At 54.5% G+C, this 57671-nt stretch carries 57 protein-coding genes and 1 tRNA gene; 43 read left to right on the top strand and 15 right to left on the bottom strand.

What is annotated here, in order from left to right; translation table 11 throughout:
• Nucleotides 1-340: 340 nt before the first annotated feature.
• Nucleotides 341-1072: an arginine ABC transporter substrate-binding protein gene (locus tag ABLV12_RS13035; protein ID WP_024273616.1), complete on the top strand. Its 732-nt coding sequence runs from the start codon at nt 341-343 to the stop codon at nt 1070-1072.
• 41 nt (nt 1073-1113) lie between these two features.
• On the opposite strand, the gene orn is transcribed toward ABLV12_RS13035, so the two are convergent.
• The gene (gene orn, locus ABLV12_RS13040; protein WP_004097954.1) at nt 1114-1659 is read right to left on the bottom strand and encodes an oligoribonuclease; all 546 of its coding nucleotides are present in this window, start codon (nt 1657-1659) and stop codon (nt 1114-1116) included.
• Between the two features lie 94 nt (nt 1660-1753).
• On the opposite strand from orn, the gene rsgA reads away from it, so the two are divergent.
• From rsgA to mscM, 3 genes are all read left to right on the top strand, one after another.
• On the top strand, nt 1754-2815 hold the full coding sequence (gene rsgA, locus ABLV12_RS13045; RefSeq protein ID WP_004109167.1) for a small ribosomal subunit biogenesis GTPase RsgA: 1062 nt from the start codon (nt 1754-1756) through the stop codon (nt 2813-2815).
• Nucleotides 2816-2910: 95 nt separating this feature from the next.
• Nucleotides 2911-3873, top strand: a complete 963-nt coding sequence (gene asd, locus ABLV12_RS13050) for an archaetidylserine decarboxylase (RefSeq protein ID WP_160886355.1) — start codon at nt 2911-2913, stop codon at nt 3871-3873.
• A 23-nt stretch (nt 3874-3896) separates the two neighbouring features.
• Entirely contained in the window at nt 3897-7223 is a 3327-nt protein-coding gene (gene mscM, locus ABLV12_RS13055) for a miniconductance mechanosensitive channel MscM (protein ID WP_004109171.1), read from the top strand.
• A gap of 119 nt (nt 7224-7342) precedes the next feature.
• Here the strand turns inward: mscM and epmA are convergent, their stop codons facing one another.
• Nucleotides 7343-8320, bottom strand: a complete 978-nt coding sequence (gene epmA / locus ABLV12_RS13060; RefSeq protein ID WP_004117360.1) for an elongation factor P--(R)-beta-lysine ligase — start codon at nt 8318-8320, stop codon at nt 7343-7345.
• 275 nt (nt 8321-8595) lie between these two features.
• On the opposite strand from epmA, the gene frdA reads away from it, so the two are divergent.
• From frdA to ABLV12_RS13085, 5 genes are all read left to right on the top strand, one after another.
• Nucleotides 8596-10386 carry a fumarate reductase (quinol) flavoprotein subunit gene (gene frdA, locus ABLV12_RS13065; RefSeq protein WP_142448094.1) on the top strand — a complete coding sequence of 597 codons (1791 nt, stop codon included), beginning with the start codon at nt 8596-8598 and terminating at the stop codon, nt 10384-10386.
• Complete coding sequence (locus ABLV12_RS13070; RefSeq protein WP_004109180.1) at nt 10379-11113, top strand: succinate dehydrogenase/fumarate reductase iron-sulfur subunit; 735 nt, start codon at nt 10379-10381, stop codon at nt 11111-11113. The genes frdA and ABLV12_RS13070 overlap by 8 nt, the downstream gene beginning before the upstream one ends.
• 10 nt (nt 11114-11123) lie before the next feature.
• Entirely contained in the window at nt 11124-11519 is a 396-nt protein-coding gene (gene frdC, locus ABLV12_RS13075) for a fumarate reductase subunit FrdC (protein WP_004117355.1), read from the top strand.
• A gap of 10 nt (nt 11520-11529) precedes the next feature.
• Entirely contained in the window at nt 11530-11889 is a 360-nt protein-coding gene (gene frdD / locus ABLV12_RS13080) for a fumarate reductase subunit FrdD (RefSeq protein ID WP_004109192.1), read from the top strand.
• Between the two features lie 129 nt (nt 11890-12018).
• A complete protein-coding gene (locus ABLV12_RS13085) occupies nt 12019-12549 on the top strand; it encodes a lipocalin family protein (protein ID WP_004109193.1) in 531 nt (176 codons plus the stop codon).
• Here ABLV12_RS13085 and sugE read toward each other — a convergent pair.
• From sugE to efp, 4 genes are all read right to left on the bottom strand, one after another.
• Nucleotides 12546-12863 (bottom strand): quaternary ammonium compound efflux SMR transporter SugE, encoded by a 318-nt coding sequence (gene sugE, locus ABLV12_RS13090; protein ID WP_004109196.1) that lies wholly within the window; start codon nt 12861-12863, stop codon nt 12546-12548. The genes ABLV12_RS13085 and sugE overlap by 4 nt on opposite strands.
• Before the next feature lie 139 nt (nt 12864-13002).
• On the bottom strand, nt 13003-13149 hold the full coding sequence (gene ecnB, locus ABLV12_RS13095; RefSeq protein ID WP_004109200.1) for a lipoprotein toxin entericidin B: 147 nt from the start codon (nt 13147-13149) through the stop codon (nt 13003-13005).
• Between the two features lie 164 nt (nt 13150-13313).
• Entirely contained in the window at nt 13314-13445 is a 132-nt protein-coding gene (locus ABLV12_RS13100; RefSeq protein WP_016809373.1) for an entericidin A/B family lipoprotein, read from the bottom strand.
• Between the two features lie 69 nt (nt 13446-13514).
• Entirely contained in the window at nt 13515-14081 is a 567-nt protein-coding gene (gene efp / locus ABLV12_RS13105) for an elongation factor P (protein ID WP_004109203.1), read from the bottom strand.
• Between the two features lie 42 nt (nt 14082-14123).
• Between efp and epmB the strand changes: the two genes are divergently transcribed.
• Complete coding sequence (gene epmB, locus ABLV12_RS13110; RefSeq protein ID WP_004117350.1) at nt 14124-15152, top strand: EF-P beta-lysylation protein EpmB; 1029 nt, start codon at nt 14124-14126, stop codon at nt 15150-15152.
• Between the two features lie 159 nt (nt 15153-15311).
• Here the strand turns inward: epmB and ABLV12_RS13115 are convergent, their stop codons facing one another.
• Nucleotides 15312-15878 carry a winged helix-turn-helix domain-containing protein gene (locus tag ABLV12_RS13115; protein ID WP_004109209.1) on the bottom strand — a complete coding sequence of 189 codons (567 nt, stop codon included), beginning with the start codon at nt 15876-15878 and terminating at the stop codon, nt 15312-15314.
• Between the two features lie 492 nt (nt 15879-16370).
• On the opposite strand from ABLV12_RS13115, the gene ABLV12_RS13120 reads away from it, so the two are divergent.
• The 8 genes from ABLV12_RS13120 (at nt 16371) to yjeJ (ending at nt 26376) form a co-directional block, all read left to right on the top strand.
• Complete coding sequence (locus ABLV12_RS13120; RefSeq protein WP_004117347.1) at nt 16371-16931, top strand: type 1 fimbrial protein; 561 nt, start codon at nt 16371-16373, stop codon at nt 16929-16931.
• A gap of 59 nt (nt 16932-16990) precedes the next feature.
• On the top strand, nt 16991-17683 hold the full coding sequence (locus ABLV12_RS13125) for a molecular chaperone (protein ID WP_064396592.1): 693 nt from the start codon (nt 16991-16993) through the stop codon (nt 17681-17683).
• 30 nt (nt 17684-17713) lie between these two features.
• Nucleotides 17714-20257: a fimbria/pilus outer membrane usher protein gene (locus tag ABLV12_RS13130; protein ID WP_077266532.1), complete on the top strand. Its 2544-nt coding sequence runs from the start codon at nt 17714-17716 to the stop codon at nt 20255-20257.
• An 18-nt stretch (nt 20258-20275) separates the two neighbouring features.
• Nucleotides 20276-21301, top strand: coding sequence for a fimbrial protein (locus tag ABLV12_RS13135; RefSeq protein WP_064396594.1), 1026 nt, complete (start codon nt 20276-20278; stop codon nt 21299-21301).
• A gap of 341 nt (nt 21302-21642) precedes the next feature.
• The gene (locus ABLV12_RS13140) at nt 21643-22011 is read left to right on the top strand and encodes a hypothetical protein (protein WP_064396596.1); all 369 of its coding nucleotides are present in this window, start codon (nt 21643-21645) and stop codon (nt 22009-22011) included.
• A gap of 73 nt (nt 22012-22084) precedes the next feature.
• Nucleotides 22085-23371, top strand: coding sequence for an HlyD family secretion protein (locus ABLV12_RS13145; RefSeq protein WP_064396598.1), 1287 nt, complete (start codon nt 22085-22087; stop codon nt 23369-23371).
• Nucleotides 23364-25487: a peptidase domain-containing ABC transporter gene (locus tag ABLV12_RS13150; protein WP_016809376.1), complete on the top strand. Its 2124-nt coding sequence runs from the start codon at nt 23364-23366 to the stop codon at nt 25485-25487. Before ABLV12_RS13145 ends, ABLV12_RS13150 begins: the two co-directional genes overlap by 8 nt.
• A gap of 22 nt (nt 25488-25509) precedes the next feature.
• Nucleotides 25510-26376, top strand: coding sequence for a YjeJ family protein (gene yjeJ, locus ABLV12_RS13155; protein ID WP_202862132.1), 867 nt, complete (start codon nt 25510-25512; stop codon nt 26374-26376).
• A gap of 50 nt (nt 26377-26426) precedes the next feature.
• Here the strand turns inward: yjeJ and ABLV12_RS13160 are convergent, their stop codons facing one another.
• From ABLV12_RS13160 to ABLV12_RS13170, 3 genes are all read right to left on the bottom strand, one after another.
• Nucleotides 26427-26780 carry a DUF4156 domain-containing protein gene (locus tag ABLV12_RS13160; protein WP_004109236.1) on the bottom strand — a complete coding sequence of 118 codons (354 nt, stop codon included), beginning with the start codon at nt 26778-26780 and terminating at the stop codon, nt 26427-26429.
• Between the two features lie 134 nt (nt 26781-26914).
• Nucleotides 26915-28561, bottom strand: coding sequence for a chaperonin GroEL (gene groL, locus ABLV12_RS13165; protein WP_004109240.1), 1647 nt, complete (start codon nt 28559-28561; stop codon nt 26915-26917).
• A gap of 43 nt (nt 28562-28604) precedes the next feature.
• On the bottom strand, nt 28605-28898 hold the full coding sequence (locus ABLV12_RS13170) for a co-chaperone GroES (RefSeq protein WP_003855929.1): 294 nt from the start codon (nt 28896-28898) through the stop codon (nt 28605-28607).
• A gap of 232 nt (nt 28899-29130) precedes the next feature.
• On the opposite strand from ABLV12_RS13170, the gene yjeH reads away from it, so the two are divergent.
• Entirely contained in the window at nt 29131-30390 is a 1260-nt protein-coding gene (yjeH, locus tag ABLV12_RS13175; protein ID WP_049127345.1) for an L-methionine/branched-chain amino acid transporter, read from the top strand.
• 22 nt (nt 30391-30412) lie between these two features.
• Here yjeH and ABLV12_RS13180 read toward each other — a convergent pair whose 3' ends face one another.
• Nucleotides 30413-30889 (bottom strand): FxsA family protein, encoded by a 477-nt coding sequence (locus tag ABLV12_RS13180; protein WP_348867095.1) that lies wholly within the window; start codon nt 30887-30889, stop codon nt 30413-30415.
• 338 nt (nt 30890-31227) lie between these two features.
• Here ABLV12_RS13180 and aspA point away from each other — a divergent pair, with 338 nt between their 5' ends.
• The 7 genes from aspA (at nt 31228) to ABLV12_RS13215 (ending at nt 39208) form a co-directional block, all read left to right on the top strand.
• Entirely contained in the window at nt 31228-32664 is a 1437-nt protein-coding gene (aspA, locus tag ABLV12_RS13185; RefSeq protein ID WP_004109248.1) for an aspartate ammonia-lyase, read from the top strand.
• A gap of 118 nt (nt 32665-32782) precedes the next feature.
• Nucleotides 32783-34084 carry an anaerobic C4-dicarboxylate transporter gene (locus tag ABLV12_RS13190; RefSeq protein ID WP_004109251.1) on the top strand — a complete coding sequence of 434 codons (1302 nt, stop codon included), beginning with the start codon at nt 32783-32785 and terminating at the stop codon, nt 34082-34084.
• 94 nt (nt 34085-34178) lie between these two features.
• Complete coding sequence (gene cutA / locus ABLV12_RS13195) at nt 34179-34502, top strand: divalent cation tolerance protein CutA (RefSeq protein WP_004109254.1); 324 nt, start codon at nt 34179-34181, stop codon at nt 34500-34502.
• Nucleotides 34478-36241, top strand: coding sequence for a protein-disulfide reductase DsbD (locus tag ABLV12_RS13200; RefSeq protein ID WP_348867096.1), 1764 nt, complete (start codon nt 34478-34480; stop codon nt 36239-36241). The genes cutA and ABLV12_RS13200 overlap by 25 nt, the downstream gene beginning before the upstream one ends.
• Before the next feature lie 26 nt (nt 36242-36267).
• The gene (locus ABLV12_RS13205) at nt 36268-36858 is read left to right on the top strand and encodes a transcriptional regulator (RefSeq protein ID WP_004109259.1); all 591 of its coding nucleotides are present in this window, start codon (nt 36268-36270) and stop codon (nt 36856-36858) included.
• Between the two features lie 68 nt (nt 36859-36926).
• Complete coding sequence (locus tag ABLV12_RS13210; RefSeq protein WP_064396607.1) at nt 36927-39017, top strand: DUF1176 domain-containing protein; 2091 nt, start codon at nt 36927-36929, stop codon at nt 39015-39017.
• Between the two features lie 115 nt (nt 39018-39132).
• A tRNA-Phe gene (locus ABLV12_RS13215) sits at nt 39133-39208 on the top strand.
• A gap of 46 nt (nt 39209-39254) precedes the next feature.
• Here ABLV12_RS13215 and ABLV12_RS13220 read toward each other — a convergent pair.
• Nucleotides 39255-39842, bottom strand: coding sequence for an NAD(P)H-dependent oxidoreductase (locus ABLV12_RS13220; protein ID WP_335270519.1), 588 nt, complete (start codon nt 39840-39842; stop codon nt 39255-39257).
• A gap of 115 nt (nt 39843-39957) precedes the next feature.
• Here ABLV12_RS13220 and ABLV12_RS13225 point away from each other — a divergent pair, with 115 nt between their 5' ends.
• Nucleotides 39958-40578 (top strand): TetR/AcrR family transcriptional regulator, encoded by a 621-nt coding sequence (locus ABLV12_RS13225; RefSeq protein ID WP_017145110.1) that lies wholly within the window; start codon nt 39958-39960, stop codon nt 40576-40578.
• Between the two features lie 68 nt (nt 40579-40646).
• Here ABLV12_RS13225 and ABLV12_RS13230 read toward each other — a convergent pair whose 3' ends face one another.
• Nucleotides 40647-41429: a DsbA family protein gene (locus tag ABLV12_RS13230; RefSeq protein ID WP_004109379.1), complete on the bottom strand. Its 783-nt coding sequence runs from the start codon at nt 41427-41429 to the stop codon at nt 40647-40649.
• Between the two features lie 222 nt (nt 41430-41651).
• On the opposite strand from ABLV12_RS13230, the gene ABLV12_RS13235 reads away from it, so the two are divergent.
• The 3 genes from ABLV12_RS13235 to cbpM all read left to right on the top strand — a co-directional run bounded on the left by ABLV12_RS13235 (nt 41652) and on the right by cbpM (nt 43707).
• Nucleotides 41652-42335 carry a TerC family protein gene (locus tag ABLV12_RS13235; RefSeq protein ID WP_335270518.1) on the top strand — a complete coding sequence of 228 codons (684 nt, stop codon included), beginning with the start codon at nt 41652-41654 and terminating at the stop codon, nt 42333-42335.
• Between the two features lie 149 nt (nt 42336-42484).
• The gene (gene cbpA / locus ABLV12_RS13240) at nt 42485-43402 is read left to right on the top strand and encodes a curved DNA-binding protein (protein WP_004109383.1); all 918 of its coding nucleotides are present in this window, start codon (nt 42485-42487) and stop codon (nt 43400-43402) included.
• Complete coding sequence (gene cbpM, locus ABLV12_RS13245) at nt 43402-43707, top strand: chaperone modulator CbpM (protein WP_004109388.1); 306 nt, start codon at nt 43402-43404, stop codon at nt 43705-43707. Before cbpA ends, cbpM begins: the two co-directional genes overlap by 1 nt.
• Nucleotides 43708-43997: 290 nt before the next feature.
• Here the strand turns inward: cbpM and ABLV12_RS13250 are convergent, their stop codons facing one another.
• Nucleotides 43998-45344, bottom strand: coding sequence for an alpha-glucosidase/alpha-galactosidase (locus tag ABLV12_RS13250; RefSeq protein WP_004109389.1), 1347 nt, complete (start codon nt 45342-45344; stop codon nt 43998-44000).
• Between the two features lie 238 nt (nt 45345-45582).
• Between ABLV12_RS13250 and melR the strand changes: the two genes are divergently transcribed.
• A complete protein-coding gene (gene melR, locus ABLV12_RS13255; protein ID WP_004117308.1) occupies nt 45583-46524 on the top strand; it encodes a transcriptional regulator MelR in 942 nt (313 codons plus the stop codon).
• 51 nt (nt 46525-46575) lie between these two features.
• Here melR and proP read toward each other — a convergent pair whose 3' ends face one another.
• Nucleotides 46576-48078, bottom strand: coding sequence for a glycine betaine/L-proline transporter ProP (gene proP, locus ABLV12_RS13260; protein ID WP_004109391.1), 1503 nt, complete (start codon nt 48076-48078; stop codon nt 46576-46578).
• Between the two features lie 539 nt (nt 48079-48617).
• On the opposite strand from proP, the gene ABLV12_RS13265 reads away from it, so the two are divergent.
• The 12 genes from ABLV12_RS13265 to phnP all read left to right on the top strand — a co-directional run bounded on the left by ABLV12_RS13265 (nt 48618) and on the right by phnP (nt 57625).
• Nucleotides 48618-48953 (top strand): zinc ribbon domain-containing protein YjdM, encoded by a 336-nt coding sequence (locus ABLV12_RS13265; RefSeq protein WP_004097870.1) that lies wholly within the window; start codon nt 48618-48620, stop codon nt 48951-48953.
• 170 nt (nt 48954-49123) lie between these two features.
• The gene (gene yjdN / locus ABLV12_RS13270; protein WP_064396609.1) at nt 49124-49558 is read left to right on the top strand and encodes a VOC family metalloprotein YjdN; all 435 of its coding nucleotides are present in this window, start codon (nt 49124-49126) and stop codon (nt 49556-49558) included.
• Between the two features lie 294 nt (nt 49559-49852).
• Nucleotides 49853-50578 (top strand): phosphonate metabolism transcriptional regulator PhnF, encoded by a 726-nt coding sequence (gene phnF / locus ABLV12_RS13275; protein ID WP_004117305.1) that lies wholly within the window; start codon nt 49853-49855, stop codon nt 50576-50578.
• Nucleotides 50579-51031 carry a phosphonate C-P lyase system protein PhnG gene (gene phnG, locus ABLV12_RS13280; protein ID WP_004109395.1) on the top strand — a complete coding sequence of 151 codons (453 nt, stop codon included), beginning with the start codon at nt 50579-50581 and terminating at the stop codon, nt 51029-51031.
• Nucleotides 51028-51612: a phosphonate C-P lyase system protein PhnH gene (phnH, locus tag ABLV12_RS13285; RefSeq protein ID WP_004109396.1), complete on the top strand. Its 585-nt coding sequence runs from the start codon at nt 51028-51030 to the stop codon at nt 51610-51612. The genes phnG and phnH overlap by 4 nt, the downstream gene beginning before the upstream one ends.
• Nucleotides 51612-52676, top strand: a complete 1065-nt coding sequence (locus ABLV12_RS13290) for a carbon-phosphorus lyase complex subunit PhnI (RefSeq protein ID WP_004109397.1) — start codon at nt 51612-51614, stop codon at nt 52674-52676. The genes phnH and ABLV12_RS13290 overlap by 1 nt, the downstream gene beginning before the upstream one ends.
• Entirely contained in the window at nt 52669-53517 is an 849-nt protein-coding gene (locus ABLV12_RS13295; protein ID WP_348867097.1) for an alpha-D-ribose 1-methylphosphonate 5-phosphate C-P-lyase PhnJ, read from the top strand. Before ABLV12_RS13290 ends, ABLV12_RS13295 begins: the two co-directional genes overlap by 8 nt.
• Nucleotides 53514-54272 (top strand): phosphonate C-P lyase system protein PhnK, encoded by a 759-nt coding sequence (phnK, locus tag ABLV12_RS13300; protein WP_126488195.1) that lies wholly within the window; start codon nt 53514-53516, stop codon nt 54270-54272. The genes ABLV12_RS13295 and phnK overlap by 4 nt, the downstream gene beginning before the upstream one ends.
• Before the next feature lie 195 nt (nt 54273-54467).
• The gene (gene phnL, locus ABLV12_RS13305; protein WP_004109400.1) at nt 54468-55154 is read left to right on the top strand and encodes a phosphonate C-P lyase system protein PhnL; all 687 of its coding nucleotides are present in this window, start codon (nt 54468-54470) and stop codon (nt 55152-55154) included.
• Nucleotides 55151-56287: an alpha-D-ribose 1-methylphosphonate 5-triphosphate diphosphatase gene (phnM, locus tag ABLV12_RS13310; protein WP_016808416.1), complete on the top strand. Its 1137-nt coding sequence runs from the start codon at nt 55151-55153 to the stop codon at nt 56285-56287. The genes phnL and phnM overlap by 4 nt, the downstream gene beginning before the upstream one ends.
• Nucleotides 56287-56850, top strand: coding sequence for a ribose 1,5-bisphosphokinase (gene phnN / locus ABLV12_RS13315; RefSeq protein WP_004117297.1), 564 nt, complete (start codon nt 56287-56289; stop codon nt 56848-56850). The genes phnM and phnN overlap by 1 nt, the downstream gene beginning before the upstream one ends.
• Before the next feature lie 16 nt (nt 56851-56866).
• Nucleotides 56867-57625, top strand: coding sequence for a phosphonate metabolism protein PhnP (phnP, locus tag ABLV12_RS13320; protein ID WP_016808417.1), 759 nt, complete (start codon nt 56867-56869; stop codon nt 57623-57625).
• The last annotated feature ends 46 nt before the right edge of the window (nt 57626-57671 follow it).

Below are 57671 nucleotides of genomic sequence, written 5' to 3' on the forward strand. Positions count from 1 at the left end.
ACTCGCGACCCCGACCTTGGCAAGGTCGTGCTCTACCAACTGAGCTATTCCCGCAAACTTCTGGCCATATTTCTATGGCGTCGTGATTTGCATTTCTGCTTCGTCACGGGAGGCGCATTATACGAGAATTCGATTTACCTGCAACCCCCCTGAAAGCAATTTTTTTCGTTTTTGATTTAAGTGACCACTTTATCGCCACATTCAGGCCTGTTTTGTCTAAATAAGCAGCAAATGCGGCAAAATGACTTTTTCCGGGCTCGCTAAAGGCGCAAAATCACTCAAGTTTACAGGCGGATATCGCCCGCTGACGGTCAACAACGATGATAACCAGGGAAATAAAATGAAAAAAGCGCTTACCGTCCTGCTGCTGGCTACACTTGCCACAGGAACAGCATCGGCAACAACGCTACATTTTGGAACAACGACGGCCAACCCGCCGTTTGAAACCGTCAGTGGCAAAAACCAACCCACGGGTTTTGATATCGATTTGGCCAACGCGTTGTGCAAGCAGATGCAGGTCGAATGCAAATTTACTCCCCAGGGCTTCGATACTCTCATCCCGGCGCTGCGCTTTAAGAAATTCGACGCCGTGATTGCCGGTATTGAAGTGATCCCAATGCGAGAAAAGCAGGTTGCATTCAGCCATCCCTATCGCCAGGAGCTCTCCGGTGCAATAGTCACAGCGAAAGACGCTGCCCATACCTTTGCCGATCTCAAAGATAAAAAACTCGGCGTCGTAAAGGGCACCATTCATCAGCACTACCTGCGTGATAAACAAAAAGCCGTGCACGTGCTGCCTTATGACAGCGATGAAAGCGCCCTGAACGCGCTGAAAGAAGGTGTGATTAGCGGAGTGATGGGCGATCAGGAGACCTTAACGAAATGGCTCGAGGATAATCCCGAATACGCGATTATGGACGAGCGCGCCACGGATCCCAGCTACTACGGTAAGCAGTACGCCATTGCGGTGCGTAAAGATGATCCTGAACTGCTGAATAATATCAATGCCGCTCTGGATGTCGTCAAAGCCTCGCCGGAATTCCAGGCGATGGAACAGAAGTGGTTTAAATAGTCAGACGTACTACCGGGGCGCTTCTGGCCCCGGCATAAGCATTAGAGCTTGATGAAGTGCTCGCGGTAGTAAGCCAGTTCCGCTACCGATTCGCGAATATCATCCATCGCCTGATGCGTTCCTTGTTTTTTAAAGCCGTCGAGAATTTCCGGCTTCCAGCGACGAGCCAGCTCTTTAAGCGTACTGACGTCAAGATAGCGATAGTGAAAATAGGCTTCCAGCTCAGGCATATATTTAAACAAGAAGCGACGATCCTGGCCGATGCTATTGCCGCAGATCGGTGACTTACCCGCCGGCACCCACTTTTTGAGAAATTCGATAGTCGCCAGTTCTGCCTCACGATCGCCCTGGGTACTCGCCTTCACCCGCTCCACCAGTCCGCTACCGGTATGGGTACGCACGTTCCACTCATCCATTAATGCCAGCTGCGCGTCTGACTGATGTACGGCAATCGTCGGCCCTTCCGCCAGAATGTTCAGATTCGCGTCAGTCACCAGGGTGGCGATTTCGATGATGCGATCGCGCTCCGGATCCAGCCCCGTCATTTCAAGATCGATCCAAATCAGGTTGTTTTCATCTGCACTCATGTTATTTTCCACCCTTCTTACGTCACTATATTCATCTAAAATAGCGTGTATCATAGAGGTTTTGCCCGTACAGGGCGACCAGGAGCCAGTTCGATTGAGTAAAAATAAACTCTCCAAAGGCCAACAGCGCCGCGTGAAGGCCAACCACCAGCGCCGCCTGAAAACGACTTCGGAGAAGGCCGATTTTGATGACAACCTGTTCGGTGAAAAATCCGAAGGGACCGTTATTAGCCGCTTTGGCATGCATGCCGATGTCGAATCCGCCGACGGTAGCGTCCACCGTTGCAATATACGCCGCACTATCCGTTCGCTGGTCACCGGCGATCGTGTGGTCTGGCGGCCAGGCAAAAGCGAAGCTGACGGCGTCAACGTCAAAGGCATCGTCGAGGCCGTGCATGAACGGACCTCCGTACTGACGCGCCCGGATTTCTATGACGGCGTCAAACCTATCGCCGCCAATATCAATCAGATTGTCATCGTTTCCGCCATCTTGCCTGAGCTTTCTCCGAATATTATCGACCGCTATCTGGTGGCCTGCGAAACGCTGAACGTCGAGCCGCTGATCGTGCTCAATAAGATCGATCTCCTGGATCAGGAGAGCATGGACTTCGTCAACGAGCAAATGGACATTTATCGCCATATTGGTTACCGCGTACTGATGGTCTCCAGCCGCACGCAGGATGGCCTGAAGCCGCTTGAAGAGGCGCTTACCGATCGTATCAGTATCTTTGCCGGGCAGTCTGGGGTAGGCAAATCCAGCCTGCTGAACGCGCTGCTGGGCCTGCAGGATGACCAAATCCTTACCAATGACGTTTCGGATGTCTCCGGACTGGGGCAGCACACCACTACGGCCGCGCGCCTGTACCACTTCCCGCACGGCGGCGATGTGATTGACTCGCCGGGGGTACGCGAGTTCGGCCTGTGGCATCTCGACGCGGAACAAATCACCCACGGCTTTGTCGAATTCCATGATTATTTAGGCCGATGCAAATACCGCGACTGCAAACACGATACCGATCCGGGCTGCGCCATTCGCGAAGCGGTGGAGAAGGGCGAAATCGCTGAAAGCCGGTTTGAAAACTACCATCGCATTCTGGAAAGCATGGCGCAGGTGCAGGTAAAAACGCGTAAAAGCTTTTCATCAACCGATGACTGACATTTAAGCTGAGCATCGTTAGAATCGTCCCCCTTTTTCAGGCCCCCGCCGACGCGCGGGGGTCAGGAACGACAAATAATGGCCTGGAGGCTACCTTGTTAAACGATCTTAAACTTTCACTGCAATACATTCTGCCTAAACTGTGGCTCACCCGCCTCGCAGGCTGGGGTGCACGCAAGCGGGCAGGCTGGCTGACAAAACTGGTCATCGATCTGTTCGTGAAATATTACAAGGTCGATATGAAAGAGGCGCAAAAGCCTGATACTGCCAGCTACCGGACCTTTAACGACTTTTTTGTTCGCCCGCTGCGCGATGACGTTCGTCCGTTAAATACTGACCCGAACGTACTGGTGATGCCCGCCGATGGCGTCATCAGCCAGCTCGGCGCTATTGAAGACGATAAAATTTTGCAGGCCAAAGGCCACAACTACAGTCTGGAAGCGCTGCTGGCCGGCAACTACCAGATGGCGGATCTGTTCCGTAACGGCAGCTTTGTCACTACCTATCTTTCCCCGCGCGATTACCACCGCGTGCACATGCCGTGCAACGGTATTCTGCGTGAAATGATCTACGTACCGGGAGATCTGTTCTCCGTAAACCATCTGACCGCGCAAAACGTGCCGAATCTTTTTGCCCGCAACGAGCGCGTCATCTGCCTGTTCGATACTGAGTTTGGCCCCATGGCGCAGATCCTGGTCGGCGCCACCATCGTCGGCAGCATCGAAACCGTGTGGTCCGGTACCGTCGCGCCGCCGCGTGAAGGCATCATTAAGCGCTGGACCTGGCCTGCGGGCGAGAGCGAAGGTTCCGTCGCCCTGCTTAAAGGCCAGGAGATGGGCCGCTTTAAGCTGGGTTCCACGGTGATTAACCTGTTTGCTCCGGGTCAGGTGAAGCTGGTTGAGCAGTTACAAAGCCTGTCGGTAACCAAAATAGGCCAGCCGTTGGCGATCGCGCCTGAAGCCGTGACGCCGGTCGAGTCCGCTCCGCTGGCAGCTGAAGAAGTCCGCGCTGAACACGCCGCCAGTCCGCTGGTTGACGATAAACAAGACGAAGGTTAATTCCTGAAAGAAAAGGTTACGCCGTGCGCCTGATATACACTTTCCTGTTGGCCTGGTGCCTCAGTTTCGGGGCGTACGCAGCGACAGCCCCGGATGCTAAACAGATAGCCCAGGAGCTGGAACAGGCGAAGGCGGCAAAGCCCGCCCAGCCTGAAACCGTCGAAGTCCTGCAGTCTGCCCTGAATGCGCTTGAGGAGCGTAATGCCTCCCTTGAGCGCGCCCGTCAGTATCAGGACGTTATTGATAACTTCCCCAAACTGTCGCAAACCCTGCGCGCGCAGCTCAACAATCTCAGCGATGAGCCGCGCCAGGTTTCCACTACCCTCTCCTCCGATGCCCTGAACCAGGAGATTCTCCAGGTCAGCAGCCAACTGCTGGAAGCCAGTCGTAAAGCTCAGCAGGAGCAGGACCGTGCCCGCGATATCGCCGACTCGCTCAACCAGCTGCCGCAGCAACAGAGCGATGCCCGCCGCCAGCTGAATGAGGTCGAGCGCCGGATCGGCGCGCAAAGCAGCAATACGCCGCTGGCGCAGGCGCAAAATCTTGGTTTACAGGCGGAGTCCGCGCGGCTGAAAGCGCTGGTCGATGAACTGGATCTGGCGCAGCTTTCCGCCAATAACCGCCAGGAGCTATCACGGTTGCGATCCGAGCTGGCGCAGAAAGAGAGTGAGCAGCTCGACGCCTGGCTACAGGCATTAAGAAATCAGCTCAATAACCAACGGCAGCGCGAGGCGGAGAAAGCGCTGGAAAGCACCGAGCTGCTGGCGGAAAACAGCGAAAACCTGCCGCCGGATATCGTGGCGCAGTTCAAAGTGAACCGCGAACTGTCGCAAGCGCTAAACCAGCAGGCGCAGCGGATGGACTTGATCGCCTCTCAGCAGCGCCAGGCGACCAATCAAACCCTGCAGGTGCGTCAGGCTTTAAACACGCTCCGCGAGCAGTCCCAATGGTTAGGTTCTTCCAATCTGCTTGGCGAAGCCCTGCGCGCGCAGGTGGCGCGTCTGCCGGAAATCCCGCGACCGCAGCAGCTGGATACCGAAATGGCGCAGCTGCGCGTGCAGCGCCTGCGCTATGAGGATCAGCTCGGCAAGCAGCCGCAGCTAAGACAAATTCGTCAGGCCAACGGTGAACCCCTCACCAGCGAGCAGAACCGCATTCTTCAGGCTCAGATGCGCACGCAGACAGAGCTGCTCAACTCCCTGCTGCGCGGCGGCGATACGCTTATGCTCGAACTGACCAAGCTGAAAGTCGCCAACGGCCAGCTGGAGGATGCGCTCAAAGAGATCAACGAAGCGACCCACCGCTATCTGTTCTGGACCTCCGACGTCAGCCCAATCGGCTTCTCCTGGCCACTGGAGATTGTTCAGGATTTACGCCGACTGATCTCGCTCGATACCATGAGCCAGCTCGGTAAGGCCAGCATGATGATGCTGACCAGCAAAGAGACCCTGCTGCCGCTCTTCGTCGCGCTCATTCTGGTAGGGTTCAGCGTCAGCTCGCGGCGCCATTTCACCAGCTTCCTGGAGCGTTCCAGCGCGCGCGTCGGCAAGGTTACGCAGGATCACTTCTGGCTCACCCTGCGAACGGTGTTCTGGTCTATACTGGTGGCCTCGCCGCTGCCGGTACTGTGGATGACGCTGGGCTACGGTCTGCAATCTGCCTGGCCTTTCCCGCTGGCCGTGGCGATTGGCGATAGCGTCACCGCAACGGTGCCGCTGCTGTGGGTGGTAATGATTTGCGCCACTTTTGCCCGCCCGAACGGTCTGTTCATCGCCCACTTTGGCTGGCCGCGCAGTCGGGTTAGCAAGGCGATGCGCTACTATCTGATGAGCATCGGGCTCATTGTGCCGCTTATTATGGCGCTGATTACTTTTGATAATCTCAACGATCGCGAGTTCTCCGCCTCGCTGGGTCGCCTCTGCTTTATGCTGATTTGCGGCGCGCTGGCGATGGTGACCCTGAGCCTGAAACGCGCCGGCATCCCGCTGTATCTCGATAAAGAAGGCAGCGGCGACAATATGCTGAACCGACTGCTGTGGAATATGCTGCTCGGCGCGCCGCTGGTGGCAATGCTGGCGGCGGCAATCGGCTATCTCGCCACATCGCAGGCGCTGCTCGCCAGGCTCGAAACGTCGGTCGCCATCTGGTTCCTGCTGCTGGTGGTTTATCACATCATTCGCCGCTGGATGTTGATTCAGCGCCGTCGCCTGGCGTTCGATCGCGCTAAGCACCGTCGGGCGGAGATCCTCGCCCAGCGCGCGCGTGGCGAAGAGGACGTCCAGCATACCAGCAGCCCGGAAGGTTCAATGGAAGCCGAGGTCAGCGAGGTCGATCTGGATGCTATCAGTACCCAGTCCCTGCGTCTGGTGCGCTCCCTGCTGATGCTGATCGCGCTGGTGTCGGTTATCGTGCTATGGTCAGAAATCCACTCCGCATTTGGCTTCCTGGAGAATATCTCGCTGTGGGACGTGACCTCCACGGTGCAGGGCGTTGAGAGCCTGGAGCCGATCACCCTCGGCGCGGTGCTGATTGCTATTCTGGTGCTGATTATTACCACCCAGCTGGTGCGCAACCTGCCCGCTCTGCTGGAGCTGGCCATCCTCCAGCATCTGGAACTGACGCCGGGCACCGGCTACGCCATCACCACCATCACCAAGTATCTGCTGATGCTGATTGGTGGTCTGGTCGGCTTCTCGATGATTGGGATTGAGTGGTCGAAGCTGCAGTGGCTTATTGCCGCGCTCGGTGTAGGTCTCGGTTTTGGTTTGCAGGAGATCTTCGCCAACTTCATCTCCGGCCTGATTATTCTGTTTGAAAAACCGATACGCATTGGCGATACGGTCACCATTCGCGATCTCACCGGTAGCGTGACGCGCATTAATACCCGCGCCACCACCATCAGCGACTGGGACCGTAAAGAGATTATCGTGCCGAACAAGGCGTTCATCACCGAACAGTTCATCAACTGGTCGTTGTCGGATTCTGTAACCCGCGTGGTGTTAACAGTGCCTGCCCCGGTGGATGCCAATACCGAAGAGGTAGCGCAGATCCTGCTAAATGCCGCGCACCGCTGTTCGTTGGTTATCGATACCCCGGCGCCGGAAGCGTTTCTTGTTGACCTGCAGCAGGGGATCCAGATTTTCGAGCTGCGTATCTACGCCGCCGAAATGGGTCACCGTATGCCGCTACGCCATGAGATGCATCAGCTGATTCTGGCCGGATTCCGCGAGCACGGTATCGATATGCCGTTCCCACCGTTCCAGATGCGCCTGGAGAGCATCGATGGCAGAAAAAGCAGCAGGGCGCTGACCTCGGCAGGGAAAACCAGCCGCGCGCCCGGCAGTCTGTAATATCGGCCTTGCCTGAACGCGGGCAAGGCCAGAACTGTCGCACTCCCGGACAATCAACCATACCGCCGCACATCGGCGGTCATCCCGGTCAATATCCTGCGGGAAAGCGGAAAGAAAGATCAGGCGCGGTCGACGGTAAACGAGATAACGTCGCCGATGCTTTCTGCGCCCAGCGCCAGCATCACCACCCGGTCAACGCCCAGCGCTACGCCGGAACAATCCGGCAGCCCGGCTTCCAGAGCGGCCAGCAGATGATGATCGATTGGCTGCTGCGGCAGACCGCGAGCCGCACGCTTGCGGTTATCCTGCTCAAAACGCTGCCGCTGTTCTCGGGCGTCGGTGAGCTCATGAAAACCATTAGCCAGCTCAATGCCTTTGTAATAGACCTCGAAACGTTCCGCTACGCGATGATCTTCGGTGCTGATTTGCGCCAGTGACGCCTGGCTGGCCGGGAAATGATAGATAAACGTCGGACGATCCTTACCAATATGCGGCTCGACGCCCATGACAAAAAGTAGCTGAAGCAGCGTGTCCCGATCCTCTTCCGTATCGGCAATATTGCTCAAATCGAGCTTAGCCGCCACTTCGCGCAGCTGCGTTTTATCTGCCGACAGCGGGTCGATTTCCAGATGACGCAGGAAGGCTTGCTGATAAGAGAGGCTTTCGGCCGGCTGGCAGTCGAGTACCTGCTGTAGCAGATCGTCTACTTCGTTGATTAGCCGGTACATGTCATAGCACGGACGATACCACTCCAGCATGGTGAATTCCGGATTATGGTGGCGACCCATCTCTTCATTGCGGAAGCTACGGCATAGCTGAAAAACCGGGCCGCAACCGGCCGCCAGCAGGCGCTTCATGTGATACTCCGGGCTGGTCATCAGATACAGATTCAGCCCCTGAGAATGACCCGGTCCTACGAAACGCGTTTCAAACGGGACCATATGGATATCCGTCACCGTCGCCTGACTCATGCAGGGCGTCTCCACCTCCAGCACGCCGCGGTCGGTAAAAAAACGACGAATTTCCGCCATCACCGCTGCACGTTTTAACAGGTTTGGAATGGATGCGCTCGGCTGCCAGGTTGCCGTTTCGCTCATGGTACTTTCTCCGATTTGAAACAAGGGCCCGAAGTCTACTCGTAACTGGCGAATGAAACAAATTTTGTGCGAAAAGGCAAAAGCGTCACATACGCTTAATTTATTGATAACCCAAAAACATACAGTGGATAGATAAACAACCGCACATAACGATAAAAAAATCGAACACGTCAATTTTCCCTCATAACCCTGCGGCTATACTCCTTACCTATAAAGGAGCAGTGATACGTTTTCGCCAGCCCGGCGGCGAAATAAACAAAAACTGGAGGAATGTCGTGCAAACTTTTCAAGCCGATCTTGCCGTTATTGGCGCAGGCGGAGCAGGTCTTCGCGCTGCAATTGCCGCCGCGCAAGCTAATCCAAATGCTAAAATCGCTCTAATTTCAAAAGTCTATCCTATGCGCAGCCATACCGTTGCTGCTGAAGGGGGTTCCGCTGCCGTCGCGCAGGATCATGATAGCTTTGAGTACCATTTCCACGATACCGTTGCAGGCGGCGACTGGCTATGCGAACAGGATGTCGTCGACTACTTCGTTCATCACTGCCCGACGGAAATGACCCAGCTTGAGCAGTGGGGTTGTCCGTGGAGCCGCCGCCCTGACGGCAGCGTCAACGTCCGGCGCTTCGGCGGTATGAAGATCGAGCGAACCTGGTTCGCAGCCGATAAAACCGGCTTTCATATGCTGCACACCCTGTTCCAGACCTCGCTTCAGTTCCCCCAAATCCAACGCTTCGACGAACACTTTGTCCTCGATATCCTGGTCGACGAAGGTCAGGCGCGCGGTCTGGTCGCGATAAATATGATGGAGGGTACGCTGGTACAGATCCGCGCCAACGCGGTAGTTCTGGCGACCGGCGGCGCAGGACGCGTATACCGCTACAATACCAACGGCGGGATCGTCACCGGCGATGGTATGGGTATGGCGCTCAGCCACGGCGTACCGCTGCGCGATATGGAGTTCGTGCAATATCACCCAACCGGCCTGCCGGGTTCCGGTATTCTGATGACGGAAGGCTGCCGCGGTGAAGGCGGTATTCTGGTCAACAAGAATGGCTACCGCTATCTGCAGGATTACGGCATGGGCCCGGAAACTCCGCTGGGCGAGCCAAAAAACAAATATATGGAGCTGGGTCCGCGCGACAAAGTCTCCCAGGCTTTCTGGCACGAATGGCGTAAAGGCAACACGATCCCAACGCCGCGAGGCGACGTGGTCTACCTCGATCTGCGTCATTTGGGCGAGAAAAAGCTGCTTGAACGTCTGCCGTTTATCTGTGAACTCTCAAAAGCCTACGTAGGCGTCGATCCGGTGAAAGATCCCATTCCGGTACGTCCAACCGCGCACTACACCATGGGCGGTATCGAAACCGACCAGCAGTGTGAAACCCGTATTAAAGGGCTGTTTGCCGTTGGCGAATGCTCTTCTGTCGGTTTGCACGGCGCTAACCGTCTCGGCTCCAACTCGCTGGCGGAGCTGGTGGTGTTTGGTCGTCTGGCCGGCGAACAGGCCATGCAGCGCGCCACCGAAGCGGGCGAAGCCAATAGCGCCGCGCTGGACGCGCAGGTCGTCGATATCGAGAAGCGCCTGAAGGACCTGGTGAATCAGGAAGGTAACGAAAGCTGGGCGAAGATCCGTGATGAAATGGGCCTGTCGATGGAAGAAGGCTGCGGCATCTACCGTACGCCGGAGCTCATGCAGAAAACGGTTGATAAGCTGGCCGAGCTGCAGGAGCGCTTCAAGCGCGTGCGTATCACCGACACCTCCAGCGTGTTCAATACCGACCTGCTGTATACCATCGAACTGGGTCATGGTCTGAACGTCGCCGAATGTATGGCGCATTCCGCCATCGCGCGTAAAGAGTCCCGCGGCGCGCATCAGCGTCTGGATGAAGGCTGCACCGAGCGTGACGACGTCAACTTCCTCAAGCATACCCTCGCCTTCCGCGACGCCAACGGTAATACCACTCTGGAGTACAGTGATGTGAAAATCACCACTCTGCCGCCGGCAAAACGCGTGTACGGGGCGGAAGCGGAAGCAGCCGAGAAGAAGGAGACGACGAATGGCTGAGATGAAAAACATGAAAGTCGAAGTGGTGCGCTATAACCCGGAAGTGGATATCGCACCGCACAGCGCTTTCTATGAAGTTCCCTACGACGAGCAAACCTCGCTGCTGGATGCGCTGGGCTATATCAAAGATAACCTCGCGCCGGATCTTAGCTACCGCTGGTCCTGCCGCATGGCGATTTGCGGTTCCTGCGGCATGATGGTGAACAAAGTACCAAAGCTGGCCTGTAAAACCTTCCTGCGCGAATACACCAAAGGCATTAAGGTTGAAGCGCTGGCTAACTTCCCGATTGAACGCGATCTGGTGGTCGATATGACCCACTTTATTGAAAGTCTGGAAGCCATTAAGCCGTACATCATCGGCAACCCGCGCACGCCCGATCAGGGACCAAACAAGCAAACGCCGGCGCAGATGGCGAAATACCATCAGTTCTCCGGCTGCATTAACTGCGGCCTGTGTTACGCGGCCTGCCCGCAGTTTGGTCTTAATCCGGAGTTTATCGGCCCGGCGGCGATCACCCTCGCCCATCGCTATAACGAAGACAGCCGCGACCACGGTAAAAAGGAACGTATGGCGCAGCTTAACGGCCAGAATGGCGTATGGACATGTACTTTCGTGGGCTACTGCTCCGAAGTCTGCCCGAAACACGTCGACCCGGCGGCCGCGATCCAGCAGGGTAAGGTAGAAAGCTCGAAAGACTTTCTTATCGCCACCCTGAAACCACGCTAAGGAGTGCAGTATGACGACTAAACGCAAACCCTACGTGCGGCCGATGCCGTCCACCTGGTGGAAAAAGCTGCCGTTTTATCGCTTCTATATGCTGCGTGAAGGAACAGCGGTCCCCACGGTCTGGTTCAGTATCGTGCTGATCTACGGGCTATTCGCGCTGAAGCACGGTGCTGAGAGCTGGGCCGGGTATATCGGTTTTCTGCAAAATCCGATTGTCGTGATTCTGAACCTGATCACGCTTGCGGCCGCGCTGCTGCATACCAAGACCTGGTTTGAGCTGGCGCCGAAAGCTGCCAATATTATCCTCAAAGGCGAAAAAATGGGGCCAGAGCCAGTGATTAAAGGGCTTTGGATCGTCACCGCGGTCGTCACCGTAGTGATTCTGTTTGTCGCCCTGTTCTGGTAAGGAGGCTGGAATGATCAATCCTAAACCAAAACGTTCTGATGAGCCCGTATTCTGGGGGCTGTTTGGCGCTGGCGGCATGTGGGGAGCAATTGTCGCTCCTGTCATCGTACTGCTGGTAGGTATTATGCTGCCGCTGGGCCTTGCGCCCGCAGACGCCTTCAGCTACGAACGCGTGCTGGGCTTTGCCCACAGCTTCATTGGCCGTGCGTTTATTTTTCTGATGATTGTGCTGCCGCTATGGTGCGGACTTCATCGTATTCACCATGCGATGCACGATTTAAAAATTCACGTACCCAACGGTAAGTGGGTCTTCTACGGCCTCGCGGCGATTCTGACCGTCGTCACGCTGGTCGGAATATTGTTCATCTAAACCGCTGCTTTAACCTCGACTGCGGCAAGCCCGGTAGCAGGATGTTACCGGGCTCTCTTCTCAAGAAAAATCTGCCGCATTTTTCCTGCCTGAATCTACACTTAGCTTAAAACTGGCAAGGAAATAACTATGCGTCTGCTCCCCGTCATGGCGGTTGTTGCCGCTTCATTTCTGCTTATCGCCTGTAGCACGCCGACGCCGCCTACCGGCGTCACCGTGGTCAGCCCATTCGACACGCAACGCTATCTCGGTACCTGGTATGAAATCGCCCGTTTCGATCACAATTTTGAGAGTGGCTTAGAAAAGGTCACCGCAACGTATAGCCTGCGCGATGATGGTGGGCTGAACGTGGTAAATAAGGGATATAACCCCGACCGGGGTATGTGGCAGAAAACCGACGGCGTCGCTTACTTTACCGGCGATCCCACGCGCGCCGCGCTGAAGGTCTCATTTTTCGGCCCTTTCTATGGCGGCTATAACGTCATTTCACTGGATAAGGATTATCGCTATGCGCTGGTTTGTGGGCCAGATCGCGACTATCTCTGGCTACTGGCGCGTGCGCCGAAAATCCCGCCGGAAGTGAAGCAGCAGATGCTGGATATCGCCAGCCGGCAGGGATTTGACGTGAGCAAGCTCATCTGGGTCAATCAACGCTATTAATGAGCGCTCATTTTCAGGCCAATGATGCCAATGACAATACATGCCAGGCTGGCAATGCGCATCGGGCTGGCGGATTCTCCTAGCAGGATAATCCCCGTGACTGCTGCGCCAACCGCGCCAATACCGGTCCAGACGGCGTAAGCCGTTCCCACGGGCAGCGTTTTCATCGCCCATGATAAAAGCGCCATACTGATAACCATGGCGGCAATCGTAATTACGCTCGGCACAAGCCGACTAAAACCATGGGTATACTTCAGGCCGACTGCCCAGACAACTTCCAGCAGCCCCGCGATAAACAGAATTAACCAGGACATAAGGCTCCTTTGATGGGGCCGTCCCCAGATGTGGAACGCTTACGGGTCGTCCCGCAAGGTAGATGATAATCCGCGGAAATAATACACGATGTCGCTAAAGAGAGGAAGAACGGTACGACCACGGCCGTACCGCCATGGTCTATTGCTGAGCTTTGGTTGCGGCGCCAGAAATCGCATCGCCGCCATCTGAAATATCCTGACCGACACCGCGCGTGGTGTTACATCCGGTCAATGCTGAGGAGAGGACCAAAACCGTAAAGACCGCTGCAATCGCTTTTTTTACCATGATGTTATCCTTAATTTACCAGTTTTAGTTATCGTGCCTTATAAGCATAGACAACCTGGTTCAGGATGAGGGAATCTCAACGTTTTTTCGGAGAAAAAGAGGTTTAAGGTATTAAGTCAGGAACAGAAATGGATTATGAATGAGGATTTCCTGATGAAATCAGGTTAGCTGGCAGCGTGAGAAATAGCATGGCCCAGGCTTTGGATATCCTCACCCACGCCGCGAGCCGTATTGCATCCGGACAAAAGGGCGCAGCTAAGAAATAATAATACCGGGAGCGTTAATTTATGAGCCATCTTCCCTGCCTGCAGTTACGGCGGTAGAGGGCGCAGCGAAAGGCTGCGCCAACCGTCTCAGCGCATCGATTACTTCACGCGGGATACGTATTCGCCAGAGCGAGTATCCACTTTGATGACTTCGCCAATCTGAACGAACAGAGGAACTTTAACCACTGCGCCAGTGGACAGGGTAGCCGGTTTACCGCCGGTGCCAGCAGTATCGCCTTTCAGACCTGGATCGGTTTCAACGATTTCCAGCTCAACGAAGTTCGGCGGGGTAACGGAGATTGGCTGACCGTTCCACAGAGTAACGATGCATTCAGCCTGATCCAGCAGCCATTTAGCATTATCACCAACGGCTTTAGAATCTGCGGCCAGCTGTTCAAACGTCGAGTTGTTCATGAAGTGCCAGAACTCACCGTCGTTGTACAGATAAGTCAGGTTCATATCGACAACGTCTGCGCCTTCAGCAGAATCTGTAGACTTGAAGGTTTTCTCTACGCGGGTACCGGTCAGCAGGCGGCGCAGCTTAACGCGGGCAAAGGCCTGGCCTTTGCCCGGTTTAACGAATTCACTGGCTTCAACTGCATAAGGTTCGCCGTCCATCATGATTTTAAGACCGGCACGAAAATCGTTGCTATAGTAAGTCGCCATAAGGCCCTCTGAAACTTTGTTAATTGGTAGCTAAGCCACAAAATGGCGCATATTGTAACCCTAAATACCCCATCCAGAGAAGATTGGTTAACGCAACTTGCCGATGTTGTGACCAGTCCCGATGAACTGCTGCAGCTTTTAAATGTAGACGCTGATGCGAATCTATTGGCAGGACGCGACGCCAAGCGCCTGTTCGCACTGCGTGTCCCACGGGCATTTATTGCTCGAATGGAACCAGGAAATCCAAACGATCCTCTTCTACGTCAGGTACTTACCTCCCAGGAGGAGTTTATTCATGCTCCAGGATACTCCACCGATCCGCTGGAAGAACAGCATAGCGTTGTGCCAGGTCTGCTGCATAAATACAGCAACCGCGCTTTACTGTTGGTGAAAGGCGGCTGCGCGGTAAATTGTCGATATTGTTTCCGTCGGCACTTCCCGTACGCGGAAAACCAGGGCACGAAGCGCAACTGGCAGAAGGCTATGGAATACATCGCGGCTCATCCAGAGCTGGATGAAATTATTTTTTCCGGCGGTGACCCGTTGATGGCGAAGGACCATGAACTGGACTGGCTGCTTACCCAGCTGGAATCCATTCCACATATTAAACGCCTGCGCATCCACAGTCGGTTACCCATTGTGATTCCTGCGCGGATTACCGATACCCTGGTTGCGCGCATCTCTGCATCCTCGTTGCAGGTGCTGCTGGTGAACCATATTAACCATGCTAACGAGATTGATACCGCGTTTCGTAGGGCAATGAAGAGCCTGCGTATGGCTGGCGTCACCTTACTCAATCAAAGCGTACTGTTACGCGGTGTGAACGATAATGCGCGCACGCTCGCCGATCTGAGCAATGCGTTGTTCGATGCCGGGGTTATGCCTTACTACCTGCACGTTCTGGACAGAGTGCAGGGAGCGGCGCATTTCATGGTCAGTGACGAAGAGGCCCGGGCAATCATGCGTGAGCTACTCACGCTGGTCTCCGGCTATTTAGTCCCTAAGCTTGCACGGGAAATCGGCGGAGAACCAAGCAAGACGCCCCTGGACTTAGGATTGAAGCAACGATAGCGAATCCGTCTGCCGGGCACTGCCTGGCAGACAACCTGTTGCTAATACTTACTGGTGTATAAATACTGACGCTTTATAATTTTCGTAGAACCAGTAATTATTCTTCCAGGGGAGAGTAAAGCGAATATAAAATCAATCGGTTAATCCATTCATTATTACTTACAAAAAAAGAGAAAGGATGTTTGCGGCGGTCATCACCAATAACAGAGGCAAAATCCACCCGGGTAATTTAAATACTGTTGCTTTATCGTCTGTGGAAATTTTTTGCGCATCTTCACGGACAGCGGAATTATTCATCACATTTTTCTCAATCGGAGGCGAAGAGGTGCTTGCGGTAACCTGCACATTTTCAGAATTTTCCGGTGCCTTTTCTTCCGAGCGTAAGAATGAGGCAATATTTGATCCTGCCGCGAGAACAAACCCGCGCTGTCTGACTGTAACAATAATATCTTGCGATAATCCTGCTTTCACTAACGACTTTCTTAACAATGATATGTTTTGATAAAAAGTATTCTGCGAAACGACAACCCCTCTGGTTTTCCAGACACTATCCAGAAACTCTTCTCGGGATATAATTTTCCCATTACTTTCCAGTAAAAGTTGCAGGCAGCGTGCAGTCGGCGCGTTCAGCGTCACGCTCTCACCATTGTCCCCTACGGGCTGCAGCTCATTCATATTTACATTAAAAATAACTTCATTGTTAATGATATATTCATTGAATATCATAATCCCTTTCCTCCCTCACCATTCCATATGAAACAAAGATGAATTAAATTCAAATTCATCTTTAGCTATCACAGTACATCCCTTTAAGCCTGCCAGATTAGATAATTTCAAAGATAAATCCCAGCTCTTCCCAGAGCAAAGATAAGATTATCATGATATTTGAACCAAAGGGAAGACTGATTTACAACTATACCTTCCAGGCACGCTCATTATTATCTACGAAATCTGCTTGTGAAATTGCAACCTTCAATAAACAGAGTTTAAATTCAAACAGAATTCACATGCATTTTATCAGCCCTGCACTTAGATTTGTCACCGCTCCGGCACATTGACGCTCTAAGTATACCAGGTATGCAAAATGCGGCGGCAGGAGAATGATAACGATAGCGATCGGGCATACATAGCAGAATGTTAGTTATTACCTATCAGCCTAATTAACATTTTCGCCATGACGCTATTCAGGACTTTAGTATCTATAAATGGATTAAATAAATGAAAAAAACAATTGTAGCTGTAATGGTTGCTGCTTCAGCAGTTCTGAGTGCTCAGGCTTTCGCGGCAGGGAACAGTTCTTCTCTGACTATTCTGGGTAACGTTACCGACACCGGCGAATCCTGTAACGTAACGCCGTCCGCTATGATTTCCGGCGGTTCTTTAACTCTGGACGATGTTAAAGCATCTGTACTGGACGCAATGGCAGTTAACACTCCGTATATGTCAACTGCAAAAGACATTGAGTACAAAATCGAAGATTGCCAGAAAGGTGCAACTAATTACACCGGTAACATCAACGTGACCGTAACCGGTGACTATATCAGCGGCCAGGACAACGTGCTGACCAACACTGCTGCCAGCCCGGCGACTAACGCTGCGGTTACCGTAGTGAACACCGACGGCACTCGCGTAAGCTTCACCGGTACGACTCCTAAAGTTGTTGCTTATACCGCAGGTACTCCGTCTTACCTGCGTTATAAAGCTGCATACGTTAAAACCGCAAATGGTGTTACCGATGGTGCAGTTAAAGGTGTAGCCACCTTTACTATTAGCTACTAATAAGTACAACGGGGCCTGCCGCAGGCAGACCCCGTTATTTTTTATTCAGGGAATGAATTATGCTGAAGTCATTATTAAGATTAGCTGCAATTTCTTTTATTTCTGTCAGCTTTGTGGCCCAGAGCGGAGTTGTGGTAGATTCAACCCGCCATCTTTATAAAGAAGGTTCGCGAGAAATCAGTACGAACATTGAAAACAAAGATGACACGCCTTATTTAATTAAATCCTGGGTCGAAGCGTCTGAAGGAATGAAAGATAGCTTTTTTATGGTGACTCCCCCGCTTTTCCGCCTGGAGGGCAAGCAAACCAACACGGTACGTATTTTTCCTAACGCGTATATCTCTAAAGCCCCTCAGGATCGTGAAACTGTCTACTTCTTTAACGTAATGTCTATTCCGCCAACCAGCGACAGTGAAGCTGACAAAAACAAGCTGCAGCTGGCGGTGCGCCATAGAATGCGTCTTATCTATCGCCCTCGCGCCATTCAGGATATGAATATTAATACCGAAGCTAAAAATCTGCAGTGGCATAAGTCCGGTAATAAGATAACGCTAAAGAATCCGACACCCTTTTTCATTTATTTTAAGTCGATAAAAATAAACGGCAGAGATATTAGCAGCTCAGTCAATAACATTGATGCTTTTTCCAGCAAAGAATTTACTTTGCCTGCCGGTATAAATGGTTCAGAAATCGAGTGGAAGGTCGCCACTGATAACGGAGGCTCGGGTTCTGCCCACGCATCATCGATTTAAATTCTTTTTTGATTGGCCAGGGTGAAAAGTATGTCTATTTCAATAAAAAAAAGGGGAGGCGCGCTATCCGGAGCCTCCCACACATTTTTCGTTCTTGTTCCTGCGCTAGCTCTCGGTTTATGCGCCAATGCTTTAGCTCGTGATTTTTTTGACCCCGCATTTATAAAATCTGTCGGTCAGAGCGACCCCTCTTCAATACCGGACTTATCCCTCTACGCCACCCGCGATGCCCAGGCTCCAGGGGAGTATCGCATTGACGTTATTTTAAATAACAGTCTGCAAGAAACGGCTGATATCCGGTTTGTGGAAAAAAAAGATCCCACAACAGATACGTTGAAATTAGTTCCCTGTTTAAGCATTGCTAAATTAACCAGCTATGGTTTGCGTGCAGACGCTTTTCCTGGCTTAAAAGAAGATGCGGATGGCTGCGCAGATACTCATGTCATTCCTGATTTCACCACCGATTTTAACTTCAATACTCAACAGCTGCTGGTATCCATACCGCAGGCGGCACTGTCCACTATCGCGCAGGGCTTCGTTTCCCCCGATGAGTTTGACGACGGTATTAATGCCTTACTGACCAACTATCAGTTTAGTTCAGGCAAAGACTATGAAGCCAATAATGAGTATTACAATCTTAACTTACAATCCGGCCTGAACCTCGGGCCATGGCGCCTGCGCAATCTGAGTACATGGAACAAGTCAGCGGGGGCAAAGAGCGACTGGGATTCCGTATATCTCTATGCGCAGCGGAGCATTGTCCCGTTAAAAAGTACTTTAGTTATGGGCGAAAGCAGTTCGCTGTCGAGCATCTTTGACAGCGTGCCGTTCACCGGGATTCAGCTGGCAACCGACACGGACATGATTCCTGAAAGCCTGCGCGGATTCGCGCCCATCGTTCGCGGTATTGCCCGAACCAATGCGCGTATCGTCATCAAGCAGAATGGCTACCAAATTTACCAGGCTTTTGTCGCTCCGGGCGCTTTCGAAATTACCGATCTCTACTCAACCGGCGGCAACGGTGACCTTTACGTCACCGTCGAGGAGTCCGATGGCTCCCGACAAAACTTCGTGGTGCCCTACGCTTCTCTGCCATTAATGCTCCGGGAAGGCCAGATGGAGTATGAGATTACCAGCGGGAAATATCGTCCCTACGATGGCAACGTTGACGAGAAACCCTTTACGCAAGCAACGATCAGCTACGGCGTATTAAGCAATACCACTCTCTATACGGGCGTACAGGCGGCGGCCAATTACCAGGCGCTCGCTTTTGGCGCCGGGCAAAACCTCGGCGATATTGGCGCAGTTTCCGCCGATGTAACGGCGGCATGGTCTAAAAAGAAAGATGAAGAGAAAACGTCCGGCCAGTCATGGCGCATTCGTTACGGTAAAAATATCCTTGAAACAGGCACCAATATTACCGTAGCCGGCTACCGCTATTCGACCTCCGGGTACAATACGCTAACTGATGTGATGAATACCTATAACAACAGCTACGGCGGATATACGCCACACTCGCTGCGTAACAGAACCAATATTACCGTGAGCCAGAGCCTGGGTTCGGGGCTGGGTAACCTTTCTGTATCCGGTATTTTTGAGGATTATTGGGATAGCAATCGCCGCAATAACTCGCTGAATATTGGCTATAACGGCGGGTTCCGCCGCTTTAACTATTACGCTGGCTATAGCTATAGCCGCTATAGCTGGGGAAATAATGGTTCCAGCCGTCACGTTGAGGATGACCATGTTGTTTCATTTAATATTTCCATTCCTTTAAGCGATTGGTTACCTAATGCCTATGCGACCTATAACGTGACCAACAGCAGTCCGGGTTCAACCGATCAGTATGTTTCTCTGAGTGGCGTCGCGCTGGAAAACCATAACCTAGACTGGAACGTCCAGCAGGGCTACAGCAATCGTGAAGATGCCAGCGGCGGCGTCTACGGCAACTATCGTGGTTCCATGGGTTCGGCTAACGCCGGCTACAGCTATGCCAAAAATAGTCAGTTAATTAACTACGGCCTGAGCGGCGGCGTGCTGGTTCATGCTGACGGAATAACATTAGGTCAGGAAATGTCTGAAACCGCCGTATTGGTTAAGGCGCCCGGCCTGAAAAACGTCCGTCTGGAAAACGACGCGACGATCGAAACGGACTACCGCGGCTACGCGATTATTCCTTACGTTACGCCATACCATCGAACCAGCGTGACCTTAGATAGCACGACTTTGGGAGATAATATGGAATTGCCAAATACGACGCAGAAAGTGGTGCCAACCCGTGCAGCCGTGGTACGGGCAAACTTCGCGGGCAATATTGGCCGCCGCGCGTTCCTTATTCTCAAGAGAGCGTCGGGTGAAAACGTTCCTTATGGCGCCACAGTAACGTTGACTACGGATAAAAACGCCCAGGCCAGCATCGTTTCTGATGGTGGTATGGTCTATTTGTCCGGCCTGAAAGATAACGGTGAAGTCTATGCACAGTGGGGATCAAAGAGCGGGCAGCAGTGTAAAGCGCCTTATAGCCTGGCTGCGGTAAACGAAGGTATTGCTCAGGCCACTGCGGTTTGCCAGTAACAGGGATGGATACAGACAATGAAGAAAATACTCCTTTTTATTAATTTACTTTTACTTAATCAGACAGTAATGGCTGACTGTAATTACAACGGAACTAATGCTGCATTCAATGTTACATTCAGCCCAGCTAAAATTTTATCCGATTCAAGCCTGGCGCCCGGTAGCGTACTGGCAGTAAGAACGGTAGGCGGAGCGATTGCCAATGCAAAAACTTTTTATAACTGCAAGGCAAATGATATTTACGCCATTATCGCCACGCCCAGCGTCAATCTGGCGGCAGGCGTGACCGGTGTGCTCGGTGGACCGGTTTATGAAACAGGGATACCGGGTATTGGTTTTGAAATTTCGGAAGCAATTGCCGGCGCCAACGGCCGCCCCGTTCCGGCCACGTTAGGTACTGTTTCTGCCTATGGCCTTAGCGATCCCGGCGTGAAACAACTAACCGTCTGGCTGATAAAAACCAGGGACAATATTGATACGAGCTTCTCAGGAAAAAAAGAGATTTCGGTGTCCTATCGTGCAGGAAGCGTCAATCAGGTCAATGCTAATTCATCAATTGCCCGACTTGCCCAAGCCAACATCAAACTCGGTCCTTTCACTTACAGGGAAACAACCTGCAATATAAATCCACGAGGTGGGAGCACGGTCAATCTATCTAATATAGAAGCATCGCAGCTTAAAGCTATCACTCAGGGCGGGGTAACTGGCAAGCAAAAAGACTTTACGCTTGACATTACCTGCCCTGACTCATCCGTTGGAACCAAATATACCTACTGGTTTAACCCTATAACCGAGAACTCAGCATCAAAAGATGGCGTACTGCTAAACTCCATCCCTGATACTATCGGAGGAGCCAAAGATGTTGGTTTCATAATTAAACAGGGTTCCAGCCCTATCACCTTTTTTGATTATAAAAACTACACTATTGCCAGTGTGAAAAAGAGCCAGTCGCTTACCTTCACTGCGGATTATTACAAGCTATCTAACACCATAACACCAGGTAACGTTCGCGCTATATTTGAAATCATTCTACAGGAAGAATGACTCGTCAGTAATTGCCTTTGGCACCATCAGTTAAATTGATGGTGCCTCTTCCCCTCTCCGCCTTCAACAGAAACGCCCCCAACCGTCGATAGCAATGTGGACTCATAATTACTTGCAAAAAAAAATAATTAGATGAAGCACTAAAATTCAATATGAATTGATTTTAGTTGAGATTGGCAAATCCTTTTTAACGATTAGAATCCTCAACGAAATTTTTCTTTGTGAGCGTTTTTGTTGTATCTGCGCCAGCAATATAATTTCGCAACATATAAACTGGAATAATCAATAATAGATATAATCAACTTTAGATTATATAAGATATCCATAACTAAGGAAAGTATATGAAACAATTAACAGTATTTGAAATGGAAGAAATTTCTGGCGGCTATTCCTGGGATTTTTCCTCTATCCAATCCAGCATTACCAGCCTGGTCTCTAACGGTGTTGAAGCTGCTGCCTCAGCAACATTATGGGGTGTAACATGTGGTGTCTTCGGCACACTAATCGGTGGCACTCAGTCTGGTGCTAATGGAGGTATACTTGGTTTCGGTTTAATCGGTAATGCTGTCGGCTTGGTTTGGGGAGCTATTACTGGTGGGATCATTGGTGCAGTAACAGGTGCATCAATGGGCTGGGATACCACTCTTTCATTGACTCAAGAAGCATTCCAGAGTGTAATTTCTGGTACTTTTGTACCATGGAGTCACTAATCTCTTAGCTTTAACTTCACAATATCTAAAGGCTCATTTTTGAGCCTTTATTCAAAAAATAAAGTGGTATCACATGTTAAAAAATATCTATCGCAAGGAAGCGATTGAGTACAAAAAAATCCACTGGAAAGGAAAGGCATTATTATTAGCAGGCATTCCAGCGTGGCTAGTCACTCTTCTGGCATTTATTTTTCTTATTGCCATTGTGCTTTCACTCATATTTTGCACCTTTACCCAGCGTATTGATGTACGCGGAGAGGTCATTACGCTCCCCCACTCCGTTAACGTCTTTGCCCCACAGCAGGGTTTTGTTGTGAATCTGCATGTAAAGGTGGGAGACATTGTCAAAAAAGGCCAACCGCTTTACGAGCTTGACGTTTCACGTAATACGATCGGTGGCAACGTTAGCGCGGCCCAGATTGAAGTTATCAATGAAAAGATTGCTAACGCCGAAGATATTATAAGCAAACTGACGCGTAATAAGGCTGAAACGCTCGCTGCTCTTGAAAAACAGATTAAAACCACCAGCGCCTCGTTAACGGAAACCAACCGTATGCTGGCTAATACTCAGGTAGGCTTAAACAAAATGCATACCAACCTGGCCAGCTATGATAAATACTTAAAGGATGGTCTGATAACTAAAGATCAGTATAACTATCAGCACTCGCTATATTTTCAACAGCAAAGCGCCTATCAATCCCTGGTGACCCAAAAGATGCAGCTGGAATCTCAGCTCACGCAAACCAGCAGCGATAAAATTACCAAAGCAGCAGACTTTGATAATCAGATTTCCAGCCAGCATAACCAAATCAATGATTATAAAAATCAGCTGGTAGAATCGAACGCTAACGGTAATCTGATTATTAAAGCAACGACCAACGGTAAGATCGAATCGCTGGCCGTGACTAAAGGGCAGATGGTAGAGAACGGCAGCAGCCTGGCGCAGATCAAACCTACCGGTGATATTGAGTATTATCTGATCCTCTGGTTACCCAATAATACCATCCCCTACGTGAAACCCGGGGACACCATTAATATTCGCTATGATGCTTTCCCTGCCGATAAATTTGGCCAATTTCCAGGTAAGGTTGTTTCTATTTCCTCGGTACCGGCGTCACGTCAGGAGATGGCAGAATATACCAATGTCAGCAACGGCACTAATCAGCAGGAATTAGCGCTCTATAAAGCAATTATAAAAATCAAGAACAAGACCTTTAGCTACAATGGAAAAACGCTCACGCTCTCTAACGGTCTGAAGGCTCAGGCGGTAGTTTTCCTTGAAGAACGCCCGCTTTACATGTGGATGTTTACTCCTTTCTATAAGATGACGCAAAGCGTGAGTGGCCCGATCGATGAATAAAGAACTGTTTAAAACCATTACCGATAAGCTTAATTTCTCATTCCGCCATAAAACGCCGGTTATTTTACAGTCGGAAGCCGCCGAATGCGGTATCGCCTGTCTGGCAATGGTTTGCGGCTTTTACGGGCTTAATATCGACCTGTTCAACTTCCGCCATCGTTACGGTAGCCCCTCTCAGGGCGTTACGCTCATGTCGCTGAGCAAAACGGCGGAACATGCCGGTCTGAAAAGCCGGGCCCTCTCTCTGGATCTGGATGAAATCAAGCAGCTGAAGCTACCCTGTATTATCCACTGGGGAATGAATCATTACGTCGTGCTCACTAAGGTACGTAAAAACAGCTTTATTGTTCACGATCCGGCGCTGGGTAAGCGGGTTATTGGTATCCAGGAAATGTCCAATAACTTTACCGGCGTTGCGCTGGAACTATGGCCGGACCAAAACTTTCAGCAAGAACAGGCAAAATCACGCCTGCGTCTATTAGACCTGATGCGCAATATTGTGGGACTTAAATCGGTCCTGCTAAAAATCTTTGCCTTTTCGGTAGTGGTTGAAGCTATCGGCCTGCTATTACCTATCGGTACGCAGCTGGTGACTGACCATGTCATCATGGCGCACGACCAGAGCCTGCTTTCGGTTATCTGTATCGGCCTGGTCTTCTTCACGCTTTTCCGCACCTTTATTAGTATGCTGCGAGCGTGGACCTCATTAACGCTAAATACGCTGACGAACATCCAATGGAAAACCACGCTGTTCGATCATCTGACAAGCCTGCCGTTATCCTTTTTTGAAAAACGTCATTTAGGGGATATTCAGTCTCGTTTTTCGTCGCTGGATACTATCCGTTCCACCTTCACCAATAGCATTGTTACCGGCATTATCGACTCAATCATGACGATTGGCCTGCTGGTTATGTTAACGCTGTACGGCGGCTGGCTGGTTTGGGTCGTGGTTGGATTCACCTTATGCTATGCCATCATGCGTTTTGCCACCTACAGCTTCTACCGTCGCGTTGCCGAAGAGCAGGTTATCAAGGGCGCACGCTCCAGCTCGCACTTTATGGAGTCCCTATACGGTATTTCCACCATTAAAGCGCTGAACTTAAAAGAGCGTCGTTCTCAGCACTGGTTAAATATCAACATTGACGCCTGCAATGCCGGTATCAAACAGACTCGCTTCGATATGATGTTTGGCGGTATTAATACTTTTATTACCTCCATCGATCAGGTCGCCGTACTCTGGCTGGGCGCGATCATGGTCATTGATAACAATATGACCCTCGGTATGTTTATGGCTTTTAACGCCTATCGTGGGCAATTCTCCCAGCGCGCATCAAGCTTGATCGACCTGGTCATGCAGCTGCGAATGCTGTCGTTACATAATGAGCGTCTTTCAGAAATTGTATTTAGCGAGCCGGAAAAAGAGCTGCCTGCACGCCGGGTTTTTGCAGAAAATACTGGCGTGAAATTAGAAGTGAAGAATCTCAGCTATCAGTACGATCCGTTCTCACAACCTATTTTTTCTAATTTAAATATTACCGTTGAGCCCGGAGAATCCATCGCGCTGGTTGGCCCTTCCGGCGTCGGTAAGACCACGTTGCTGAAAGTCATGTGCGGTCTGTTAGCGCCCACCAGCGGTGACGTGATAGCGGATAACCTTGATATTCAAAAAATTGGCATCAATAACTTTCGTCTCGGAACGGCCTGCGTCCTTCAGGAGGACCGCCTTTTCTCAGGCTCGCTTATCGATAATATCAGCGGCTTTGAAGATAATGCCGATATGGACTTTATCGTTGAGTGCGCACGCAGATGTAATATCCATGATGAAATCATGAAAATGCCGATGGGGTACGAAACGATTGTCGGCGAGCTTGGCTTAGGTATCTCAGGTGGACAAAAACAGAGAATTTTAATCGCTCGCGCGCTCTATCGAAAACCCAGCATTCTGTTTATGGATGAAGCCACCAGCCATCTCGACCTGAAAAATGAATCGGTCATTAACCAGTCTATCTCTGGTTTAAGCATTACCCGAATCATTGTTGCCCATCGGCCATCCACCATTGCCTCAGCCGATCGCATCATTGATATGTCACAGCTCCATATGCAGGCACCAGCGTAACCACCAGGAAAAGGAGATCCGTATGCAAGGAACATTTATTGGTTTTAATACCGCATCTATTAAATATGATGACAAATTTTTGGCTTTAATGCTCAAAGTCAAACTGAGTAATCAACTCTGTCAGTCTTATTATCTTCAGGCGCCGATTCTTGCGGATCTCCTGTTAGTTCTGCAGCACAGAATGGCCATAGTCCTGCAGCGCTTAAATGCTGAAGGTGAAAGTTATAAGAATGAACTGGTGGCCTTTAATGAACGCCTTATAGAAAATACACCGGCGATCGATATAACTGAAGTACAGCACCCTAATCCGGAAAGGCGTATTATGTCGATAACGTTAAAACCCGGCGACACCTGGTCAACGCTCATTCTGGTGCTGCAAAATGAGCAAATTGCTACGCTGCGTATTGATGATATGCAAGTTGAAGCGCTGCTGGTGGGCATTCAGCAGTCTCTTAAACACACGGGAGATAGCGATCTGATTAATTATTTAACTTCCTCGCTGGAAGGCCTGATGCTTTATGCGGTGGATTTAACGAATACCAGCAACGTTGATTATCAGCAGTATCTTCAGGATGAATGGAAGCTCAATCTGTTTTCCCATTATCTCGGCGTGTTGTACTGTTGTGACACGGAGGAAGGGCGAAAAATCATCTCCGGCGCAGTGATTAAAACCAATGCCGCTCATCCATCAGAACAGGAAAATATCGTTGTAATGCGCTTAATTGAGAGAAGCCCAAAGCTGAAAGAAGTGCATACCCAGCGCCAGCCCAGCCAGATTTTTAGCCAAATCATCCCTTCTCAGCCAGGAAGAATGATGACGCTGGAGGAGTGTCTGCGTCCTTTGCATGCGTTCTACCAGCAAACTCAGGCGCAACTCAGCAAGCAATAAAAAGAGATCAAGAGGGTGCCTCAATTTAGGCAAGAGAGGCACCGGTTAAATCAGTTCGGGCACTTATAAACCTGGCCGTTCATTTGGCTATCGGTCGGCACAAAGCTGGACAGCAGATTCTGCGTCGGGCTGCTGACGCCGTAAATGACGTTGCCACCCATCTCTGCGGCCTTGTTACGCAGGGCGTTTGCCGCGCCGCGCATGGAGCCGCCTTCGTCACCATTCTGTCCGGACAGCCAGTTGCTCTGCGTGCCGCTTGCGGTACCTAACAGCTGGCATTCAGAACCTGGTTTATCTTCAACAAAGCGTACGTTCTGGCCACCAGAGGTCAATTCGTTGCTGGAGCTGCAACCTGCTAACAACAATGCTGCGCCGACAATCCCTGCTAAATATTTTACCTGCATGTTATTCCCCACGATCAATGAGCTGGACGCACTGGCCCGGATGTACAACCTTATACTAAAAAGACGACAAAAAGAAAAACCCCCGAGCATTTCTGCCCGAGGGTTTCTTTATATCTAAGGGGTATAGCGCACGATTACATCATGCCGCCCATACCGCCCATGCCACCCATGCCACCAGCAGCACCTAAGTCAGGCGCGTCGCTTTTCGGCAGGTCGGTGACCATGCACTCGGTGGTGATCATCAGACCAGCAACGGATGCTGCGTACTGCAGAGCAGAACGAGTCACTTTAGTTGGGTCCAGAATACCGAAGTCGATCATGTTGCCATACTCTTCGGTTGCAGCGTTGTAACCGTAGTTACCTTCACCACCTTTCACAGTGTTCGCCACAACAGACGGTTCTTCACCGGCGTTGGACACGATCTGACGCAGCGGAGCTTCCATTGCGCGCAGCGCAACTTTGATACCGACGTTCTGATCTTCGTTCTGAGCGGTCAGGCCAGCCAGTTTAGCGGCAACGCGAACCAGCGCTACGCCACCACCGGCAACCACGCCTTCTTCAACCGCAGCACGGGTCGCGTGCAGGGCATCGTCAACGCGTGCTTTCTTCTCTTTCATTTCAACTTCGGTAGCCGCGCCCACTTTGATTACTGCAACGCCGCCTGCCAGTTTAGCCACGCGCTCCTGCAGTTTTTCACGGTCGTAGTCAGAAGTTGCTTCTTCAATCTGCTTACGGATCTGAGCAACGCGGCCCTGGATCGCAGCTTCTTCGCCCACGCCATCGATGATAGTGGTGGTGTCTTTGTTGATAACAACGCGTTTCGCCTGACCCAGATCTTCCAGAGTCGCTTTTTCCAGCTCCATACCGATCTCTTCAGAGATAACGGTACCGCCAGTCAGAGTTGCGATGTCCTGCAGCATAGCTTTACGACGGTCGCCGAAGCCCGGTGCTTTAACCGCAGCAACTTTAACGATGCCGCGCATGGTGTTCACTACCAGGGTCGCCAGCGCTTCGCCTTCTACGTCTTCAGCGATGATAACCAGCGGTTTGCCCGCTTTTGCTACGGCTTCCAGAACCGGCAGCATTTCGCGGATGTTGGAGATTTTTTTGTCAGCCAGCAGGATGAACGGGCTTTCCAGTTCAACAGCGCCGGTTTCCGGCTTGTTGATGAAGTACGGGGACAGGTAGCCGCGGTCAAACTGCATACCTTCAACTACGTCCAGTTCGTCTTCCAGACCAGTACCGTCTTCAACGGTGATCACGCCTTCTTTACCGACTTTGTCCATCGCTTCAGCGATAAGTTTACCTACGGTTTCGTCGGAGTTAGCGGAGATGGTACCAACCTGAGCAATGGCTTTAGAGTCAGAGCACGGTACAGACAGCGCTTTCAGTTCTTCAACAGCGGCTACGACAGCTTTGTCGATACCACGTTTCAGATCCATCGGGTTCATACCCGCAGCAACGGCTTTCAGGCCTTCAGCGATGATAGCCTGAGCCAGTACGGTTGCGGTGGTGGTACCGTCGCCTGCAGCGTCGTTCGCTTTAGAGGCAACTTCTTTCACCATCTGCGCGCCCATGTTCTCGAACTTGTCTTCCAGCTCGATTTCACGCGCTACGGAAACGCCGTCTTTAGTGATAGTCGGCGCACCGAAGGATTTGTCCAGAACCACGTTACGGCCTTTCGGGCCCAGGGTTACTTTAACTGCGTCTGCCAGTACGTTTACGCCGCGCAGCATTTTCACACGAGCGTCGTTACCGAATTTTACGTCTTTAGCTGCCATTTTATCTTTCCCTTAAATTCGTATGTTCAGTGTCGTTCGCGGATTAAGCTTCAACAATTGCCAGAATGTCGCTTTCGGACATGATCAACACTTCTTCATTGTCGATCTTCTCGGATTTCACGCCGTAGCCATCGTTGAAAATTACGATGTCACCAACTTTAACGTCCAGAGGCTGCACGGTTCCGTTTTCCAGGATGCGGCCCTTACCGACAGCGATGATTTCGCCACGAGTTGATTTTGCTGCCGCAGAACCGGTCAGAACGATGCCGCCAGCAGATTTCGTTTCAACTTCTTTACGTTTGACGATCACACGATCATGTAACGGACGAATACTCATTGATAGCTCTCCTTTGAGAAAGTCATTATCAGTTATGGATGACGCCGGTCCGCACACGGTTTTCCGGCTAGTGCCCTGAGAGATGGGGGTGGGGTTTTACCGCTTCAAGGGGAAAAGTAAAAAAAAATTTGTCCTCGTGCTCAGACGCACACAAATTTACCGCCGTTGCCTGACGTCATAAGCAAAAGCGATTGTGATACCATCCCTTTTTTGCCGGGCGCAGGGTTGAAACATGAGTGGTTTAAAACAGGAGTTGGGGCTTGCCCAAGGAGTGGGGTTACTCTCCACATCATTACTGGGAACCGGCGTCTTCGCCGTTCCGGCGCTGGCCGCATTGGTCGCTGGCGACAACAGCCTGTGGGCCTGGCCGGCGCTGATTTTACTGGTGTTTCCCATCGCTATCGTCTTCGCCACGCTGGGTCGGCACTTTCCCAGCGCCGGCGGCGTGGCGCATTTTGTGGATATGGCTTTTGGACCGCGTCTGGCGCGCGTCACCGGCTGGCTCTTTCTATCGGTGATCCCGGTCGGATTACCCGCGGCCCTGCATATCGCCACCGGCTTCGGTCAGGCGCTTTTTGGCTGGCACGATAGCCAGCTGCTGCTGGCTGAACTGGGAACGCTGGCGATTATCTGGTGGGTCGGCTCTCGCGGAGCCAGCTCCAGCGCCAATCTACAAACGCTGGTTGCCGTACTCATTGTCGCCCTGATCGTTGCTATCTGGTGGCGCGGCGGGATCAACCCCACGCAGATCCCCTTCCCGGCGCCCGCTGAAATCGATAGTTCGCAGCTTTTCTCCGCGCTTTCGGTGATGTTCTGGTGTTTTGTCGGTCTGGAGGCTTTCGCTCATCTGGCCTCTGAGTTTAAGCAGCCGGAGCGCGATTTTCCCCGCGCGCTGATGATCGGCTTATTACTGGCGGGTTCGGTCTACTGGGCCTGTACCGTGCTGGTCCTGCACTTTCATGCCTTTGGTGAGGAGATGGCCGCCGCCGCGTCGCTGCCCAATATCGTCGTACGCCTGTTCGGCATTCAGGCGCTGTGGATTGCCTGCGTTATCGGCTATCTCGCCTGCTTCGCCAGCCTCAATATCTATATCCAGAGCTTTGCCCGCCTGGTGTGGTCGCAGGCGCAGCATAAGCCTGCGAGCTATCTGGCCCGCCTGTCGCCGCGACAAATTCCGCGCAATGCGCTGAACGCGGTACTCGGCTGCTGCGTGATTAGCGCCTTGTGCATTTACGCGCTCAATATCAACCTGGACGCCCTGATCGTCTACGCCAACGGCATTTTTATTATGATCTATCTGCTGTGTATGCTGGCGGGCTGCCGTTTGCTGCATGGGCGTTATCGCGTGTTAGCGGCGTTTGGCAGCGTGCTGTGCCTGCTGCTGCTGGCGATGGTGGGGTGGAAGAGCCTGTACGCGTTTATCATGCTGGCGGTACTGTGGCTGTTTTTACCAAAGCGCAGGCTCGCGGAGAGAGTCACCAGGCCGGAGTGACCGGCCCGGACAATGCTAAATGTTAATCACGACGATCGTCTTTATGTTCGAGGCGGTCGCGCTCGTCATCTTTGCGCTGGTATTCGCCTTCAAAGGTATCGCCGCCACCGGTTCCGGCGCTAAACCCGCCGCCCGGCATCCGACTAAAGCGCAGATGCGGCATCAGCTTTAAGGTCAGGTGCTTCTGCACCGGAGGCAGCAGCAGCAGCAGCCCCAGGAAATCGGTAAAGAACCCCGGCAGAAGCAGCAGCAAACCGGAGATGATCAGCGACACGCTTTTGATCATTTCAGCGGCCGGGCTCTCTCCCGCCGCCATCTTCTGCTGCATCAGCATGAGGTTTTTAAATCCCTGGTTTTTTACCAGCGATATCCCCACGACCGAGCTAAAGATCACCAGAATCAGCGTCAGCAGGACGCCAAGCACGTGGGCGACCTGGATAAAGATCGATATCTCAATGTAAACGTATAAAAAAACGGCAATTAACGGAATCCAACGCACCGGCGTCTCCTTCATTAACAGGCGCCAGCGTCGGCGCCCGTAGTCATAGATATGCTATTCGCATCGAAAAGATGTTGGGCCAAAACGTCACTTTTCAATCGTAAAAAAAGCTTATTTTTTTCAAGAATAGAAAACCGGTGACTCATTTCACAGATTAATAATTCTTATAGGATTCACTACATAATAAGTGATCAGGGTGACTGATATTCGCTATTATCAGCATATGATCGTGGGCACCGGGCCGATTAAGGAAATAATCTGCGGCCAGAAAATGCGCGAGATCCCATAAATTCTGCGTATTTGGTGAATTCATAGGCAGCTTGAAAGAGAAGGTTCACATGTTAAACAACATTCGTATCGAAGAAGATCTGTTGGGCACCAGGGAAGTTCCAGCTGACGCTTACTACGGCGTCCATACTCTGAGAGCGATTGAAAACTTCTACATCAGCAATAACAAAATCAGCGACATTCCTGAATTTGTCCGCGGAATGGTGATGGTGAAGAAGGCCGCTGCGCAGGCTAACAAAGAGCTGCAAACTATCCCTAAAAGCATCGCCAACGCCATTATTGCCGCCTGCGATGAGGTGTTGAATAACGGCAAGTGCATGGACCAGTTCCCGGTTGATGTGTTCCAGGGCGGGGCAGGCACCTCCGTTAACATGAACACCAACGAAGTCCTGGCGAACATCGGCCTTGAGCTGATGGGCCATCAGAAAGGCGAATATCAGTATCTCAACCCCAACGACCACGTTAACAAATGTCAGTCCACTAACGATGCTTACCCGACCGGTTTCCGCATCGCGGTCTACGCCTCCATTCTCAAACTGATCGATGCAATCAACCAGCTTGGCGAAGGTTTCCAGCAAAAGGCCGTTGAGTTCCAGGACATTCTGAAAATGGGTCGTACCCAGCTGCAGGACGCGGTGCCGATGACCCTGGGGCAGGAGTTTCACGCGTTTAACGTTCTGCTTAACGAAGAGACTAAATGCATTCTGCGCACCGCTGAGCTGCTGCTGGAGGTAAACCTCGGCGCGACCGCTATCGGCACCCGCCTGAATACCCCGGATGGTTATCAGCAGCTGGCAGTTCAAAAACTGGCGGAAGTCAGCAACCTGCCGGTTGTGCCAGCCGAAGACCTGATCGAAGCCACCTCCGACTGCGGCGCCTACGTGATGGTCCACAGTTCCCTGAAGCGGCTGGCGGTTAAACTGTCCAAAATCTGTAACGACCTGCGCCTGCTCTCTTCCGGCCCGCGCGCCGGCCTGAACGAAATTAACCTGCCCGAACTGCAGGCGGGCTCCTCTATCATGCCAGCCAAGGTAAACCCGGTGGTCCCTGAGGTCGTCAATCAGGTGTGCTTCAAAGTGATTGGTAACGATACAACCGTCACCATGGCTTCCGAAGCGGGGCAGCTGCAGCTGAACGTGATGGAGCCGGTGATTGGCCAGGCGATGTTTGAATCTATCCATATTCTGACTAACGCCTGCTACAACCTGCTGGAAAAATGCGTGAGCGGCATCACCGCCAACAAAGCGGTATGCGAAAGCTACGTCTACAACTCCATTGGCATCGTCACCTACCTCAACCCGTATATCGGCCACCACAATGGCGATATCGTCGGCAAGATTTGCGCCGAAACGGGCAAGAGCGTCAGAGACGTGGTGCTTGAGCGCGGGCTGCTGACCGCAGCGGAGCTGGACGATATCTTCTCCGCGCAAAACCTGATGCATCCGGCCTATAAAGCGAAGCGGTATACTGATGAAAGCGAACAGTAAAGTTTCAGGTTAAACTAATCACGGGCATGTCAGCGATGACATGCCTTTTTTGTTCTTATTGATCTACTAAATTACAACAATCCAATATCAACTTGTTAATAAAACAAGGAAGGCATATATGTTTGGTGCAGAACTCGTTATTGTCCTGCTGGCTATTTATCTGGGAGCCAGACTCGGGGGCATCGGCATCGGTTTCGCCGGTGGCCTGGGCGTCCTCGTCCTGACCCTCTTTTTTCAAATTAAACCCGGCGCGATCCCCTTCGACGTCATCGAAATCATTATGGCGGTTATCGCCGCTATCGCCGCCATGCAGGTCGCCGGAGGGATGGACTACCTGGTCAGTCTCGCCGAACGTATGCTGCGACGTCACCCCAAATACATCACCTTTCTCGCCCCGCTGGTCACCTGGTTTATGACCATACTGGCCGGAACCGGACACACTGCTTTCTCTACGCTTCCGGTGATCACCGAAGTAGCGAAAGAGCAGGGTATTCGCCCCTCGCGCCCTCTTTCCATCGCCGTGGTTGCCTCACAGATTGCGATCACCGCCTCGCCGATTTCCGCTGCGGTGGTCTTTTTTGCCGGCATCCTTGAACCGCTGGGCGTCAGCTACCTGACTCTGCTGGCAATCTGTATTCCGGTTACCCTGATTGCCGTGATGCTCACCGCCATCGTCTGTAACTTCCTCGGCTGTGAGCTAAAAGACGATCCGATTTATCAGGAGCGGCTGGCGAAAGGGGAAGTCAAGCTGCGCGGCAGCCAGGTTTTCGAGCTTAAGCCGCACGCCAGACGCTCTGTGCTGCTGTTCCTGATTGGTATCGTCGCGGTAATGTTTTACGCCACCGCCATCAGCGACACCGTCGGCCTGATTAAAGATCCGGTTCTGCCGCGCAACGAAGCGATCGTGGTATTTATGCTGACTATCGCGACATTGATCAGCATCACCTGCAAAATCGACACCGGTGAAGTACTCAACGCCAGCACGTTTAAATCCGGCATGAGCGCCTGCGTTTGCGTTCTCGGCGTCGCATGGCTGGGGGATACTTTCGTTAAAGCCCACATCAGCGATATCCAGACGGTAGCAGGCGACCTGCTGCACAACTATCCGTGGCTGCTGGCGGTCGTGCTATTCTTCGCCGCAACCCTGCTCTATTCCCAGGCAGCCACCACCAAGGCGCTGATGCCCGCCGCGCTGATGCTGGGCGTAAGCCCTCTCACCGCTATCGCCTCATTTGCCGCCGTCTCTGCGCTGTTCGTTCTGCCAACCTACCCAACCCTGCTGGCGGCGGTCGAGATGGATGACACCGGCTCCACCCGCATCGGTAAATACGTCTTCAACCACGCCTTCCTGATCCCCGGCGTCATCGCCATTACGCTATGCGTGATCCTCGGGTTTATTTTTGGCGGCATCATGCTGTAAATCTCTTCAAATTCGGGCCAGATCCTGGCCCGTTTCGTTAATCCTCCCTTTCTTGCGTGCTATAGTGCCTCTTTTCGCTGATACGAGGTTCACGATGACTACGCCTGATGCTGTTGTTGTACTCTGTACCGCGCCGGATGAAGCGACCGCCCAGGACCTGGCGGCCAAAGCATTGGCGGAAAAACTTGCCGCCTGCGCCACGCTCCTGCCGGGAGCGACGTCGCTCTATTACTGGGAAGGAAAACTGGAGCAGGAGTATGAAGTGCAAATGCTGCTGAAAACCGACCTTGCCCATCAGCAGGCGCTGCTGGACTGTCTGAAGTCCCATCACCCGTATCAAACCCCTGAACTTTTGGTTCTGCCCGTTATTCACGGAGACAATGATTACCTCTCATGGCTCAACGCATCATTACGCTGATCCTGCTGCTTTGCAGCACATCGGCCATTGCCGGCCTGTTCGACGCCCCCGGTCGTTCGAACTTTGTTCCTGCTGACCAGGCTTTTGCCTTCGATTTTCAGCAGAATCAACACGATCTCAATCTGACCTGGCAAATCAAGGAGGGTTACTATCTTTACCGCAAACAGATTAAGCTGACCTCCGCCGATGCGACGTTTATCGAACCCTCGCTGCCGTCAGGCGAATGGCATGTGGACGAGTTTTACGGTAAAAGTGAAATTTACCGCCAGCGCCTGACCGTCCCGGTCACTCTGACGCACGCCGCCGCTGGCGCAACCCTTACCGTCACCTGGCAGGGCTGCGCGGATGCGGGTTTTTGCTATCCGCCAGAAACCAAAATCGTGCCGCTTGGCAAAGCGCTGGCGCGCTCCAGCAACGATCCGCACGCCGGGCAACCCAGGCTGAACCCGCCGCTGCCGCTGGAAACGCGCCCGGCGCTGCCGGTCGAGTCGCCGTCCGACCTTCCTTCTCCCGTCGCGGACAACCACAGCGCCGATCTCCCCTTTAGCGCGCTTTGGGCGCTATTAATTGGTATCGGCATCGCGTTTACCCCCTGCGTTCTGCCGATGTATCCGCTGATTTCCGGCATCGTGCTGGGCGGTCAAAAACGCCTCTCCACCGCCCGCGCGCTGCTGCTGGCCTTTATCTACGTTCAGGGAATGGCGTTAACCTACACCGCGCTGGGTCTGGTCGTCGCCGCTGCGGGCCTGCAGTTCCAGGCAGCGCTGCAGCACCCTTATGTGCTGATCGGCCTGTCGGTCGTGTTTATCCTGCTGGCGCTGTCGATGTTTGGTCTGTTTACGCTCCAGCTGCCTTCGTCGCTGCAAACGCGTCTGACGCTGATGAGCAATAAACGCCAGGGCGGTTCACCCGGCGGCGTATTCGCCATGGGGGCGATTGCCGGATTAATCTGCTCGCCCTGTACCACCGCGCCGCTGAGCGCCATTCTGCTGTATATCGCCCAGAGCGGTAATCTGTGGCTGGGCGGTGGAACCCTGTATCTCTACGCGCTCGGAATGGGGCTGCCGCTGATCCTGGTGACCGTATTTGGCAACCGCCTGCTGCCGAAAAGCGGCCCGTGGATGGCTCACGTGAAAACCGCCTTTGGCTTCGTGATCCTCGCGCTGCCGGTATTTTTACTGGAACGCATCCTGGGAGACCTGTGGGGCCTGCGGCTTTGGTCGCTGCTTGGCGTCGCCTTTTTTAGCTGGGCGTTTATCACCTCGCTGGGCGGCACGCGCCCCTGGCTGCGTCTCGTACAAATCGCCATGCTCGGCGCAGCGCTGGTCAGCGCCCGTCCGCTGCAGGACTGGGCTTTCGATGCACCGGTCGTGCAACGGCAATCCCATCTCCAGTTTACCCGTATCCATAGCGTCGATGAGCTCAATCAGGCGCTGGCGCAGGCGAAAGGCAAACCGGTGATGCTCGATCTTTACGCCGACTGGTGCGTGGCCTGCAAAGAGTTCGAGAAATACACCTTTACCTCACCTGAGGTTCAACAGGCCCTGAAAGAGACCGTTCTGCTACAAGTGGATGTCACGAAAAATAGCGCACAAGACGCGGCGCTGCTGAAGCACCTCAGGGTGCTTGGCCTCCCCACGATTCTGTTCTTCAACGAACAGGGCGAGGAGCAGCCCGCGCAGCGGGTCACCGGGTTTATGGATGCCGCGGCATTCAGCGCCCATTTGCGCGATCGATAACCGTGAGCGACACTTTAGGAGGGAAAATGGAGGAGAAGACCGTGCAACGTGAAGAAGTCCTGGGTGAAGCCATCCAAATCCTCGAAATCGAGGGTATCGCTAACACCACGCTGGAAATGGTCGCCGAGCGCGTGGCTTACCCGCTCAATGACCTCAAACGTTTCTGGCCCGATCGCGAGGCGCTGCTTTATGACGCGCTTCGCCATCTTAGCCATCAGGTCGATGCCTGGCGCCGTCAGCTTTTACTCGACGAGTCGCTAAGCGCAGAGCAGAAACTGCTGGCCCGCTACGCCGCACTGACCACCTGCGTTAGCAACCATCGTTATCCCGGCTGCCTGTTTATCGCCGCCTGTACTTTTTACCCGGACGCTCAGCACCCGATCCATCAGTTGGCCGAGCAGCAGAAGCAAGCTTCTCTGGCCTATACCCACGAACTGCTTAGCCAGCTGGAGGTTGACGATCCGGCGATGGTCGCGAAGCAGATGGAGCTGATCATCGAAGGTTGCCTGAGCCGCCTGCTGATCAAACGTAGCCAGACTGACGTCGATACCGCACGTCGCCTGGCAGAAGATATTTTGCGTTTTGCCCAGTGCCGGATGGGCGGTGCGCTGACCTGATTCCGATATCTTAACCGATTCATCGCGCATATAATTCCCCACTCATCGATATGCTGACAGGGTTTGATATGCGCTCTCTTCTTTGGGCTGCCATTATGGGGCTGTGTTCGACACCGCTTCTGGCAGCCTCTCCGCAAGGTTTCTCTTTCGCGCATAAAGACTGGGAGCTCGCCTGCGACAACACCGGCACCTGCCGGGCCGCAGGCTATGGCGTCACCATGGGCGAAGTCAGCGTTCTGCTGACCCGCAATGCGGGCGCGGCGCAGCACGTCGTCGCCGTTGCGACCTTCGCGCAAACCGAACGCGATATTCCGCCCGACGCCACGGTCACTCTGTTCATCGACGATCGCGACAACGGCGCCCTCGAAGCCGTCGACGAGAGCCATTTTCGCTTTGATGATAGCCAGACGTCGGCCCTGATTCAGGCCCTGGAGCATAACGGCAAAATTGAGCTGGCGATTAACGGCGAGCGCAAGGTGCTGTCCAGCGCAGGCAGCAGCGCCGCATTTCTGAAAATGGATGAGTTCCAGCAGCGCCTGGGCACCGCCGATGCGCTGATGCGTCAAGGAGATGCCGGCGATGACAACGTTTTGCCGGCGGCGCCCGCGCCGGAAATCATCGCCGCGCCGGTCATTAACAATGCCGCTGCCGCGACGCTGACGGCAAAACAGCGGCAGAAGCTTCTTCCGCAGCTAACCCCCGTGCTTAACAGCCATTGCGACGACTGGCAAAACGCCGACATCCCGGCCTCCGAGCGTCAGCTCACCGCCACCCCGCTGGATAAAAACCACACCTTGATTCAGGCCCTTTGCTGGCGCGCGGCCTACAACGACGGCTACGCCATATGGGTGGTCGACAAAGCATTTATGACTCAGCCTCAGCTGATCGCTACCGACGCCTCCAGCTATGGCGATGGCGTGCTTACCTTTTTCAACAAGGGCCGCGGTATTGCCGACTGTATCAGCGGAGAAGAGCGCGTGTGGGACGGCCGGACCTTTGTTCAGAGCCTGAAATACACCACCGGCGACTGCCGGGAAATCGCCCCCGGCGGCGCATGGATGTTGCCCACTTTCGTCAGTCAGGTTATCCCCAGGCAGCAAAAAGAAGCCGATAATAATGCGCTGAAAGCGCTGTATAACGCCGTGTTAAAAGAGCAGAAGGTCAACCCTGAACTGGATCTGAATAAGATCGCCGAACAGTTTCCCCTCAGCGGCAAGGTCAGCCATTTTACGCTGACCTACGCGGACGACTCTCTGGTCTCGACGAGCAAACCTTCCGCCGATATCAGCGATGATGAGTGGCAGGCGTTTCTCCAGTCCGATATCAGCGCCGACTCCGAAAACGGCAAAGTCAGCTTCACCCTGGTGGATCTCGACGGTGACGGCAGACGCGATTTAATTATCGATAGCTACGTCGGCGGCACCGGACTCTTTAGCTATACCGGAGTCTTAAAACGCAACGACGACGCTTTCGAAACGGTCAACAGCGACGATAGCGGCAACGGCGATGATTTTGACGCAGGGGTTCCCGGCGCGCTTTTTTCCCTTAACGGCCGCGGCGCCAACCAGTGGAGCCAGTGGGTACGCATTAATGGCCAGGTTTATGCCCTCTGGTACAACGGTCAGTTTGGCGAAGATAATCTCTATTTATTGCGCCCGTTTGCCCCCTCGGGCAGTAGCGCGCCTGCGGTGACGATCCGCTATCGCTACACTCTCAATGACATCCGCTCGCCGGAAAAAGGCCAGCCGCTGACGCCCGCGTTAAGCGACGGGGAAAAAACGGATCTGCTGAAGTCGCTGGAGGTGATGCAGAGCAGCCTGCTTAAGGATAAGCCGCAGAGCGACGGCGAAGCCCCAATCTGCCCTATTCCTCCGGGCACGTCGGCCGACGATGCGGAAAGTTACTATAGCGGCGTGGCGTCTAACTATATTTATGAAACCGTCGCCTATATTCCGGTCTGGCTGAATGATAAATGTTTTATCGGCACCATCTTTAGCCACCACGGCGCATATCGTCACGGCGTCGACGCGGAAATTACCATCAGCTCGCCGCGCGATGACGAAGACGTCGTCGGAGACTACGCGATCTCCGGACTTCGCCGCGCGATCTCAGTGACCAGCGGCTGGAAGAACCGCGAAGGCGATAACGGCATGATGTAATTTCCCGCAGAATAGCGCGCTCAGACGCAGAATTGCCGCAAAGTTAAGCAACCGGTAGATAAATCGAGAAATTTGATTGACGGAGCGTACGGATTACGGTTTAATGCGCCCCGTTGCCCGGATAGCTCAGTCGGTAGAGCAGGGGATTGAAAATCCCCGTGTCCTTGGTTCGATTCCGAGTCCGGGCACCACTATTCAGAGAACCCAGCCTATGGCTGGGTTTTTGCTTTTATGCTTTCAGTTAAATATCGTCTTCCCTAGCTGATACCCCGCCTCAAGATGCGCTTTCGCCGTTTCCAGCTCCGGTAACAGCAGCAGCTGCGAACTGGCCACCGTCGCCCCGCAGTAATCAAAAATGCCGTGGGCGATCTGCGCATGAAAAGCAGCGGTAATCCCATGCTTATCATACGTTTTCTGATTGGCTGCGCCTAACGCAACCAGGTGCACTCGCAGACGCCCGAGCTTCTTCACCACCTCGCCCCCGGCGGTTTCCTCATAGGCCCAGCCGTTGGCAAACACGCGGTCGATCCAGCCCTTCAGCAGCGCAGGCATCGACCACCAGTAAACGGGAAAGACCAGCACCAGCGCGTCGGCTCGATCGAGTCTGGCCTGCTCAGCAATCACATCGGGCGGCGTGGCGCCGGTTTGCAGAAATGCGGCGATATCCGGCTCAGTAAACACCGGGTTAAAGCCTTCCTGCGTTAAATCTGCTATTTCAGCAGTGTGCTGCTGGCCGGATTCGGCAATCCCTTGCGCAATAGCCGTCGCTACGCTGTGAGTCAGAGAAGTATTAAGAGGATGAGAAACCACGATTAATGCATGCATGACGGATACCCCAGTTGCGCGATAACGATATTGGACGTAGTCTAATATACTAACAGTAACCTACTTATGGTAACTTACCTTTGGTATATTAGCATGTCAACGGGAGAATCCTTTTATGTCTCAACCCCTCGTACGGCAGCGTTTAACGCGAGAAGAGCGGCGCAAGCAGCTAATAGACGTCGCCTGGCATATTATTCGCGAGGAAGGAACCGATGCCCTGACGCTGGGCTATCTGGCGACCCAGGCGGGGGTGACTAAACCGGTGGTTTACGATCATTTTGACAGCCGTTCGGGGCTTTTCGCGGCGCTGTATGCGGAATACGACCAGCGCCAGAGCGTAAAGATGGATGAAATTCTGCGCAACACCGAACCCAGGGCGGAGACACTGGCTTCGGCGATCGCTAATGCCTACATTGAGTGCGTCCTGCTCCAGGGCCGCGAAATGCCCAGCGTGATGGCCGCGCTGGCCGGGACGCCTGAGCTGGAGAAGATCAAGCAGGAGTGCATAACCGCATTTACCGCGAAATGCCGGCAATATTTTTCGCCGCTTTGCGAGAGTGAAAACCTCAGCGAAGCAGCCATTCTCGCCATGCTTGGATCCGCCGACGGGCTATCAGCTGCGGTAGTAAACGGCGTCATCACGGAGCAGCAGGCGAAAGATGAGCTATTTCAGGTGATTATGTCGATGCTGCAGCGCTGCTGCCGTGGCGAAGAAGCGCTACCCGGTAGCGGCTAGCGCTTTATATGGCCGACAAAACTTATCAGATCATCTGATGATGAGTTTTCCGTGGGCGCCTTTAATTATCAGCCGCCCGCTTTCTTAATCGCCGCATCCAGCGAGGCTTTATCCGCCAGCCCAGGGAATACGGTGATCGTCGCCTCCGTGGCGCCGGTCGTCGGCATTACGATAACGCCGGGCGTACCGCTTAAACCGATCTCCTGCGCCAGCTGGTTGGTACTTTCCAGTACCGACTCAACGTCCGCCGCTTTCTTCGCATCGAAATTGACCTTCTTCGCCTGCTGCTGCACGTCAGCGGCGGTTAGCTTGCCTTCGTTATGCCCGGTGGAATAGATGCCGTTATGGTAGGTCAAATAGGCCTCTGCGCCCTTCTGCTGATAAATCTGCAGCCCGGTTTTCGCCGCCTCCAGCGAGGTTTCCCAACGGCTGCCAAAAATTGGCCACTCTTTGAAAGCAAAGCGGGTCTGCGGGTTCTCTTTAATAACCTGCTCCATGACCGGAGCCAGACGGCTGCAGTAAACGCATTGATAATCAAAGAATTCAATAACGGTCACTTTGCCCTCTTTCGGGCCATAGGTTGGGGTGTTTTTATCCTGCGTCAGCGCAGCCGCGTTCTTCAGTACCGCCTGCGTCGCGGCGCTGGCCTGCTGCTGTTCCTGAATTTGCTGCAGCTTCTGGCTGGCCTGCAGCAGCACTTCCGGATGCGCGACTAAATAGTCCGCGGCAATTTTGCCGATACGGGCTTCCTGTTCGGGCGTGAAGGTGGGTGCATCAGCGGCAGTTGCCATCACCGGAAGCAGGGCGGCACCAATAAAGGCGAGTGTCAGTAAATTCTTATGGCCGGGCATGTGGGTAGTCCTTGCGATGGGTGAACGGCAGGTGTGTCTTTACGAACAAAATATCATCCTTTGCCCGCGAATCATCCCCGGACGAGGCAATGATTAGTAACTATATTTTTCAATAACTCAACGCGCCCTCGCGATTTAGCGGGTGGTCAACGCGCGTGAACGGGAGTACGCTTCGCCCCCTGCTTTTTCCCCAGGACCTCTTTTTAGTTAGATGAGTTAGGTATGAATGAGTTTTTCAGTCAGTGGGACGTAGCGGTTATCCTGCTGCAAATTATCGCTATCGACCTGTTATTAGGCGGCGACAACGCGGTGGTGATCGCGATGGCCTGCCGTAAGCTGCCGCCGCATCAGCGGACCAAAGCGATTATTATCGGCACCTTTGGTGCGATAGCGGCGCGCGTGCTGCTGCTGGCCGTGGCTATTTATTTGCTCTCATTGCCGTGGTTGAAAGTGGTTGGCGCTCTGATGCTGTTGTGGATCGGTATCAGGCTGGTCACCAATCAGGAAGAAGAGAATGAAATCAGCAGCTCCAGCAGCCAGTGGCGTACCGCGGTCACCATTACCGTTGCCGATGTCATTATGTCGCTGGACAACGTACTGGCCGTCGCCGCCGCCGGAAAAGGCCATCTGCTGCTGGTTGCCCTGGGGGTGCTGATCAGCATCCCGATTATTGTCGCGGGCAGTAAACTGGTGTTGGCGATCCTTAACCGCTTCCCGTCGGTGGTGATGCTGGGAGGCGCGCTTATCGGCTGGATAGCCGGCTCAATGATAGTGAGCGATGTCACCATCGTTCATCTGTTCCCCAACGCGCCAGCCACCCTTCCGTTGATCGGCGGCGCCATTGGCGCTGCCCTGGTGCTGCTGGAAGGGCTGCGCAGGAACCGCAGCAGGCCTTCTGCCGAATAGGGTTATCCACGTTCTGTCGCCGTCGATCCCGACGGCGTCAAGTTTGCGCCACTTTTCCACCACATCCGTCCTCATTTGCCCTACGCTTAATAAAGACACCTGTTCCAGGGATCTGTAACCGTAATATTGCGCATAAATGAGATAACATCATGGAATTAAAGGATTATTATGCCATTTTAGGGGTTCAGCCAACGGACGATCTGAAAACCATTAAGACCGCCTATCGCCGTCTGGCACGCAAATATCACCCCGATGTCAGTAAAGAAAACGATGCCGAAGCCAGGTTCAAAGATCTCGCCGAAGCCTGGGAAGTGCTTAAAGATGACCAGCGCCGCGCTGAATACGACCAACTGTGGCAGCACCGCAACGATCCGCACTTTGGCCGTCAGCAGCACTCCCACGAGCAGAGCTACAGCCAGCAGGACTTTGACGACATCTTCTCCTCCATGTTTGGCCAGCAGGCGCATCATAGCCGCCGCCAGCAGGGCGTGCGCGGCCATGATTTAGAGATAGAAGTCGCGGTTTTCCTTGAAGAGACTTTAGCCGAACAGACGCGCACTATCAGCTATAAGCTGCCGGTGTATAACGTCTTTGGCATGGTTGAAAGCGAAACGCCGAAAACCCTGAACGTAAAAATTCCCGCAGGCGTCGTCGACGGCCAGCGCATCCGCCTGAAAGGTCAGGGTACCCCCGGCGAGAATGGCGGCCCGAACGGCGACCTGTGGCTGGTGATACATATCGCCCCGCATCCGCTGTTTGATATCGTCGGACATAACCTTGAAATTGTCCTGCCGCTGGCGCCATGGGAAGCGGCATTAGGCACCAAAGTCACTATCCCGACGCTCAAAGAGAGCATTCTGTTGACCATCCCGCCGGGCAGCCAGGCCGGACAGCGCCTGCGCGTCAAGGGCAAAGGGCTGGCCAGCAAAACCACCACTGGCGATCTGTACGCCGTGATTAAAATCGTTATGCCGCCAAAACCGGATGAGAAGAGCCGCGAGCTCTGGCAGCAGCTGGCCGATGCGCAATCCAGCTTCGAGCCGCGTAAGACATGGGGGAAAGCCTGATGGCTAAGATAACAGTGACGTTTACGATTACCGAATTTTGTCTCCACACCGGCCTTTCCGAGGAGGAGCTGAACGAAATTGTCGGCCTCGGCATGATCGAGCCGCGCCAGCCGCAGCGGGAAAAGTGGCTGTTTGACGATAGTGCGGTGACAATTGTTCACCGCGCCGTACGCTTACGCAAAGAGCTGGAGCTGGACTGGCCGGGGATCGCCGTCGCCTTGACGCTGCTTGACGAGAACGCGCGCCTGAGCCGTGAAAATCAAATTCTGCAGCAGCGGCTGGCGCGCTTTCTGACGCATGGTTAAACCCCATCCGCAGGCGGTGGTAAATCCGTAGCCCGGTTAAGCGCAGCGCCACAGGGAAGATAATCTGAAGCAGCATTGCGCGCTATTCCCCGGAGGCGGTGCTTGACGCGCTTTGTCCGGGCTACGTGTACGCAGATGGCGGTAAACCCGTAGCCCGGTCATACACAGCGCCATCGGGAAAGACGGTGGTAAACCCGTAGCCCGGCTAAGCGCAGCGCGAGCCGGGAGAAAAACGCAAAGCCACCTCCAGGCCGGATAAGGCGCTAGCCGTCATCCGACACAATACCTGATTAGCCATGCACCCACGCCGGCAGCCAGTCGCCGTGGCTGTCGATCAGATCGTCCACCAGCGCATAGATCTCCTCAATGCCCAGCACCGCCGCCGTATGCGGGTCCATCATCGTCGCATAGTAGATATAGTCGCGATTTTCCGTGAGTATCGCCTCCGTCAGCAGGGTCTGAACGTTGATATTGGTTTGCATCATTGCCGCCAGATGGGCAGGCAGCTTGCCCGCTTTGGTCGGTTGAATGCCGTTAGCGTCCACCAGACAGGCCACCTCCACGCAGCAGCCCTGCGGCAGGTTATCGATAAGATTATCGTTACGCACGTTGCCGTAGATCACGCTCGGCTCGCCTGTCCAGATGGCGTTCATAATGGTGCTGGCGTACTCGCGCGAGGGTTTGACCTCAATGCGCTCGCTGGTTTTATACCGCTCCAGCTCTTTGTGCCAGTTCGCCACCTGCTCTACGCAGCGTTTCGGATACTCATCCAGCGGCACCTGATAGCGCGCAATCAGATCCTCACGCCCCGGCTTGATAAACCAGGGAGTGTATTCCGCGAAGTGCTCGGACGACTCCGTGACAAAATAGCCCAACTTTTTAAACATCTCATAGCGGACGATGTTCTGGCAGCGCGAATCCTCGCGATGCTTCGGCGCGCGTCCTTCGGCAAATGCCTGCAGCATCTCCGGGTAAATACTGACATAACTGCCGTCGCTGAGCTTTTTCTCCAGCGACAGGTAAAAGGCCATATGATTGATACCGGCGCAGCGGTAGCGTAAATCCGCCGGGTCGAGATCCAGATCGTGGGCCAGTTCCTCCGCCGTCCCCTGCACCGAATGACACAGTCCGACCTGCTTAATATGCGGATAGCGGGCGTACATCGCCCAGGTATTCATCGCCATCGGATTGACGTAGTTAAGCATAGTGGCATTCGGACAAACTTCGGTCATATCGTCGCAGATGCGCCACAGGTGTGGAATGGTGCGCAGCGCGCGCATAATTCCGCCCGGGCCAAGCGTATCGGCAATAGTTTGCTCCACGCCATGCAGCTTACAGACTTCAAAATCGGTGACCGTACAGGGCTGATAGCCGCCAATCTGGAAGGCCACCACCACAAAATCCGCGTCCTGCAGCGCCGCTTTCTGGTCGCGATGGCAGCTGATTTCCCCCTCCGCGCCCAGAGAGTCCATCAGTTTGCGCACCACAATATGCGACTCCTCCAGGCGAGTCGCATCGATATCCATCAGGGCGATATGCGCGGACTTTAGCGCCGGGCGCTGAAACACATCGCCGAGTATATTTTTGACGAATACCGTCGAACCGGCGCCGATAAAGGTAATTTTGGGGGCAGACATAGGGTGCTCTCCGTAGGGTTAGTGAACGTTAACAGAGTGGCATGCCGGACTACCGGCAGGCTGCCCTCTTCCCGCCGGAGCATTCCCGAAAACTCAGATCGGCTACCGGCAAGCATGAAAACTGATTTTTCGGGAATAAATGGGCGAAAAAGAAGAGAAAACGGGCCTTTAATTCGACTAAGATAAGCGCTGACTGGCGTCAAAAATCGGCAAGAATGATGATTCAGGAATCTACATCATGATCGATAAACCCCGCGCAGCGCATCCCGCCGACGCGTATATGAGCAGCAGCGACGATCGACTGCCCCGCAGCCCGCTGGCGCTCTACTCTGAATACCAGCGGATGGATATCGAGCTGCGTACTCCTTATGCCATGACCGCCAGCCACTGGCACGGTCAGGTGGAGGTGAACGTCCCCTTCGACGGCGATGTCGAGTATCTGATCAACGATGAAGCGGTACGTATCGAGCAGGGCTATATCACCCTGTTCTGGGCCTGTACGCCCCATCGCCTTACCCGACCAGGGGCCTGCAGGCAGATGGCTATCTTCAACCTGCCGATGCATCTGTTTTTATCCTGGCCGCTGGATCGGGAGCTTATTAACCACGTCACCCACGGTATGGTGGTGAAATCGCTGGCTGCCCAGCAGCTCAGCGTATTTGAAGTCCAGCGCTGGCAGCAGGAGCTGAACAGCGATAATGAGCAAATCCGCCAGTTAGCGATCGATGAAATCGCTCTGATGCTCAAGCGCCTGAGCCTCTCCGGCTGGCAGCCGATTCTGGTGAACAAGACTTCACGCACGCATAAGAACAGCGTTTCGCGCCACGCCCAGTTTTACGTCAGCCAGATGCTGGAATATATTGCCATCCACTACGATCGGGCGCTCACCGTCAACGATGTCGCCGAGCATGTGAAGCTGAATGCCAACTACGCGATGGGGATTTTTCAGCGGGTGATGCAGCAAACCATGAAGCAGTACATTACCGCGATGCGCATTAATCACGTTCGGGCGCTGCTCAGCGACACCGATAAGACCATCCTCGATATCGCCCTGACCGCCGGTTTCGGCTCCAGCAGCCGCTTTTACAGCACTTTTAATAAATATGTCGGCATGCCGCCGCAGCAGTATCGCAGGCTGAGCCAGCAGCGTCGCCATAATCTGGCGCCCGCCGGGGCATAAAAAAATGCCGCCGGGGAAGCCCACGGCGGCATTGATTAACAGCAAAACGGTTTAGTCGTTGATGCGCGGATGCTGCTGCACCAGACGAGAGCGTTTTTCCTGCAGATCGGCGATCTCCTGATCGATATCTTCGATTTTATGCTCGATGTTATCGTAGTGCTCGCCGAGAATTTCTTTCGCTTCCTGAATATCCGAAGCCGCTGGCGTCGCCCCTTTCAGCGGACGATTGGCGGTCTCTTTCATCGACAGGCCGGTAATCAGACCGATAACTGCAATTACCATCAGATAGTAAGCCGGCATCATCAGGTTCTGCGTGCTTTCTACCAGCCACGCCGCCAGGGTTGGCGTCAGACCGGCAATCAGCACCGAGATGTTGAAGGCGCTGGCCAGGGCGCTAAAACGAATGTGGGTCGGGAACATCGCCGGCAGCGACGAAGCCATCACTCCGATAAAGCAGTTCAGCACAACCGCCAGCACCAGCAGACCGGCGAAAATCAGGCCGAGAACGTTACTGTTAATCATGATGAATGCCGGAATCGACAGCGCGAACAGCGCCACGCTACCAATCAGAATGAACGGGCGACGGCCAAAACGGTCGCTGAGCATACCGATAACCGGCTGAACGAACAGCATCCCGACCATGATGGCGATGATGATCAGCACCCCGTGGTCTTCTGAATAGTGCAGGTTATGCGACAGGTAGCTCGGCATGTAGGTCAGCAGCATGTAGTAGGTCACGTTGGTGGAAATCACCAGACCGATACAGGTCAGCAGGCTACGCCAGTGTTTAGTGGCGATCTCTTTAAAGGAGACTTTCGGCCCGTCCTGCAGGCCCTCGCGGTCGCCCTGCTCCATTTTATCAACGTGCTGCTGGAACGCCGGCGTCTCTTCCAGCGCATGGCGCAGATAAAGACCAATAATGCCTAACGGCAGCGCGAGGAAGAACGGAATACGCCAGCCCCAGTCGAGGAAGTTCTCTTCGCCTACCATGCTGGAAATGAGTACCACCACGCCCGCGCCCATCACGAAGCCCGCTATCGAACCGAAGTCCAGCCAGCTGCCCATAAAGCCGCGTTTACGGTCAGGCGAGTATTCCGCCACAAAGATCGATGCCCCGGTATATTCTCCGCCCACCGAGAATCCCTGCGCCATTTTACACAGCAGCAGCAGAATCGGCGCCCAGATACCAATGGTGGCATACGACGGAATAAGACCGATACAGAATGTACTTATCGACATAATGACGATGGTTATCGCCAGAATTTTTTGTCGACCATATTTATCGCCCAGCATCCCGAAGAACAGGCCGCCTAGTGGACGAATTAAGAAGGGAACCGAGAAAGTACCGAGCGCGGCAATCATCTGCACGCTGGGGTTGGCATCGGGGAAAAAGACCTTACCAAGAGCATACGCAACAAAACCATATACCCCAAAATCGAACCACTCCATCGCGTTACCCAGCGACGCTGCGGTAATCGCTTTCTTCAGTTTGCTATCATCAATGATGGTCACATCCCGAAGCGTGATGGGTTTTACTTTTTTCCTTTTAAGCATAATTATCCTCTTTTGCTCTCGCCTTGAGCGCACGAATCTCCGCCGAATGACAAGGTCATTCGCGTCATGCGTTGGGAGCGGCGAATTGCTGTGCTCCACATTTCAAGCGTAGCAGGTTTGCCTGCACTGTCTGCTGACAGTCCGTACAACCGAACCTGTTGACGCCTGCTCTGGCCATAATGAATATGCGGGGCCGCTAATAAGTGTAGTGAATTTGCGTTCTCGCCTTTTTACCCTAACAGCGTTTAAATTTGGGATCAACTTCACAAAAATTTACCTACCCTTAAACAGAGTCGGCGAAAACCAATAAGTTCAATGAATATTGGAACTTAGCGATACATTTCCGGAAATATCTGGCGGTTTTTATGGAAATAACCCCGTCGCTCTTCACGGGGTATATTCATTTTCTTCCCGGCAGTAACCCATAAAAAAGGCCCGACAAAAGTGCGGGATTGCGCTATAATCACTTACACTTTCGGCTATCAGCCGCCATTTAATGGACCAACGTCCTGTTTTACCCAGTAATCGCGAGGAACGTCATGCAACTGCCACACTGCCCAAAATGCCATTCTGAATACACTTATGAAGATGGCGGCATGTTTATCTGCCCGGAATGCGCCCATGAATGGAACAATGCCGAGCCTGCGGATGATAACGACGCGCTGGTGGTCAAAGATGCCAACGGTAATTTACTCGCCGACGGCGACAGCGTCACCGTAGTAAAAGATCTAAAGGTTAAAGGCAGTTCTTCAATGCTAAAAATCGGTACTAAAGTGAAGAATATCCGCCTGGTTGAAGGCGATCATAATATTGACTGTAAAATTGATGGTTTTGGCCCGATGAAGCTAAAATCCGAATTTGTTAAAAAGAACTGATTTTATTCCCCCGGCGCCTGTCGTCGGGGGGAAATATATTTTCCCGTGCCGTTTTGCGAATTGTCCGATCGTCTTCCGCCTCTTCTTGCATCTTCCTTCGCTGCCGCCTGGCTTAATTTTGCAATCCCCTTCTACGCTTAATGGAATATTCGTTACCTGAGGTGATGCTTATGCCCCTGAGTCCCTATATCGCTTTTAGCGGCAACTGCGCGGCCGCCATCGCGTTCTACCAGCAGGCGCTGGGCGCTGAACTTCTCCATAAAATCACCTGGGGCGAAATGCCGCGGGATATTCATGACGCAGAGGATGGCTGCCCCTCCGGCCAGCATCTGGCCGCCGACGGCATCGCCCACGCCACTCTGCGCATCGCCGACAGCATCCTGATGCTCAGCGACAGCCCCTCCAGTAAAATGGAGCGCTACGCCGGGTTTACTATTGTGCTTGATCCGCAAGATGTTATCGAGGGTAAACGCTGGTTCGACGGCCTCGCCGACGACGGGCAGATAGAGATGGTCTGGCAGGAGACATTCTGGGCGCACGGCTTCGGTAAAGTTATCGACCGCTTTGGCGTCCCGTGGATGGTCAACGTGGTGAAAGAACCTTAACGCTGACCTTTTCCCCTCACCCTCTCCCCGAAAGGGAAAGAGAACCCGGCGGTGCAGTTTGTTACCCCTGCGCCGCTCTGCAGCCCCACGCACAGCTGACTCCGCCCCCGGTTTCCCCCCTTCCCTTCAGGAGAGGGCATCTGTGCGTTCATCCCCCGCTTACCTGTCATCCCTTCGGCGTTAACTCTTCATCCCCCGGTCATCAGGAGTTAACCGAAACGTAACAAAAAACCGTCAGGATTGGCTCACGCTCAGAGGAAAACTCCTTCTTGTCCTTAGTGAGGCTCGATTGCCATGTACTTATCCAGACATCCGACCAGTTACCCCACGCGATATCAGGAAATTGCCGCCAAACTGGAGCAAGAGCTTTGCCATCATTACCGCTGCGGCGACTATCTGCCCGCCGAGCAGCAGCTGGCGTCCCGCTTTGAGGTTAACCGCCATACCCTGCGCCGGGCCATCGATCAGCTTGTCGAGCGCGGCTGGGTCCAGCGCCGTCAGGGCGTCGGCGTGCTGGTACTGATGCGCCCGATAGATTACCCGCTCAACGCCCAGGCGCGCTTTAGCCAGAATCTTCTCGAACAGGGCAGCCACCCGACCAGCGAAAAGCTGCTGTCGGTGCTGCGTCCGGCCAGTAGCCACGTTGCCGATGCGTTTGCCATCAGTGAAGGCGATAACGTCATTCACCTGCGCACCCTGCGCCGCGTTAACGGCGTCGCCCTGTGTCTGATAGACCACTACTTTGCCGACCTGCAGCTATGGCCGGTTCTGCAAACCTTTACCCACGGCTCGCTCCATGATCTGTTGCGCAATCGTCTTGATATCGAACTGACCCGCGTACGCACCAAAATCAGCGCCCGCCGCGCGCAGGCCAAAGAGAGCCGCATTCTCGGCATTCCCAATATGGCGCCGCTGCTGTGCGTGCGCACCCTGAATCATCGCCAGGGCGAGCAGAGCGCGACGGAGTACTCCGTCAGCCTGACCCGCGCCGACATGATTGAATTCACCATGGAGCACTGAATGCACTTTGATACCGCTACCCGCCAGCGCTGGATGTCCGTGCTGGCCCACAGTGACCCACAAGAACTGGCGGCGCGGATGCAAACGCTGCAGCTCGCGCCGCAGTATGAACTGATTCGCGCCCCGGAAACCGGGCTGGTCCAGCTGCAGGCGCGCATGGGCGGCATCGGCGATCGATTTTTCGCCGGAGACGCCACCTTAACCCGCGCCGCTATCCGCCTGGCCGACGGCACGCTCGGCTATAGCTGGATTTTAGGCCGCGATCGTCCGCACGCTGAACGTTGCGCGGCCATCGATGCCCTGATGCAGTCGCCACACCATTTTCACACCCTGATGGAAACCCTGATAACCCCGCTGGAAGAACAACGTAGCGCGCGCATTGAAGCCCGACGCGCCGAAGTCAACGCCAGCCGGGTCGACTTCTTTACTCTGGTTCGCGGAGATAACGCATGACCTTACAACCCGCTTTTACCCTGGCTGTGCAGGATGCCCAGCACAGTTTCCGCCGCCTGCTGAAAGCGATGAGCGAGCCGGGCGTGATTGTCTCCCTGCAGCAGCTTCAGCACGGCTGGCAGCCGCTGAACGTCGCCACCACCAGCCTGCTGCTGACGCTGGTGGATCACGAGACGCCGGTCTGGCTCGCTCCGACGCTGCATAACGATCTGGTCGGCCAGAATTTACGCTTTCATACCGGCGCGCCGCTGGTTGAGCAGCCGCAGCAGGCAACCTTCGCCGTCGCCAGTGACAGCATCAGCGCCGAACAGCTCAACGTGCTCTCCGCCGGTACCGTCGTCGCCCCGGAGACCGGCGTTACGCTGATTGTTCAGCTCGCCAGCCTCAGCGGCGGCCGGATGCTGCGCCTGACCGGCGCCGGGATCGCCGAGGAGCGGATGATCGCCCCGCAGCTGCCGGAATGCATTATTGCAGAGTTAACCGAGCGCCCGCATCCGTTCCCGCTGGGTATCGATCTGATTCTCACCTGCGGCGAACGCCTGCTGGCGATTCCGCGCACCACTCACGTCGAGGTCTGCTAATGTACGTAGCCGTCAAAGGCGGCGAGAAGGCGATCGTCGCCGCTCACGCCCTACAGGAACAGCAACGCCGAGGCGATGGACGGCTTCCTGAAATCAGCGTTGACCAGATTAGCCAACAGCTCAATCTGGCGGTGGATCGGGTGATGACCGAAGGTGGTATCGCCGACCGGGAGCTGGCGGCGCTGGCGCTGAAGCAGGCCAGCGGCGATAGCGTCGAAGCGATTTTTCTGCTGCGCGCTTACCGCACCACGCTGCAAAGACTGGCGGTCAGCGAGCCTGTCGACACCGCCGCTATGCGCCTTGAGCGCCGGATCTCGGCGGTCTATAAAGATATCCCCGGCGGCCAGATGCTCGGCCCGACCTACGATTACACCCACCGTCTGCTCGATTTTACCCTACTGGCCAACGGCGAAACGCCGCCGCTGGCGACCGATAGCGCGCCGCAGGAAGCCACGCCGCACGTTTTTAATCTGCTCGTCCAGCAGGGACTGGCGAAGGCGGAGCAGGATACTGACGCGCAGCCCGACGACATCACCCGCCATCCGCCGGTTTATCCCTGTTCGCGCTCGTCGCGCCTGCAGCAGCTGGTGCGCGGCGACGAGGGCTACCTGCTGGCGCTGGCCTACTCCACCCAGCGCGGCTACGGGCGCAACCATCCGTTTGCCGGGGAAATTCGCAGCGGCTACGTCGCGGTGGAGATCGTCCCGGAAGAGCTGGGCTTCACCGTCACTATTGGCGAACTGTTGATGACCGAATGCGAAATGGTCAACGGCTTTGTCGACCCTCAGGATGAACCGCCGCACTTCACCCGCGGCTACGGCCTGACGTTTGGCATGAGCGAGCGCAAAGCGATGGCGATGGCGCTGGTTGACCGCGCGCTCCAGGCGCCGGAGTACGGCGAAGAGGCGGCGGGTCCGGCCCAGGACGAAGAGTTTGTGCTGGCTCATGCCGATAACGTCGAGGCGGCCGGTTTCGTTTCGCACTTAAAACTTCCCCACTATGTCGATTTCCAGGCCGAACTGGCGCTACTTAAACGCCTGCAACGGGAGAATCAACGTGGCTAACGCACTGACCGGCTACAACTTTGCCTACCTCGACGAGCAAACCAAACGCATGATCCGCCGCGCCATCCTGAAAGCGGTGGCCATCCCCGGCTACCAGGTACCCTTCGGCGGTCGCGAGATGCCGATGCCCTACGGCTGGGGAACCGGCGGTATTCAGCTTACTGCCAGCATTATCGGCGAAAATGATGTGCTGAAGGTGATCGATCAGGGCGCCGACGACACCACCAACGCGGTATCGATTCGTCAGTTTTTCAAACGCGTAACCGGCGTCGCGACCACCGAACGTACCGAGGACGCCACGCTGATCCAGACCCGCCACCGGATCCCGGAAACGCCGCTAACCGAAGATCAGATCCTCATCTTCCAGGTGCCGATCCCGGAACCGCTGCGCTTTATCGAGCCGCGCGAAACCGAAACCCGCACCATGCATGCGCTGGAGGAGTACGGCGTAATGCAGGTGAAGCTGTACGAAGATATCGCCCGCTTCGGTCATATCGCCACCACCTACGCCTACCCGGTGAAGGTCAACGGCCGCTACGTCATGGACCCATCGCCGATTCCGAAATTTGATAATCCGAAGATGCATATGATGCCTGCGCTACAGCTGTTCGGCGCCGGGCGCGAAAAACGCATCTATGCGGTGCCGCCTTATACCCTGGTGGAGAGCCTCGATTTCGACGATCATCCGTTTACCGTTCAGGAGTGGGATGAACCCTGTGCTATCTGCGGCTCACGCCACAGCTATCTTGATGAAGTGGTGCTCGACGACAGCGGCAAGCGGATGTTTGTCTGCTCCGATACCGACTATTGCCGCCAACAGTGCGAGGAGCAGAAAAAATGAGCTATCCGTTACTGGCGGTGAATAACCTGACCCACCTCTATGCGCCGGGTAAAGGCTTCAGCGACGTATCGTTCGAGCTGTGGCCGGGAGAAGTGCTGGGTATCGTTGGCGAGTCCGGCTCTGGTAAAACCACCCTTCTAAAGGCTATTTCCGCCCGCCTGAGGCCGCAGCAGGGTGAAGTGCGGTACCAGAATCGTTCGCTGTACGCGATGAGCGAAGCGGATCGCCGCCGCCTGCTGCGCACCGAGTGGGGCGTGGTGCATCAGCATCCGATGGACGGGCTGCGTCGCCAGGTGTCGGCCGGCGGCAATATCGGCGAGCGCCTGATGGCGGTCGGCGCCCGTCACTACGGCCACATTCGCACCACCGCCGGGCAGTGGTTACAGGAGGTGGAGATCCCGCCTTCGCGCATTGACGACCTGCCCACCACCTTTTCCGGCGGCATGCAGCAGCGTCTGCAAATCGCCCGCAATCTGGTGACGCAGCCGAAGCTGGTGTTTATGGATGAACCTACCGGCGGGCTGGACGTGTCGGTGCAGGCGCGCCTGCTCGATCTGCTGCGCGGCCTGGTCGTGGAGCTCAATCTGGCGGTAGTCATTGTGACCCACGATCTCGGCGTTGCCCGCCTGCTGGCTAACCGTCTGCTGGTGATGAAACAGGGGCAGGTGGTGGAAAGCGGCTTAACCGACCGGGTGCTCGACGATCCCCATCATCCTTACACCCAGCTGCTGGTGTCGTCGGTATTGCAGAACTGAGCGTATGTCCACTCCCGGCGGCGCTGCGCTGACCGTGCTACGGGTGACGGACCGTCTGCGAGCCGGTAGCCCGGACAGGCGCAACGCGCCGTCTCCGGCGATCCCCGGTCGCGCTTCGTGAATCAATGCATCAGATAGCCCGGATAAGGCGTTCACGCCGCGATCCGGGGAAATTCAGGCACGATGAGGCTAAAAATGAACGCCATTCGCGTGGAAAACATCCATAAAACCTTTGTTCTGCACCAGCAGAACGGCGTGCGTCTGCCGGTACTCGCCGACGCCTCGCTGAGCGTAAACGTCGGCGAATGCGTGGTGCTGCACGGCCACTCCGGCAGCGGAAAATCGACCCTGCTGCGTTCGCTGTACGCCAACTATCTCCCCGATAGCGGCCACATCTATATCCGCCACGGCGATGAATGGGTGGATCTGGTCACCGCCACGCCGCGCCAAGTCCTGGAAGTGCGTAAAACCACCATCGGCTGGGTTAGCCAGTTTCTGCGAGTGATCCCGCGCATCTCCGCCCTCGACGTCGTCATGCAGCCGCTGCTCGAGCTGGGCATCCCGCGCGAAGAGAGCGCCGGTAAAGCCGCCCGCCTGCTGACGCGCCTGAACGTGCCCGAACGTCTGTGGCACCTCGCCCCCTCGACCTTTTCCGGCGGCGAACAGCAGCGGGTCAATATCGCCCGCGGCTTCGCGGTAGACTACCCGATCTTGCTTCTCGACGAACCCACCGCCTCGCTGGACGACAAAAACCGCGCCGCCGTGGTGGAACTGATCCAGGAAGCCAAAGCCCGCGGCGCGTCGATCGTCGGCATTTTCCACGACGAGGCCACGCGTAAACAGGTCGCCGACCGCCTGCACCCCATGGGGATTTCAGCATGATTATCAACAACGTAAAGCTGGTCCTCGAAGACGAGGTGGTTAACGGTTCGCTGGAGGTGCGGGACGGCAGAATTTCAGCCTTTGCCGAAAGCCAGAGCCGGCTGGCGGAGGCCATTGACGGCGACGGCGGCTGGCTGCTGCCGGGGCTTATCGAGCTCCATACCGACAACCTGGACAAGTTTTTCACCCCGCGACCGAAGGTGGACTGGCCCGCCCACTCGGCGATGAGCAGCCACGACGCGCTGATGGTCGCCAGCGGCATCACCACCGTGCTGGATGCCGTGGCTATTGGCGATGTCCGCGACGGCGGCGATCGTCTGGAGAACCTGGAAAAGATGATCAATGCCGTGGAGGAGACGCAAAAGCGGGGCCTCAACCGCGCCGAACACCGGCTGCATCTGCGCTGCGAACTGCCGCATCACACCACTCTGCCGCTGTTCGAGAAGCTGGTTGGCCGCGAACCGGTGAGCATGGTCTCCCTGATGGATCACTCCCCTGGCCAGCGCCAGTACGCCGACCGCAGCAAATACCGCGACTACTACCAGGGCAAATACCATCTGACCAACGAACAGATGGACGCCTTCGAAGAGGAGCAGATGGCGCTGGCGGCTGCCTGGTCACAGCCCAACCGGCAGCGCATCGCCGCGATCTGCCGCGAGCGGAATATCGCGCTGGCCAGCCACGATGACGCTACCTGCGAACATGTGCTCGAGTCACGCCAGCTTGGCAGCGTTATCGCCGAATTTCCCACCACTATCGCCGCAGCGCAGGCCTCGCGCCAGCATGGGATGAGCGTCCTGATGGGCGCACCGAATATCGTGCGCGGCGGCTCGCACTCCGGGAACGTCGCCGCTCATCATCTGGCGGCCAGCGGACTGCTGGATATTCTCTCCTCCGACTATTATCCCGCCAGCCTGCTGGATGCCGCTTTCCGCATCGCTGACGACGAGGGCAACGCTTTTACCCTCGCGCAGGCTATTCGTCTGGTAAGTCAAAACCCGGCGCAGGCGCTGGGGCTGCACGACCGCGGGGCGATTGCCGAAGGTAAGCGGGCGGACCTGGTGCTGGCGCGCCGTCACGGCGAGCATATCCATATCGATCACGTCTGGCGGCAAGGTAAGAGGGTCTTCTGATGGCAGGAAAACTGATTTGGCTGGTCGGTGCCTCCGGCTCCGGTAAAGACAGCCTGCTGGCAGCGCTGCGCCAGCGTGAGCATCCGCAGCTGCTGGTAGCGCACCGCTACATTACTCGTTCGCCCAATGCGGGCGGTGAAAACCATATCGCCCTCAGCGAGCGAGAGTTTTTTACCCGCGCCGAGCAGCATCTGTTTGCCCTCAGCTGGCATGCAAACCACCATTACTACGGTATTGGCATCGAGATTGACCTGTGGCTGCACGCCGGGTTCGACGTGGTCGCTAACGGTTCACGCGCGCACCTTGCGCAAGCGCAGGCGCGCTATGCTGACGCCCTCCTGCCTATCTGTTTGCAGGTTTCACCGGAGGTGCTCAGACAACGCCTGGCGCGGCGCGGGCGGGAGAACGAAACAGAGATCGCCCAGCGCATGGCGCGCGCGGCGCGCTATACGCCGAGCGCGTGTCTGACGCTAAATAACGATGGTCGCCTTAGCCAGTCGGTGGACGCTCTGGTTTCGCTGATTCGCATTCACGGCAACCGACGCGAACGGCAGCCAGCCTGACGCGCGAGGAGAAAGCATGAGCCTGAGTATCCGCTTAACCGGCACCGGCGGCGCGCAGCTGGTGCCGGTTTTTGGCTGCGATTGCCCCGCCTGTCGCCGCGCCCGCGCCGACGAAGCACATCGTCGTCGCCCCTGTAGCGCGATAGTTAAATTCAATAGCGCGGTGACGCTGCTCGATGCCGGGCTGCCGGATCTGATGACGCAGTGGCCCGCCGGCAGCTTTCAGCAGTTTCTGCTCACCCATTATCATATGGATCACGTACAGGGGCTGTTCCCCTTGCGCTGGGGCGTGGGCGAATCCATTGCGGTATACGGCCCCCCGGATGATCAGGGCTGCGATGACCTGTTTAAGCATCCGGGCCTGCTGGATTTCAGCCACACCGTCGAACCATTTGTGCGGTTTGAACTTCAGGGATTGCGCGTCACGCCGCTGCCGTTGAATCACTCAAGGCTCACGTTTGGCTATCTGCTGGAGTCGGCCCATAGCCGGGTCGCCTGGCTCTCCGATACCGCCGCGCTGCCGGAAAAAACGCTGAAGTTCCTGCTGAATAATCAGCCGCAGCTTATCATCATCGACTGTAGCCACGAACCGCGCCCGCAGCCGCCGCGCAACCACTGCGACCTGAACACCGTGCGGGCCATTAACCAGGTCATCGGCTGCCCGCGAGTGATCCTCACTCATATTAGCCACCGCTTCGACGCGTGGATGATGGAGCACTCTCTGCCGGCAGGGTTTGAAGCGGGATTTGACGGCATGGAGATTATGCTGCCTTAACCAAACTTCATCGTCCCTTCACTTAACCTCACTATCTTCCCTGCGG

This window comes from Klebsiella sp. CN_Kp100, assembly GCF_040065315.1.
Taxonomy (GTDB): Bacteria; Pseudomonadota; Gammaproteobacteria; order Enterobacterales; family Enterobacteriaceae; genus Klebsiella; species Klebsiella oxytoca.

Coding starts and splice junctions, on each gene's coding strand:
- ABLV12_RS13035 (WP_024273616.1), top strand. CDS start 341: ATGAAAAAAGCGCTTACCGTCCTGCTGCTGGCTACACTTGCCACAGGA.
- orn (WP_004097954.1), bottom strand. CDS start 1,659: ATGAGTGCAGATGAAAACAACCTGATTTGGATCGATCTTGAAATGACG.
- epmA (WP_004117360.1), bottom strand. CDS start 8,320: ATGAGCGAAACGGCAACCTGGCAGCCGAGCGCATCCATTCCAAACCTG.
- ABLV12_RS13070 (WP_004109180.1), top strand. CDS start 10,379: ATGGCTGAGATGAAAAACATGAAAGTCGAAGTGGTGCGCTATAACCCG.
- frdC (WP_004117355.1), top strand. CDS start 11,124: ATGACGACTAAACGCAAACCCTACGTGCGGCCGATGCCGTCCACCTGG.
- frdD (WP_004109192.1), top strand. CDS start 11,530: ATGATCAATCCTAAACCAAAACGTTCTGATGAGCCCGTATTCTGGGGG.
- ABLV12_RS13085 (WP_004109193.1), top strand. CDS start 12,019: ATGCGTCTGCTCCCCGTCATGGCGGTTGTTGCCGCTTCATTTCTGCTT.
- sugE (WP_004109196.1), bottom strand. CDS start 12,863: ATGTCCTGGTTAATTCTGTTTATCGCGGGGCTGCTGGAAGTTGTCTGG.
- ecnB (WP_004109200.1), bottom strand. CDS start 13,149: ATGGTAAAAAAAGCGATTGCAGCGGTCTTTACGGTTTTGGTCCTCTCC.
- ABLV12_RS13100 (WP_016809373.1), bottom strand. CDS start 13,445: ATGGCTCATAAATTAACGCTCCCGGTATTATTATTTCTTAGCTGCGCC.
- efp (WP_004109203.1), bottom strand. CDS start 14,081: ATGGCGACTTACTATAGCAACGATTTTCGTGCCGGTCTTAAAATCATG.
- epmB (WP_004117350.1), top strand. CDS start 14,124: ATGGCGCATATTGTAACCCTAAATACCCCATCCAGAGAAGATTGGTTA.
- ABLV12_RS13115 (WP_004109209.1), bottom strand. CDS start 15,878: ATGATATTCAATGAATATATCATTAACAATGAAGTTATTTTTAATGTA.
- ABLV12_RS13120 (WP_004117347.1), top strand. CDS start 16,371: ATGAAAAAAACAATTGTAGCTGTAATGGTTGCTGCTTCAGCAGTTCTG.
- ABLV12_RS13125 (WP_064396592.1), top strand. CDS start 16,991: ATGCTGAAGTCATTATTAAGATTAGCTGCAATTTCTTTTATTTCTGTC.
- ABLV12_RS13130 (WP_077266532.1), top strand. CDS start 17,714: ATGTCTATTTCAATAAAAAAAAGGGGAGGCGCGCTATCCGGAGCCTCC.
- ABLV12_RS13135 (WP_064396594.1), top strand. CDS start 20,276: ATGAAGAAAATACTCCTTTTTATTAATTTACTTTTACTTAATCAGACA.
- ABLV12_RS13140 (WP_064396596.1), top strand. CDS start 21,643: ATGAAACAATTAACAGTATTTGAAATGGAAGAAATTTCTGGCGGCTAT.
- ABLV12_RS13145 (WP_064396598.1), top strand. CDS start 22,085: ATGTTAAAAAATATCTATCGCAAGGAAGCGATTGAGTACAAAAAAATC.
- ABLV12_RS13150 (WP_016809376.1), top strand. CDS start 23,364: ATGAATAAAGAACTGTTTAAAACCATTACCGATAAGCTTAATTTCTCA.
- yjeJ (WP_202862132.1), top strand. CDS start 25,510: ATGCAAGGAACATTTATTGGTTTTAATACCGCATCTATTAAATATGAT.
- ABLV12_RS13160 (WP_004109236.1), bottom strand. CDS start 26,780: ATGCAGGTAAAATATTTAGCAGGGATTGTCGGCGCAGCATTGTTGTTA.
- groL (WP_004109240.1), bottom strand. CDS start 28,561: ATGGCAGCTAAAGACGTAAAATTCGGTAACGACGCTCGTGTGAAAATG.
- ABLV12_RS13170 (WP_003855929.1), bottom strand. CDS start 28,898: ATGAGTATTCGTCCGTTACATGATCGTGTGATCGTCAAACGTAAAGAA.
- yjeH (WP_049127345.1), top strand. CDS start 29,131: ATGAGTGGTTTAAAACAGGAGTTGGGGCTTGCCCAAGGAGTGGGGTTA.
- aspA (WP_004109248.1), top strand. CDS start 31,228: ATGTTAAACAACATTCGTATCGAAGAAGATCTGTTGGGCACCAGGGAA.
- ABLV12_RS13190 (WP_004109251.1), top strand. CDS start 32,783: ATGTTTGGTGCAGAACTCGTTATTGTCCTGCTGGCTATTTATCTGGGA.
- cutA (WP_004109254.1), top strand. CDS start 34,179: ATGACTACGCCTGATGCTGTTGTTGTACTCTGTACCGCGCCGGATGAA.
- ABLV12_RS13200 (WP_348867096.1), top strand. CDS start 34,478: ATGGCTCAACGCATCATTACGCTGATCCTGCTGCTTTGCAGCACATCG.
- ABLV12_RS13205 (WP_004109259.1), top strand. CDS start 36,268: ATGGAGGAGAAGACCGTGCAACGTGAAGAAGTCCTGGGTGAAGCCATC.
- ABLV12_RS13210 (WP_064396607.1), top strand. CDS start 36,927: ATGCGCTCTCTTCTTTGGGCTGCCATTATGGGGCTGTGTTCGACACCG.
- ABLV12_RS13220 (WP_335270519.1), bottom strand. CDS start 39,842: ATGCATGCATTAATCGTGGTTTCTCATCCTCTTAATACTTCTCTGACT.
- ABLV12_RS13225 (WP_017145110.1), top strand. CDS start 39,958: ATGTCTCAACCCCTCGTACGGCAGCGTTTAACGCGAGAAGAGCGGCGC.
- ABLV12_RS13230 (WP_004109379.1), bottom strand. CDS start 41,429: ATGCCCGGCCATAAGAATTTACTGACACTCGCCTTTATTGGTGCCGCC.
- ABLV12_RS13235 (WP_335270518.1), top strand. CDS start 41,652: ATGAATGAGTTTTTCAGTCAGTGGGACGTAGCGGTTATCCTGCTGCAA.
- cbpA (WP_004109383.1), top strand. CDS start 42,485: ATGGAATTAAAGGATTATTATGCCATTTTAGGGGTTCAGCCAACGGAC.
- cbpM (WP_004109388.1), top strand. CDS start 43,402: ATGGCTAAGATAACAGTGACGTTTACGATTACCGAATTTTGTCTCCAC.
- ABLV12_RS13250 (WP_004109389.1), bottom strand. CDS start 45,344: ATGTCTGCCCCCAAAATTACCTTTATCGGCGCCGGTTCGACGGTATTC.
- melR (WP_004117308.1), top strand. CDS start 45,583: ATGATCGATAAACCCCGCGCAGCGCATCCCGCCGACGCGTATATGAGC.
- proP (WP_004109391.1), bottom strand. CDS start 48,078: ATGCTTAAAAGGAAAAAAGTAAAACCCATCACGCTTCGGGATGTGACC.
- ABLV12_RS13265 (WP_004097870.1), top strand. CDS start 48,618: ATGCAACTGCCACACTGCCCAAAATGCCATTCTGAATACACTTATGAA.
- yjdN (WP_064396609.1), top strand. CDS start 49,124: ATGCCCCTGAGTCCCTATATCGCTTTTAGCGGCAACTGCGCGGCCGCC.
- phnF (WP_004117305.1), top strand. CDS start 49,853: ATGTACTTATCCAGACATCCGACCAGTTACCCCACGCGATATCAGGAA.
- phnG (WP_004109395.1), top strand. CDS start 50,579: ATGCACTTTGATACCGCTACCCGCCAGCGCTGGATGTCCGTGCTGGCC.
- phnH (WP_004109396.1), top strand. CDS start 51,028: ATGACCTTACAACCCGCTTTTACCCTGGCTGTGCAGGATGCCCAGCAC.
- ABLV12_RS13290 (WP_004109397.1), top strand. CDS start 51,612: ATGTACGTAGCCGTCAAAGGCGGCGAGAAGGCGATCGTCGCCGCTCAC.
- phnK (WP_126488195.1), top strand. CDS start 53,514: ATGAGCTATCCGTTACTGGCGGTGAATAACCTGACCCACCTCTATGCG.
- phnL (WP_004109400.1), top strand. CDS start 54,468: ATGAACGCCATTCGCGTGGAAAACATCCATAAAACCTTTGTTCTGCAC.
- phnM (WP_016808416.1), top strand. CDS start 55,151: ATGATTATCAACAACGTAAAGCTGGTCCTCGAAGACGAGGTGGTTAAC.
- phnN (WP_004117297.1), top strand. CDS start 56,287: ATGGCAGGAAAACTGATTTGGCTGGTCGGTGCCTCCGGCTCCGGTAAA.
- phnP (WP_016808417.1), top strand. CDS start 56,867: ATGAGCCTGAGTATCCGCTTAACCGGCACCGGCGGCGCGCAGCTGGTG.